This window comes from Armatimonadota bacterium, assembly GCA_031459765.1.
Classification (GTDB): domain Bacteria; phylum Sysuimicrobiota; class Sysuimicrobiia; order Sysuimicrobiales; family Kaftiobacteriaceae; genus Kaftiobacterium; species Kaftiobacterium secundum.
This window is the reverse complement of record JAVKHY010000001.1, coordinates 492,643-550,313: the sequence shown is the minus strand read 5'-3', so window position 1 is coordinate 550,313 and position 57,671 is coordinate 492,643. Positions and strand designations below refer to the sequence as shown.

51 protein-coding genes, 1 tRNA gene and 1 pseudogene (2 of these 53 only partly in view) are annotated in these 57,671 nt (G+C 68.4%); 17 read left to right on the top strand and 36 right to left on the bottom strand.

The genetic code is table 11. The annotated features are described in order from the left end of the window. The 4 genes in view from QN141_02650 to pcaC are tightly spaced (at most 13 nt apart) and all read right to left on the bottom strand, a layout consistent with a single transcriptional unit that may run on beyond the window. A protein-coding gene (locus tag QN141_02650) for a CoA-transferase (protein MDR7557369.1) crosses the window boundary here: on the bottom strand, nt 1–793 show its 5' portion. It extends 47 nt beyond the left edge of the window; the window shows 793 of its 840 coding nt (coding positions 1–793); it begins with the start codon at nt 791–793; the stop codon falls past the left edge of the window. 10 nt (nt 794–803) lie between these two features. Continuing rightward, nucleotides 804–1,382, bottom strand: a complete 579-nt coding sequence (gene pcaG / locus QN141_02645) for a protocatechuate 3,4-dioxygenase subunit alpha (GenBank protein ID MDR7557368.1) — start codon at nt 1,380–1,382, stop codon at nt 804–806. A 13-nt stretch (nt 1,383–1,395) separates the two neighbouring features. Continuing rightward, nucleotides 1,396–2,124 carry a protocatechuate 3,4-dioxygenase subunit beta gene (gene pcaH, locus QN141_02640; GenBank protein MDR7557367.1) on the bottom strand — a complete coding sequence of 243 codons (729 nt, stop codon included), beginning with the start codon at nt 2,122–2,124 and terminating at the stop codon, nt 1,396–1,398. Further along, nucleotides 2,124–2,513 (bottom strand): 4-carboxymuconolactone decarboxylase, encoded by a 390-nt coding sequence (pcaC, locus tag QN141_02635; GenBank protein MDR7557366.1) that lies wholly within the window; start codon nt 2,511–2,513, stop codon nt 2,124–2,126. The genes pcaH and pcaC overlap by 1 nt, the downstream gene beginning before the upstream one ends. Before the next feature lie 140 nt (nt 2,514–2,653). On the opposite strand from pcaC, the gene QN141_02630 reads away from it, so the two are divergent. Further along, a complete protein-coding gene (locus tag QN141_02630; protein ID MDR7557365.1) occupies nt 2,654–3,628 on the top strand; it encodes an ABC transporter substrate-binding protein in 975 nt (324 codons plus the stop codon). A 58-nt stretch (nt 3,629–3,686) separates the two neighbouring features. On the opposite strand, the gene QN141_02625 is transcribed toward QN141_02630, so the two are convergent. Beyond that, nucleotides 3,687–4,424 (bottom strand): rhomboid family intramembrane serine protease, encoded by a 738-nt coding sequence (locus tag QN141_02625; protein MDR7557364.1) that lies wholly within the window; start codon nt 4,422–4,424, stop codon nt 3,687–3,689. Nucleotides 4,425–4,562: 138 nt separating this feature from the next. Between QN141_02625 and QN141_02620 the strand changes: the two genes are divergently transcribed. Then, nucleotides 4,563–5,327 (top strand): hypothetical protein, encoded by a 765-nt coding sequence (locus QN141_02620; protein ID MDR7557363.1) that lies wholly within the window; start codon nt 4,563–4,565, stop codon nt 5,325–5,327. A 23-nt stretch (nt 5,328–5,350) separates the two neighbouring features. Here QN141_02620 and QN141_02615 read toward each other — a convergent pair whose 3' ends face one another. Beyond that, entirely contained in the window at nt 5,351–6,979 is a 1,629-nt protein-coding gene (locus QN141_02615; protein MDR7557362.1) for an NAD(P)/FAD-dependent oxidoreductase, read from the bottom strand. After that, nucleotides 6,976–7,833: a GNAT family N-acetyltransferase gene (locus tag QN141_02610; GenBank protein MDR7557361.1), complete on the bottom strand. Its 858-nt coding sequence runs from the start codon at nt 7,831–7,833 to the stop codon at nt 6,976–6,978. Before QN141_02610 ends, QN141_02615 begins: the two co-directional genes overlap by 4 nt. A gap of 251 nt (nt 7,834–8,084) precedes the next feature. On the opposite strand from QN141_02610, the gene QN141_02605 reads away from it, so the two are divergent. The 7 genes from QN141_02605 to QN141_02575 all read left to right on the top strand — a co-directional run bounded on the left by QN141_02605 (nt 8,085) and on the right by QN141_02575 (nt 13,432). Next, nucleotides 8,085–8,219, top strand: a complete 135-nt coding sequence (locus QN141_02605) for a hypothetical protein (protein MDR7557360.1) — start codon at nt 8,085–8,087, stop codon at nt 8,217–8,219. A gap of 193 nt (nt 8,220–8,412) precedes the next feature. Next, a complete protein-coding gene (locus tag QN141_02600) occupies nt 8,413–9,636 on the top strand; it encodes a helix-turn-helix transcriptional regulator (protein ID MDR7557359.1) in 1,224 nt (407 codons plus the stop codon). Nucleotides 9,637–9,679: 43 nt separating this feature from the next. Then, nucleotides 9,680–10,594, top strand: a complete 915-nt coding sequence (locus tag QN141_02595) for a proline dehydrogenase family protein (GenBank protein ID MDR7557358.1) — start codon at nt 9,680–9,682, stop codon at nt 10,592–10,594. Between the two features lie 100 nt (nt 10,595–10,694). Beyond that, on the top strand, nt 10,695–11,162 hold the full coding sequence (locus tag QN141_02590; GenBank protein MDR7557357.1) for a hypothetical protein: 468 nt from the start codon (nt 10,695–10,697) through the stop codon (nt 11,160–11,162). Between the two features lie 74 nt (nt 11,163–11,236). Further along, complete coding sequence (locus QN141_02585) at nt 11,237–12,079, top strand: transporter substrate-binding domain-containing protein (GenBank protein ID MDR7557356.1); 843 nt, start codon at nt 11,237–11,239, stop codon at nt 12,077–12,079. A 22-nt stretch (nt 12,080–12,101) separates the two neighbouring features. After that, nucleotides 12,102–12,770, top strand: a complete 669-nt coding sequence (locus tag QN141_02580) for an amino acid ABC transporter permease (protein ID MDR7557355.1) — start codon at nt 12,102–12,104, stop codon at nt 12,768–12,770. A gap of 5 nt (nt 12,771–12,775) precedes the next feature. After that, nucleotides 12,776–13,432 (top strand): amino acid ABC transporter permease, encoded by a 657-nt coding sequence (locus tag QN141_02575; GenBank protein MDR7557354.1) that lies wholly within the window; start codon nt 12,776–12,778, stop codon nt 13,430–13,432. A gap of 46 nt (nt 13,433–13,478) precedes the next feature. Here the strand turns inward: QN141_02575 and QN141_02570 are convergent, their stop codons facing one another. Together QN141_02570 and QN141_02565 are read right to left on the bottom strand one after the other, a co-directional pair. After that, complete coding sequence (locus QN141_02570; protein MDR7557353.1) at nt 13,479–15,731, bottom strand: xanthine dehydrogenase family protein molybdopterin-binding subunit; 2,253 nt, start codon at nt 15,729–15,731, stop codon at nt 13,479–13,481. Continuing rightward, nucleotides 15,728–16,996, bottom strand: a complete 1,269-nt coding sequence (locus QN141_02565) for a deoxyguanosinetriphosphate triphosphohydrolase (protein ID MDR7557352.1) — start codon at nt 16,994–16,996, stop codon at nt 15,728–15,730. The genes QN141_02570 and QN141_02565 overlap by 4 nt, the downstream gene beginning before the upstream one ends. Nucleotides 16,997–17,072: 76 nt before the next feature. On the opposite strand from QN141_02565, the gene QN141_02560 reads away from it, so the two are divergent. Continuing rightward, a complete protein-coding gene (locus QN141_02560) occupies nt 17,073–17,876 on the top strand; it encodes a hypothetical protein (protein ID MDR7557351.1) in 804 nt (267 codons plus the stop codon). Next, nucleotides 17,854–18,693: a hypothetical protein gene (locus QN141_02555; GenBank protein ID MDR7557350.1), complete on the top strand. Its 840-nt coding sequence runs from the start codon at nt 17,854–17,856 to the stop codon at nt 18,691–18,693. Before QN141_02560 ends, QN141_02555 begins: the two co-directional genes overlap by 23 nt. On the opposite strand, the gene QN141_02550 is transcribed toward QN141_02555, so the two are convergent. Beyond that, complete coding sequence (locus tag QN141_02550) at nt 18,694–19,749, bottom strand: AI-2E family transporter (protein ID MDR7557349.1); 1,056 nt, start codon at nt 19,747–19,749, stop codon at nt 18,694–18,696. It lies immediately after the preceding gene. Nucleotides 19,750–19,803: 54 nt separating this feature from the next. Between QN141_02550 and QN141_02545 the strand changes: the two genes are divergently transcribed. Beyond that, entirely contained in the window at nt 19,804–19,953 is a 150-nt protein-coding gene (locus QN141_02545; GenBank protein ID MDR7557348.1) for a hypothetical protein, read from the top strand. Between the two features lie 40 nt (nt 19,954–19,993). On the opposite strand, the gene QN141_02540 is transcribed toward QN141_02545, so the two are convergent. After that, entirely contained in the window at nt 19,994–20,215 is a 222-nt protein-coding gene (locus tag QN141_02540; GenBank protein ID MDR7557347.1) for a hypothetical protein, read from the bottom strand. A 6-nt stretch (nt 20,216–20,221) separates the two neighbouring features. Continuing rightward, nucleotides 20,222–21,436 (bottom strand): DUF4032 domain-containing protein, encoded by a 1,215-nt coding sequence (locus tag QN141_02535; GenBank protein MDR7557346.1) that lies wholly within the window; start codon nt 21,434–21,436, stop codon nt 20,222–20,224. Nucleotides 21,437–21,641: 205 nt separating this feature from the next. On the opposite strand from QN141_02535, the gene QN141_02530 reads away from it, so the two are divergent. Then, nucleotides 21,642–22,079, top strand: a complete 438-nt coding sequence (locus tag QN141_02530; protein MDR7557345.1) for a DoxX family protein — start codon at nt 21,642–21,644, stop codon at nt 22,077–22,079. Between the two features lie 84 nt (nt 22,080–22,163). Here the strand turns inward: QN141_02530 and QN141_02525 are convergent, their stop codons facing one another. The 11 genes from QN141_02525 to QN141_02475 all read right to left on the bottom strand — a co-directional run bounded on the left by QN141_02525 (nt 22,164) and on the right by QN141_02475 (nt 34,707). Then, a complete protein-coding gene (locus QN141_02525) occupies nt 22,164–22,424 on the bottom strand; it encodes a hypothetical protein (protein MDR7557344.1) in 261 nt (86 codons plus the stop codon). An 87-nt stretch (nt 22,425–22,511) separates the two neighbouring features. After that, nucleotides 22,512–22,952, bottom strand: coding sequence for a cupin domain-containing protein (locus QN141_02520; protein ID MDR7557343.1), 441 nt, complete (start codon nt 22,950–22,952; stop codon nt 22,512–22,514). A gap of 215 nt (nt 22,953–23,167) precedes the next feature. After that, nucleotides 23,168–25,525, bottom strand: a complete 2,358-nt coding sequence (locus tag QN141_02515) for a LuxR C-terminal-related transcriptional regulator (GenBank protein MDR7557342.1) — start codon at nt 25,523–25,525, stop codon at nt 23,168–23,170. Between the two features lie 82 nt (nt 25,526–25,607). Continuing rightward, nucleotides 25,608–25,853 (bottom strand): MmcQ/YjbR family DNA-binding protein, encoded by a 246-nt coding sequence (locus QN141_02510; GenBank protein MDR7557341.1) that lies wholly within the window; start codon nt 25,851–25,853, stop codon nt 25,608–25,610. Between the two features lie 5 nt (nt 25,854–25,858). Further along, complete coding sequence (locus QN141_02505) at nt 25,859–26,977, bottom strand: winged helix DNA-binding domain-containing protein (GenBank protein MDR7557340.1); 1,119 nt, start codon at nt 26,975–26,977, stop codon at nt 25,859–25,861. 67 nt (nt 26,978–27,044) lie between these two features. Then, nucleotides 27,045–27,671, bottom strand: a complete 627-nt coding sequence (locus QN141_02500; protein MDR7557339.1) for a cupin domain-containing protein — start codon at nt 27,669–27,671, stop codon at nt 27,045–27,047. Between the two features lie 196 nt (nt 27,672–27,867). Further along, complete coding sequence (locus QN141_02495; protein ID MDR7557338.1) at nt 27,868–29,991, bottom strand: tetratricopeptide repeat protein; 2,124 nt, start codon at nt 29,989–29,991, stop codon at nt 27,868–27,870. A gap of 88 nt (nt 29,992–30,079) precedes the next feature. Continuing rightward, nucleotides 30,080–30,982 (bottom strand): ABC transporter permease, encoded by a 903-nt coding sequence (locus tag QN141_02490; GenBank protein ID MDR7557337.1) that lies wholly within the window; start codon nt 30,980–30,982, stop codon nt 30,080–30,082. 40 nt (nt 30,983–31,022) lie between these two features. Continuing rightward, a complete protein-coding gene (locus QN141_02485) occupies nt 31,023–32,030 on the bottom strand; it encodes an ABC transporter permease (GenBank protein MDR7557336.1) in 1,008 nt (335 codons plus the stop codon). A 41-nt stretch (nt 32,031–32,071) separates the two neighbouring features. Beyond that, a complete protein-coding gene (locus QN141_02480; GenBank protein ID MDR7557335.1) occupies nt 32,072–33,685 on the bottom strand; it encodes an ABC transporter ATP-binding protein in 1,614 nt (537 codons plus the stop codon). Nucleotides 33,686–33,693: 8 nt separating this feature from the next. Then, complete coding sequence (locus tag QN141_02475; GenBank protein ID MDR7557334.1) at nt 33,694–34,707, bottom strand: BMP family protein; 1,014 nt, start codon at nt 34,705–34,707, stop codon at nt 33,694–33,696. A 159-nt stretch (nt 34,708–34,866) separates the two neighbouring features. On the opposite strand from QN141_02475, the gene QN141_02470 reads away from it, so the two are divergent. Further along, nucleotides 34,867–35,283, top strand: a complete 417-nt coding sequence (locus QN141_02470; protein ID MDR7557333.1) for a VOC family protein — start codon at nt 34,867–34,869, stop codon at nt 35,281–35,283. Nucleotides 35,284–35,311: 28 nt separating this feature from the next. Here the strand turns inward: QN141_02470 and QN141_02465 are convergent. Next, nucleotides 35,312–35,500, bottom strand: a pseudogene (locus QN141_02465) (hypothetical protein). Nucleotides 35,501–35,595: 95 nt separating this feature from the next. Then, nucleotides 35,596–37,242, bottom strand: a complete 1,647-nt coding sequence (locus tag QN141_02460; protein MDR7557332.1) for a cation-translocating P-type ATPase — start codon at nt 37,240–37,242, stop codon at nt 35,596–35,598. 1,369 nt (nt 37,243–38,611) lie between these two features. Here QN141_02460 and QN141_02455 point away from each other — a divergent pair. Together QN141_02455 and QN141_02450 are read left to right on the top strand one after the other, a co-directional pair. Then, on the top strand, nt 38,612–39,868 hold the full coding sequence (locus tag QN141_02455) for an MFS transporter (GenBank protein MDR7557331.1): 1,257 nt from the start codon (nt 38,612–38,614) through the stop codon (nt 39,866–39,868). A 1,348-nt stretch (nt 39,869–41,216) separates the two neighbouring features. Continuing rightward, a complete protein-coding gene (locus QN141_02450; protein ID MDR7557330.1) occupies nt 41,217–41,795 on the top strand; it encodes a GNAT family N-acetyltransferase in 579 nt (192 codons plus the stop codon). On the opposite strand, the gene QN141_02445 is transcribed toward QN141_02450, so the two are convergent. The 9 genes from QN141_02445 to QN141_02405 form a co-directional block, all read right to left on the bottom strand. Next, nucleotides 41,790–42,904, bottom strand: a protein-coding gene (locus tag QN141_02445) for an IS3 family transposase (GenBank protein ID MDR7557329.1) whose coding sequence is annotated in 2 segments (ribosomal slippage) — nt 41,790–42,652 and nt 42,652–42,904 — 1,116 coding nt in all. Because the reading frame shifts where the segments join, the coding sequence is not laid out codon by codon here. The two genes, QN141_02450 and QN141_02445, sit on opposite strands and share 6 nt — an antisense overlap. Nucleotides 42,905–44,302: 1,398 nt before the next feature. Beyond that, a tRNA-Asn gene (locus QN141_02440) sits at nt 44,303–44,377 on the bottom strand. Nucleotides 44,378–44,437: 60 nt separating this feature from the next. Then, nucleotides 44,438–45,109, bottom strand: a complete 672-nt coding sequence (locus tag QN141_02435) for a hypothetical protein (protein ID MDR7557328.1) — start codon at nt 45,107–45,109, stop codon at nt 44,438–44,440. Then, complete coding sequence (locus tag QN141_02430) at nt 45,106–46,473, bottom strand: FAD-dependent oxidoreductase (protein MDR7557327.1); 1,368 nt, start codon at nt 46,471–46,473, stop codon at nt 45,106–45,108. The genes QN141_02435 and QN141_02430 overlap by 4 nt, the downstream gene beginning before the upstream one ends. Continuing rightward, nucleotides 46,470–48,506, bottom strand: coding sequence for a DUF4127 family protein (locus tag QN141_02425; GenBank protein MDR7557326.1), 2,037 nt, complete (start codon nt 48,504–48,506; stop codon nt 46,470–46,472). Before QN141_02425 ends, QN141_02430 begins: the two co-directional genes overlap by 4 nt. Further along, on the bottom strand, nt 48,503–49,315 hold the full coding sequence (locus QN141_02420) for a carbohydrate ABC transporter permease (protein MDR7557325.1): 813 nt from the start codon (nt 49,313–49,315) through the stop codon (nt 48,503–48,505). Before QN141_02420 ends, QN141_02425 begins: the two co-directional genes overlap by 4 nt. Next, nucleotides 49,306–50,184 carry a sugar ABC transporter permease gene (locus QN141_02415; GenBank protein MDR7557324.1) on the bottom strand — a complete coding sequence of 293 codons (879 nt, stop codon included), beginning with the start codon at nt 50,182–50,184 and terminating at the stop codon, nt 49,306–49,308. The genes QN141_02420 and QN141_02415 overlap by 10 nt, the downstream gene beginning before the upstream one ends. Then, a complete protein-coding gene (locus QN141_02410; GenBank protein ID MDR7557323.1) occupies nt 50,175–52,376 on the bottom strand; it encodes a beta-N-acetylhexosaminidase in 2,202 nt (733 codons plus the stop codon). The genes QN141_02415 and QN141_02410 overlap by 10 nt, the downstream gene beginning before the upstream one ends. Then, nucleotides 52,363–53,619, bottom strand: coding sequence for a sugar ABC transporter substrate-binding protein (locus QN141_02405; GenBank protein ID MDR7557322.1), 1,257 nt, complete (start codon nt 53,617–53,619; stop codon nt 52,363–52,365). Before QN141_02405 ends, QN141_02410 begins: the two co-directional genes overlap by 14 nt. Before the next feature lie 89 nt (nt 53,620–53,708). On the opposite strand from QN141_02405, the gene QN141_02400 reads away from it, so the two are divergent. Beyond that, a complete protein-coding gene (locus tag QN141_02400; GenBank protein MDR7557321.1) occupies nt 53,709–54,752 on the top strand; it encodes an SIS domain-containing protein in 1,044 nt (347 codons plus the stop codon). On the opposite strand, the gene nagZ is transcribed toward QN141_02400, so the two are convergent. Continuing rightward, complete coding sequence (nagZ, locus tag QN141_02395) at nt 54,736–56,274, bottom strand: beta-N-acetylhexosaminidase (protein ID MDR7557320.1); 1,539 nt, start codon at nt 56,272–56,274, stop codon at nt 54,736–54,738. The genes QN141_02400 and nagZ overlap by 17 nt on opposite strands. 73 nt (nt 56,275–56,347) lie before the next feature. Further along, nucleotides 56,348–57,671: the 3' portion of a S1C family serine protease gene (locus QN141_02390; GenBank protein ID MDR7557319.1), read on the bottom strand. Its footprint extends 560 nt past the window's final position; only the last 1,324 of its 1,884 coding nucleotides appear in the window; the start codon falls outside the window, past its right edge — the gene reads right to left on this strand; the stop codon is at nt 56,348–56,350.

Here is a 57,671-nt window from a genome sequence, read left to right as displayed (position 1 = left end):
TCTCGCGGTCGCGCGAGATGGCGTCCCACGACAGATAGAAGGCGTTGTCCCGCCCGTAGTAGCCGTAGGCGTAGGAAGGCCGCGCGCCGCCCGGAACCTCGACCACCGCGTCCACCGTCCAGAAGGGAAGGATCACGGAGTTGGGGCTGGCCGGGGCGAGGTCGTCCACCACCTCCTCGACGGTGACGACGGCCCGCGCCGCGGCCAGCACCGCCTCCTTTTGCACGCCGACGATGCCCTCGATCAACACATTTCCCGCCCGATCGGCGCGCTGGGCGTGGATGATGGTGACGTCGGGCCGCAGGGCCGGAATGGCGGCCAGGCGCTCTCCCGTGAAGGGACACTCGATGAACCGGATACTGGGGTTCTCCCGGGCCAGATCGGTGCCGACGTAGCCCCGCAGGATGGCGCAGGGCAGTCCGGCCGCCCCCGCGGCGTAGGCCGCGGCCATCCCGGCGTGGCTGTGCTCGTCGAGCAGTAGCGGCTGCGGCCAGCCGTCCTCGACCGCGTCGCGGAGCCGGTGCAGGGACCCCACCCCGGGGTTGCCGCCCCAGGAGAAGACCAGCCTGCGCGCGCAGCCCATCCCGATGAGCTGGTCGTAGATCAGGTCCGGTGTCATCCGGATCAGCGTCAGGTCCCGCCTGCCCTGACGGATGACCTCGTGCCCGGCGGCGAAGGGGATCAGGTGGGTGAACCCCTCCATGGCCACGGCGTCCCCGTCGTGGACGTACTCGGCGATGGCCTCGGGCAGGGACAGGAAGCGCGCCCGGCGCGGCGCGCCAGGGTCCGTCATCCGCGCAGGATCATACCTCGAAGAACACCGTCTCCCCTTCGCCCTGAAGGATGATGTCGAACCGGTAGGACGGCACGGCCGCGGAGGGCACGCGGGCGGCGATCAGGGTGCCGCGGCGCGAGGCCGGAACCAGGTTCAACACCGGATCGGCCTCCGTCAACGGGTCGTCGGGAAAGTAGAGACGGGTGCAGAGGTGATGGAGGAGCCCCCGGGCGAAGACCATGACGTTGATGTGCGGAGCCTGCTCGATCCTGCCGGTGAAAGGCACGCGTCCCGGCCGGATGGTCTCGAACCAGAACCGCCCCTCGTCGTCGGTGGCGGCGCGCCCGAAGCCGGTGAACGCCGGGTCCAGCGGCACCTCCCGCGTGTCGGCCGGATGGCGGTAGCGGCCGGCGGCGTTGGCCTGCCAGATCTCGACCATGGCGTCCGACACCGGGTCGCGCTTCCCGTCCAGGACGACGCCGTCGATCCGGATGCGGTCGCCCAGGGTCTGCGGACTCACCAGGACGTTGAGCCGGGCGCGGACCAGGCCGTGGAAGAACGGCCCGATGGTCTGCGGCGGGGTCAGGGCCAGGGCCACCGTCTTCATGACCGCTCCCCCCTCACCGCCTCTCGGCCGCGATGGGCTCGGGCTCCTCGAAGGGCGTGGCCTCCGGGCCGCGCAGCACGATGTCGAACCGGAAGCCCAAAGCCCAGGCCGGCTGCGTCACGGTGTGATCGTAGCGGGCAATCAGGCGCTGCCGCGCCGCCTCGGTGGGGATGGCGTTGAGGATCGGGTCCAGGGGCTGCAGCGGGTCGCCGGGGAAGTACATCTGCGTCACCAGCCGCGACGTCCACGACGGGCCGAAGAGCGAGAAGTGGATGTGGGACGGCCGCCAGGCGTTGGGGTGGTTCTCCCAGGGATAGGCCCCGGGACGGATCGTGGTGAAGCGGTAGGTCCCCGTCTCGTCGGTGAGGCACCGCCCGTAGCCCAGGAAGTTGGGATCCAGCGGCGCGTTGTGCTGATCCTTGCGGTGCCGGTAGCGCCCCGCCGCGTTGGCCTGCCAGATCTCGACCAGGGTGCGGGGTTGCCCCTGGCCGTGCTCGTCCAGCACCCTGCCGGTGACGATGATCCGCTCGCCCATGGCGGGCTGGCCCGTGCCCATGTTGGTGGTCAGGTCGCTGTCCTCGGGCAGGATGCCCACCAGCGCCGGGCCGGGACCGGTAACCTCCGAGAGCGTGGTGGGGATCGTCACCGGCGGCTGGCGCGGAGAGCGCAACACCGTGGCCCGGTAGGCTTCGTACAGATACGGCGGAAACTCGGGATCGCGCTTGCTCCGCCGAAGCGTCATCACCCGTCCCTCCTTCCTTGAGCCGGCGGGATGTCCAGGTGCGCCTTGGCCAGGGCGAAGGCCGCGTTGGCCGCGGGGATGCCGGCGTAAACGGCCACGTGCAACAGCACCTCGGCAATCTCCCGCGGCGTGGCCCCGGTGTTCCGGCTGGCGCGCAGGTGCAGGGCGAGTTCCTCGCGCCCCAGGGCGGCGAGGATGCCGATGGTCACCAGGCTGCGCGTGCGGCGGTCGAGGTCGGGGCGGGCCCAGACCGACCCCCAGGCCACCTCGGTGATGAAGCGCTGGAAGTCGGCGTCCAGCGCCGTCTGCTGCGCCTGGGCCCGGGCCACGTGGTCCTCCCCGAGCACCTCCCGGCGCACCCTCATCCCTGCGTCGTAGCGGGACTCCATCGCCTCGCTCCCCTGCGGCGCCTTCACGGCCCGACGAATTTGCTGATATTGATTCCGTACCGTACCCGGCACCCCTCCATGCATCCCGGCGCGAACACCAGGGCAGGGGAATGGCCGGCCGGTGTGCGAAGGTGTCGTCTGTGCTGCGCCTGACGCTGGCCTGCGGGCCGTACGACCGCACCGATGCTCTGCGCACGGGTCTCGTGCGCCCGGAAGGCATCGATCTGATCTACGTCCCCATCCAGTCCCCGCCCGAGATCTTCGCCCGGATGCTGTCCAACCAGGCCTTCGATGTCTCGGAGATGTCCTGCGCCCACGCGCTCATCCGCCGCGCCAGGGGCGACTTCCCCTTCGTCGCCATCCCGGTCTTCCCGTCCCGGATGTTCCGCCACGGCTACATCTTCGTCAACACGGCCTCCGGCATCCGGACGCCCAGACACCTGGAAGGAACGCGGGTCGGCGTCCCCGAGTACAGCCAGACGGCGGCGGTGTGGATTCGGGGGCTCCTGCAGCACGACTACGGCGTCCGCCTGGAGACCCTGCAGTGGGTGAGCGGCGGCGTCAACGCCCCGGGACGGCCCGACGTCCTGGTCAACCGGCCGGAGGGTGTCCCCATCACGCGGATCCAGGACCGTACCCTCAACGAGCTGCTGGTCAACGGCGAGATCGACGCGCTGATCGGCGCGCGCCGGCCGGACGCCTTCGGCAGAGACCCGCGCATCGTCCGGCTGTTCCCCGAGTACCGGCAACTGGAGCGCGAGTACTATGCGCGGACCCGGATCTTTCCCATCATGCACACCGTGGTGATCCGGGAAGCGCTGTACCGGGAGCAACGCTGGATCGCGGAAAGCCTCTACAAGGCCTTCGTCCAGGCCAAGGCCTGGTGCCTGGCGCAGATGAAGTTCAGCAGCGCGTTGCGCTACACGCTGCCCTGGCTCCAGGCGGATCTTGAGGAGATGGCCGAGGTCTTCGGCGACGACCCCTGGCCCTACGGCCTGGAGGCCAACAGGCACGTCCTCACCACGCTTGTACAGTACCTGGTGGAGCAGCGTCTCCTGACCGAACCCGTCGCTCTCGAGGAGCTCTTTGTCCCGCTCACCCTGCTGGGGGAGTAGCATCGGAAGCCGCAGCGGAGACCGCCGCGCGCCGGTCGCTCCGGGGCGCGCCGGAACGCTAGTGGGGTCCCCGCCCGGCGTCGCCTCCCCCTGGTCCACGCATCAGCCTCATGAACTGCCGCTTCAGCCGCCAGCGCCGGTAGAGGGCGAACGGGTTCAGGGTCCGGCCGGAGCCCTCCCGGAGCGGGCGGAGGCGCGCCGACCGGGGGCGCGAGGGCCGCACCATGGCGTATCTCCCGCGCCGCACGTACCACCAGGCCGCTCCCGGTCCGGCCAGGGCGAAGAGTCCCAGCGGGAAGTGGAAGGAGAAGAACACCAGGATTGCCGAGGCCACCCCGAGCCACCGCGCCTCGATGGGGAGCAGGAAGTACAGGAGCAGCCGCTCCCGCGGATTGATCACGGACCACGCCACCACCGCGCTGGCCAGGGGAATCGGCAGGCCGGCCAGAGCGACTCCGATCCTCGTGACGGCCGACCCCACCCACAGACCCAAGGCGCTCGCCGCGCTGGTCAGGACCAGGAAGACCAGATAGTCTCGCGCGCCCCACCCGCGCTCCAGGCTGCCGCCAAACAACCACAGCATGTAGCCGCCCAGCAGCACCCACAGAATCTCCGTCGATACCAGCGGATAGGTGACCACCGACCACGGCGCGGCCGACGCCGTCGCGGGGTGGAAGACCAGCGGGCTCCAGAGGGCGGTGCGGGTGACGAAGGTGATCACAAAGGTCAGCGCATTGGCGCCCACGACGGCCCACGTCACCGGGCAGGTCCCGGGAAGTCGCCGCAGCCGCTCCATGTCCGTCATCCTACCCTGAACACGGGCGGCGCGCTACGGGGCCGGCCCCGGGGCGACGGCGTCTGACGCCGCCGGGTGCGGGGAATGCTTCCGGTGAGTTTGCTTCGCCGCAATCCGAAGGCCGTCGGAGGTTCCCAGATGCCGGGAGCGCGCAGAATCCTGTCCGGAATTCTCGTCGCCGTCGTGATGAGCCTCCTCCTCACCCACGCCCTGCCGGGTTCCCAGAGCCGGAAGGTCGAGGTGACGGGCGTCATTCTCAGTGTCGGCGTTGCTTCGGCCGAGCCCTCCTTCCAGGTGCGGGAGTTCTCCACGAATGCCGTCTGGTCGGTGGTGCTGCGTCGGGACGCCGAGATCGAGTTCAAGAGCCGCCGCATGCATCAGCCCTACGACCGGCTGAGCGTGGGGGACATCGTCGAGGTCGAAGGCCGCCGGACGGCCCCGCGGACAATCCTGGCCAGGGAGGTCAAGGTGCTCGGGCATACCGCCGCGGAGGCCGGACCGGCTCCGCAGCAACCCGCCGCTCCCGGGCTCACCGCGGCAGCCGTGATCAAGACCATCGGGATCGGGGCCGCGGTGAAGGCCTTTGCCCCGGCGATCAACACCTTCATCAACACCCTTGTCCAGGCCAGAGATCCGACGACGCTGCAGTCCACGAAAGTCGTTCCCATTCTCAGCATCTCCATCGGCATCAACGCGCCGGGAGAGGCCGCCGTGGGCGCCGCCCAGGTCTCCGGACCGAAGGCCGCGGTGGAGAAGGTTCAGGCGGTGGCGGCGATCGACGCGAACTACCAGGGCAGTTTCTCCATCCGGGCCCTGGTGCCCGTGGACAGCCTGGAGCCGTGGAAGCAGGTCCGCCGCGTCCCCGGCGTGGGCGTCTCGGCCATCATCGACCTCAGGCTGTAGGCGGCGACGCGCCGCTTTGGGGATCACCGGCGCGAAAACCGACGCGCCGCCCAATCCCGCAGGATTTCCCGCGCCGCATTGTATCCCGGAGCCCCCATCACCCCGCCGCCCGGGTGTGCGCCCGCGCCGCAGAGATACAAACCCCGCACGGGCGTCCGGTAGTCCGCCCAGCCGGGCACAGGTCGCATGAAGAACAGTCGGTCCGGAGTCATCTGGCCGTGGAAGATGTCGCCGCCGGTGAGCCCGAAGTCGCGTTCCAGGTCCAGCGGGCTGACCACCTGCCGGTGGGAGATGATCTCCTTGATGTTGGGCGCGTACAGCGCCAGCGTGTCGATGACGCGATCCGCGTAGGCCTCCTTCACCTCATCCCAGGTCCCCGCCGCCAGGCGGTAGGGCGTGTACTGCACGAAGATGTTCATCACGTGTTTCCCCGGCGGGGCCAGGGTGGGGTCGTAGGTCGTGGGAATGGTCACCTCCAGGAAGGGCGCGGCGGAAGGTTGCCCGGCTTCCGCGTCCCGCCAGGCGCGGTCGATGTAGTCCATCGTCGGCCCGATGTGGATGGTGGCCCGGTGTTGCGGTCCGGGCCCGCGTCCGGGGACGGCGGTGAAATCGGGCAGGGCCTCCAGGGCCAGGTTGACCTTCGTGGCCACACCCTCCATGCGGATGCCTTCCACCTGCCGGCGGAACTCCGCGTCGACCGCCGGCAGCAGGCGCAGGAACGTCGCTTTGGGATCGGCGCCGCTGGCCACAACGCGGGCCCGGAGCTCTTCGCCCGAGCGCAGCGCGACCCCCTCGACCCGACCGTCGCGGACGAGGATCTGCGCCACAGCGGCGTCGGTGCGGATCTCCGCGCCGTGGCGGCGCGCCGCGTCGGCCAGAGCCCGGGCGATGGTCCCCATCCCGCCCGGCACGAACCCCCACAGACCGCGTTTACCCGCCGCCTGTCCCATGCAGTGATGGAACAGAACGTAGGCCGTGCCCGGCGTGCTGGGACCGCCGCGCGCGCCGATGACCCCGTCGGTGGCCAGGGATGCCTTCAGCAGCGGCGACTCGAACCATTCATCGAGGAAATCCCGCGCGCTCTGCGTTGTCATCCGCATCGCGGCGACCAGATCACGGCGCGGGAGGCGTAGGAGATCCCAGGCCAGCCGGGCCCCTCCGGCAAGGTCCGGCCACCGGCGACGCACGAGGTCGGGAGGCGTGCGGAGCAGCCACGGCTCGACGAACGCCGCCAGCCGTTCGAGGAAGGCCTCGTAGAGAGGATACCGCTCCGCATCGGGACGGGAGAAACGCGCAATCTCCTGCACTGTCCTGGCGGTGTCGCGCCAGATGAAGAGAGACCGACCGTCGGGAAACGGGCTGAAGAACGCGGGGTCTTTGGGGAGGATCGCGTAGCCGAAGCGCTCCAGCTCCAGGTCGCGAATGATCCGCGGCACCAGCAGCCCGCACAGGTAGGCGGCGGTGGAGATCCTGAATCCCGGCCAGATCTCCTCCGTGACGCAGGCCCCGCCCAGCACGGGCCGGCGCTCCAGCACGAGCACCCTCAGGCCGGCTCGCGCCAGATAGGCGGCGGTGACCAGGCCGTTATGCCCGGCGCCGACCACCACGGCGTCGTACACCGACCGGGATGGCCGCACCACGGAGGACCTCACCGCGAACGCCTCACGCGCCGCTCGTAGAGGACGGCATGGCCGCCCCAGGCCGCGGGCGCAAATCCGGTTGCCTTCGCCCACGCCAGGACGGTGCCGTGGCGCGGGAGGAAGACCTCCACGCGCGGGCGGCCCCGCATCGCCGCCGCCGCACGGGCGGCGAGGAGCCCGTCGCGACCGCCGGCCAGGACCGAGGCGTAGGCGGTGTCGTCTCCCTCTTCGGTCCAGGCCAGGACGGCGGCCCGGCCGGCGACCAGCGTCTCTCCTCTGCCGGCGAAGATCCGCATCATCCGCAGCGTCAGGGGAAGGAAGTGCCAGTGATAGGAGACATAGCCGCGGCCGGCCCGCCGGTAGAGGGACCGCCGCCATGACCGCCAGGTCTCCTGTCCGCGCCGGTCCGCCCGCAGCGGCCGGCCGCCCCCGGCCAGCGCCGGCGCCGTCACCCTGGTGAAGGCGGCCACCTCGCGGAACCCCACGCGGCCGAAGAGCGTCCGACTGGCGATGTTGCCGTGGCTGGCCCACAGGCGCAGGGCGGGCCGCCCCTCCCGCACCGCCCGGGCTTCAGCGTAGTCGAGGAGCCTCCGGGCGAACCCGCGGCGGCGGTAGGCGGGGTGCGTCCGCATCTGCCCGATCCACAACGCCCGATCCGCACACTCCGTCACACCGGCCATGGCCACGATCCGGCCGTCGTCTTCCGCCGCGATGACGACCCGGTCCCGGAGCATCTCCCGGAGATAGTCCAGCACGTAGTCGTCGGGCCCGACGGCGGCGCGACACAGCTCCGCCAGCGACGAGATGTCGCCGGGACGGGCGGTGCGGACCCGGGCCGTTCCTGTTCCCTGCACCACCTGAGCCATCTCCTCCTGAAGCGCGTCCTCTGGATGACTTCGGCGAGGACGCCGCGCCTCCGGCGGACAGGTCCAGGGAATCTCCGCCCCCCCTGGCGCAAAGGTGATGGCATTTCTCCTCTATTCGGAAAAGCGATGCTCGCGTTTCTTCTCCCGACCTAAAGAACAGGATGGCACAACCTTGTCCGCGAAAGTGGGGCTCGGGGCGCGGCGGAGCCCCATGCCGGAAGGTGCCACGACCATCACAAGGAGGGGATCGCATGCGCAAGCTGGCTATTCTCGCTTTGCTCGCACTGTTGCTCGGACTGGCCGTCCCGGTCGGCGCCGGAGACTCGTTGCCCGGCGGTTCGTTCCGCTTCATGACCGCCGGAGACAGCCTGCCGGGCGGCAGCTAGGCGCACCACAGCCAGGTCCCGGACCGGACCGAACGCCTGCGGTGGCCGTGGCTCTCCCGCCGGAGACTGCGGCCCCCGCAGGATCCTCTTCCCCAAGACCTCCATCAGACTTCCCGCAGGCAGGAAAGAATCGATTTGTACATAACAGTAAAGGGCATAGGGATTGCTACGAATACGCGAGGGAGGAGACCGGATGGGCCTGGGAGCACGCATTCGGCAGCTGCGGCAGTCGCGCGGGCTGACACAGGAACAGCTCGCCGGCCGGGAACTGACCAAGAGTTTCATCAGCCTCGTCGAACGGGAAAAAGCCTCCCCCTCCGTGGAGACCCTCGGCCTGCTGGCGAGACGCCTGGGAACCTCTGTGGACGCCCTGCTCGGAGCCCAGGATCGGTTGCCCGAGCAGGTGGCGACCGGTCTCCTCAGCCTCAGCGCCGAAGCGCTGCGCAAACGCAACGCCCCCCACGCCAAGGACCTGCTCAACGCCGTCACCATCCTCACCCGCACCTACCGGATGGAGGAGGTGGACCGGGAACTCGTCCTGCAGTGGGCGCAGGTGGCGCTGGAGGACCGGGATTTCAATGCCGCCGCCGCGCTGGCCACCGAGGCGAAGAGGCGGGCGGAAGAGGCGCGGGACCTGTGGCGCACGGGGCGCGCCCTCCTGGTCCTGGGCACCGCGGCGCTCCGCCGCCGGGACATCCCCGCCGCCCTGCAGCATCTCCATGCGGCTCTGGAAGTTCTCCGCCGGGCCAAAGCCAGCCGCGACCCAGCCCGGGTCGAGGCGCTGATCCACCTGGCCAGCGCGCTCGTCTATGCCGGGGACTATCCGCGGGCGATCCAGCGATACTCCGAAGCGGCGCGCGCGCAGGTCGCCCGACAGCAGCCCATCCTGCGCGCCAGGGCGCTGTGGGGGCTGGGCGCCGCCTACCGCCACCAGGGCGACACCAGCAGCGCCCACGAGGTGCTGTCCGCGGCCCGGGATCTGTTCGAGCAGTCCGAAGAGCTGACCGACCTCGCCCACGTCCTGCACAACCTGGGTCAGGTCGCTGCCGAACAGGGACACTACAAAGACGCCCTCCGACATTTCCACCACGCCCTGCGCGTAGCGGAGCGGATGAAGATGCTGGTCCTCCGGGCTAACGTGCTGACGGAGATCGCGCGCGTCCACGTGGCGCTGGGCAGTCTCGACGACGCCGCGGCCTTTGCCGCGCAGGCCCTCTCCCAGGCCCGGGCTGTGGACGATCCCGTCGAGGTGGCCGAGGTCCACGTCGTCCTGGCGCGCATCGCCTTCGCCCGCGGCCACGACGCCGACGCCTCACGGCTGCTCAAGACCGCGGCCGAGATCTTCACGGCGCGGGGGATGCCGAACCGGGTGGCCGAACTGGCCCGCGAGGCGGGGATGGCGCTGCTGGCGCGTTAGGGCAGGACCTCTCCCGACCGAAACGAAACATGAGCAGGCGGCGATGCTCACTCGCCGCCTGATTCTCTCCCTGGCCCGGAGTCCCGCGCTGCGCCGCTTCGTCCGCCGCTACGGGATGCGCCTCGGCGCGGCCCGCTTCGTCGCCGGCGAGACCCTGGACGAGTGTGTGGCGGTCCTGCGGCGCCTGAACGCCGCCGGGCTCATGACCAACACCACGCTGCTGGGGGAAGAGGTGCACGACGCCGCCACCGCCCGGCAGGTGACGGACACCTACCTGGTCGTCCTGGACCGGATTGCGCAGGAGAACCTGATCACCAATCTCGCCGTCAAACTCTCTCACCTCGGCCTGGCCCTGGGGGAGGAAGAGGCCTACCGCAACGTGCGGCGGCTGGCGGAACACGCCGTCCGGCGCGGCAACTTCGTGCGGATGGACATGGAGGACTCGGCGAAGGTCGACGCGACCCTGCGCATCTACCGCCGCCTGCGGGCCGAGGAGTTCACCAACGTCGGGGCGGTGCTCCAGTCCTACCTGTACCGGACGGAAGCCGACCTGGAGGCGCTGCTCCCGTTGCGGCCGAACCTGCGCCTGGTGAAGGGCGCCTACCTGGAGCCGCCCGACGTCGCCTTCCCGCGCAAGACGGATGTGGACCGGAACTTCATCCGCCTCATGGAACGGATGCTTCCGGAGGCCGGGTACACCGCCATCGCCACCCACGACGACCGGATCATCGCCCGCGCCATCGCCTTCATCACCGAGCGCCGCATCCCCGGCGACCGCTTCGAGTTCCAGATGCTCTACGGCGTGCGGCCGACGCTGCAGCTGGACCTGGTCCGCCGGGGATTCCGGGTGCGGGTCGCCACGCCCTACGGCCCCGACTGGTACCCCTATCTCATGCGGCGGCTGGCCGAGCGGCCGGCCAACGTCCTCTTCATGCTCCGCAACCTGCTGCGCCGGTAGGAAGGGGCGGGACGGAACCTTCCTCCGACCGAAAGGCGTTGTCTACACTGTGGCCCGGGAGGGAAAGAGACACGACGGACTATCCGCGGGAGGATCTCCGATGAAAGCGCTGCGCGTCGTCGCCGCCGTCTGCATCCTGGTCCTGGCCGCCGCCGCCCTGGCCGCGGCCGGTCCGGCCAAGGCCAAACCGGCCAAGCCGCTGAAGATCAAGGTGCACGCGCCGGGCCAGGCCTTCTGCCCCTCGGCCGTGCTCGTCTTCGGCAGCATCGTCATCGCCTCGGGCCGCTGCTACACCGTCTACGTGCTGCGGGACGCGCGGGGCACGTTCCTGGCCTTCGCCGCCGCAGACGCGCGCATCCCGCCGGGGCAGCTGGTGCGCCTGAACACGCCGGCCGGGGCCAAGCTCCGCGGACGGATCTTCTACCTGGTCCCGCTGCGCACCGCGGCGGTGATCGTCCCCATGGATACGATGACGCTGGTCGCCTTCAGAACGGAGGACTTCGGCTCCAGCCTGACCTTCATCCTGACCGGGGCGAACGCCTCGCTGGTGTTCTCCGTCCGCTACTGACCGCAGAGACCCGCCGCGGGGGAAGGAACCCATCACTCCCGTATAATCACCATAAGAGGACTTCTCTGGCTGGCGTGACGGTCAAAGGGGGGAGCGGCGTGCGGATGCTGCGCGGAGTGCTGGCCGCCCTGCTCTGCGTCCTGCTGGTGTCGGTGGCCTTCGGCGGCACGCTGGACACCGTCAGGCAGCGGGGTCGGCTGATTGCCGGTGTGAAGGCGGACTTCCCGCCCTTCGGCTTCATCGACGAGCGGGGCCAGAAGGCCGGCTTCGACGTGGACATCGCCCGGGAACTGGCCCGGATCATCCTGGGCGATCCCAACAAGGTGGAGCTGGTGGTCGTGACCTCGGCCAACCGGATCCCGATGCTGCAGACCAACCAGATCGACATCGTCATCGCCACCATGACCATCACCAGCGCGCGGAAGGAGGTCATCGACTTCTCCGTGCCCTACTTCTGCTCCGGCCACCTGATCCTGACGAAGCGGGATTCCCCCATCGCCCGGTTCGCGGATCTCAACGGCCGGAAGGTGGCCACCGTGCAGGGGTCCACCGGCGACCGGGTGACCTCGCTGCTGGCGCCCCAGGCCCAGAAGATCACCTTCGGCCAGAACTCCGAGGCGCTGCTGGCGCTGAAGGACGGCCGGGCCGAGGCCTTCGTCCAGGACGACGTGCTGCTGCTGGCCTTTGCCAAGCAGGACCCCGGGTTGAAGGTGGTGGGCTGGCCGCCCCAGATGCCCGCTCCTTACGGCATGGGCGTGCGCAAGGGCGACACCGACCTGCTCGGCGCCGTGAACGTCGCCCTGGCGCGGATCCGCTCCCAGGGGATCTACGCCAAATTGTTTGACAAGTGGTTCGGCGATGTAGCCAAGCAGCTCGTGGCGCCGGCCAAGTGCCCGCCTGAACTCCAGCTGCCGTAGGCCCCGCGGCCCGCGCCGCCCGGTGCCACTCAACTTCGCCGTCATCCCCAAGGCGCTCCCCGTGCTCCTGTGGGGAGCGCTGCTCACGCTGGCCGTCTCCGCCGTCGCGCTGATCCTGGCCACCGGGCTCGGGATCCTCGGGGCGGGCATGCGGCTCTCGCGCTTTGCCGCCCTGCGCACGGTCGCCGCGGCCTACGTGGAGGTGTTCCGCAACACCCCGCTGCTCATCCAGATCTTCTTCATCTTCTTCGGGCTGGCGCGGGTGGGGCTGCGTCTGTCGGCCCTGACCTCCGGGATCGCCGCCCTGGCGCTCTACACCGGGGCCTACAACGTGGAAGTGTTCCGGGCCGGACTGGAGGCCGTTCCACGCGGCGTGCGCGAGGCGGCCACGGCCCTGGGGCTGACGCCCTGGCAGCGTTTCCGCTTCGTCGTCCTGCCCATCGCCGTGCGCATCGCGCTGCCGGCGCTGGGCAACAACTTCGTGGCCCTGGTGAAGAACTCGTCGCTGGTCTCCACGATCGGGGTGGTCGAGCTCACCTTCCTAGCCCGCGACCTCGAGGCCTGGACGTTCCGCAGCTTCGAGGTCTACGGGCTGGCCACCCTCATCTACTTCGGTCTGGTGATCGTCCTGGCGGGATGGCTGCGGCGGTTGGAGCTGCGCATCACGCGCCCTCTGCGGCCGGCAGGGTAGCGGTCATGCGCTGGGAGGTCGTCCGGCAGACGTTCTCCTACCTGCTCCAGGGCCTGGAGGCCACCGTGGTGCTGGGCGTGGGAGTCATGGTCCTGGGCACCCTCCTGGGCGCCGTGCTGGCGCTGATGCGCCTGGCGCGCCGGCGTCCGGTCGCGGTGCCGGCGGCGGGGTTCGTGGAGCTGTTCCGCGACACGCCGCTCATCATGCAGATGTTCTTCATGTTCTTCGGCCTGCCCGCCCTGGGCATCCGCCTTCCCTCCCTGATGGCGGCGACGCTGGCCATGACCTTCTTCGCCAGCGCCAATGCGGCGGAGATCATCCGCGGCGCGATCCAGTCGATCCCGCACGGGCAGATGGAAGCGGCGCGCTCGCTGGGCCTGTCCTATCTGGCCAGCATGCGCCTCGTCATCGTGCCGCAGGCCGTCCGGCGCATGATCCCGCCCATGATGGGGTTGTTCACGACGCTGATCAAGGACACGTCCCTGGCGGCGATCATCAACGTCTTCGAGCTGACGACGGCGGCGCGGCAGGTGGTGGAGCGGACGCTGGCCTCCTTTGAGATCTGGCTCGTGGCCGCGGCCCTATACTTTGCCGTCTGCTATCCGGTCTCCGTCGCCAGCCAGCGGCTGGAGCAACGGTTTACGGCGGAAGCCGGGCGATGAGACGAAAGCGGCGAGCGCATCGCGGCCTGGCCCGCGGATCCCAGGGCTACGCCCTCGCCGGATGACCGGCGATGCTCCGGAGTAGAGGCGACGGGGTGATGGGCAGCTGGAAGAGTCGCACCCCGGTGGCATCGGCCACCGCGTTGGCGATGGCCGCCCCGCCGGCGACCACCGGCGGTTCGCCCACGCCCTTGGCCCCGAAGGGACCGAACTCCGAGGGCACCTCCACCATGACCACCTCCGTCGGAGGCACCTCCGTGGCCTTCGGGATAGGATACTCGGTGAACCCCCACGTCAGCAGCGTCCCCGCGTCGTCGTAGACCATGGCCTCGAGCAGGCCCCAGCCGATGCCCTGGGCCGCGCCGCCCCGCATCTGTCCCTCCACGGCGGCGGGATTGATGGCGAAGCCGACGTCCTGGATCACCAGGTGGTCGAGCAGCGCCACCTGGCCCGTCTCCCGATCCACCCGCACCTTCACCAGATGCGCGGCAAACCCCGGCGAGGCCCTGGGAGAAGGCAGGTTGGCCGTCCCGTTCACCGGCGGATATTTGGCCCCGAAACTCATGCTCTTGCTCGCGATCTCGGCCAGCGTGATCCCCTTCTGGGGCGTGCCCTTGACCCGGACAGATCCGTCGGCGATCTCCAGGTCCTCCACCCGGGCTTCCAGTTCACTGGCCGCGATGGTCAGGATCTGACGCCGCGCCTCTTCCGCGGCCGCCTTGACCGCCGCCCCCACCGTATAGGTGATCTTGCTGCCTCCGGACGCTCCGGCGTAGGGCGCCTGATCGGTGTCGCCGGTCACCACCCGGACCCGATCAAGCGGCACGCCCAGCACCTCCGCCGCGATCAGCGCCATCGTCGTGGCCGTTCCGGTGATGTCCACCATCCCGAGCAGCACCTGGAAGGTTCCGTCGGTGTTGGCCCGGACACAGGCGGAGGCGGACTCCACGCCTCCGGTCCACCCCCCCACGGCGACGCCGTACCCGATCCCGTCGGCGCGCCGGCGCTCCCGGTACTTCGGGTGGTTCTGCAGCGCCTCCAGAACCCGGCGCAGGCCCATCTTCTGCCACGGCCGCCCGGTGGGCATCGGGTCGCCCGCCTCCGAGCAGTTCCGCAGGCGCAGCTCCACCGGATCGATACCCAGCTCCCGGGCGATGATATCCATCTGCGACTCGATGGCGAAGGTGGCCTGGGGCGCGCCCGGAGCGCGGTAGGCGCCGCAGGGCGGTTTGTTGGTCAGAACCTCGAGGGACTCGATCAGCAAATTGGGCGTCTTGTAGTACCCGCCCAGCAGCACCGCGGCGATGGACGCCGGCGCACCGGGTTCGGCGCCGGCGTCAAAGACCAGCCGGGCCTGCAGCGCCACCAGCCGGCCGTCCTGCGTGACGCCGGTGCGTAGCCAGATCTCCGACTCGGGACCCGGATTGCCGAGGAGGAAATCCTCCCGGCGGGTCAGGACGACGCGCACGGGACGCCCCACCGTTACGGCCAGGGCGGCGGCCAGCGGCTCCAGCAGCTTGAACTTCCCGCCGAAGGCGCCGCCCACGGTCATCGGCACAATCCTGACCCGGGACTCCGGGTAGCCCAGGGCCTGGGCCACCTGGGCCCGCGCGTAGAACTGGGCCTGCGTACTGGTGTAGACCGTCACCGCGCGGGTGATCGGATCCACTGCCGCCACGGCGGCCTGAGGTTCCAGGTAGGCCTGGTGCAGCCGGCCGGTGCGGTAGGTGCGCTCGACCACCAGATGGGCATCCCGGAATCCGGCCTCGACGTCGCCCCTCCGGAAGGTGTAGACGTTGGCGACGTTGCGGGGCTTGACCTCCGGCCCGCCTTTCGCCTCCACCGCGGCGTGGGCCGCCGCCTCCTCATCCTCCTCCGCCTCAGGCCGGACCAGCGGCGCGTCCGCGGCCATGGCCTGCTCCGGCGTGAGCACCGCCGGCAACACCTCGTACTCCACCTCCGCCGCCAGCCGGTCCACGGCGTCCGCGGCCGCGCTCTCGGATGCGGCCAGGACGACCGCCACCGGGTGCCCGCAGTACAGCGCCTCTCCGCCTTCGGCCAGCAGCCCGCTGGAGACCCCGGAGGGCAGATCTTCTTCCGTCACCACGGCCACGACGCCGGGCAGCGAGGCGGCCACCTCCCTGGGCAGGCGGCGAACGCGCGCGTGGGCATGGGGGCTCAGCAGCAGGCGGGCGTGCACCATCCCCGGCAGCCTCAGGTCTTCGGTGTACCGGGCGGTCCCGGTGACCTTTTCCAGCCCCTCGATGCGCCTGGTCGGCCTGCCGATGACCGTGGTCACGTGGTCGGACTCCCCCCGAAGCGAATTTCGTAGGTCTCAAAAAGACGGCTGAACACATCCAGGGCGTAGCGGTCGGTCATCTCCGAGATGAAGTCGCACACCACGCGCTGGATCGGCGCCGCCTCCAGACGCTCCTGCGTCGTCCGCGGCAGCAGGCGCGGCTCCTTGACCAGGGTCTCGAAGAGGCCGCGCACGATCCGCCGGGCCTTCTGCTCCATGAGCAGCTTCTCGGGATGGTTGTACACCACGTCCCGCAGATAGAACGCCAGCTGGCGCAGCTGGCCTTCCCGCATCTCGCTGAGTCGGATCAGGCGCCGGGGATGGTACATGGCCGCCTCCGCCGAGATCGGCGCCGCCGCCTCCAGGGCCGCGGCGGAGGTGGCGACGACATCCTCCACCAGCCTGCCGATCATCCAGCGGATCGCTTCGCGCACCCGGACGTCCGCGCGTCGCCGCGATCCCGCCGGCAGGAAGTCCCGCGGCACCTCGCCGCGCACCTCTTCCAGCCGCAGCTCCACCTGATGCTCGGCGGCGTCCCGCCGGGCCATCAGCTGGTCGGCCGAACGCGAGGCCTCCAGCCACAGCTCGATCTCCCTGGCCGTCAGCTCCCGCTCGTCGGCCAGGCCGATGCGCAGGGCGTCGTCGAGGTCGTGGGTGCTGTAGGCGATCATGTCCGCCAGGTCCACCACCTGGCCCTCCAGCGAGGCCTGCGGGACGCGCCGGAACTCTTCCGGGACGAGGGGCGCGTCGTAAAGCGTGGCGTGGGTGGCGATCCCCTGCCGCACGTGCCAGGTCAGGTTCAGCCCCGGATACATCGCGTACCGGATCTCCAGTTCGTCCACGACGCGCAGGGACTGCACGTTGTGCTCGAAGCCGCCGGCGTCGTGCATGAGCAGGTGGAGTTCCTGCTCACCGGCATGGCCGAAAGGCGGGTGCCCCAGGTCGTGGGCCAGGGCCACGGCCTCCACCAGGTCGACATTCAACCCCAGCGCGGCGGCGATGCTGCGGGCGATCTGGCTCACCTCCAGCGTGTGGGTGAGCCGCGTGCGGTAGAAATCGCCTTCGGTGACGACAAAGACCTGGGTCTTGTGCTGCAGCCGACGGAAGGCGGTGGAGTGCAGGATGCGGTCGCGGTCGCGCTGGAACTCGGTCCGGTAGGCATCGGGGTGCTCATGGTAGCGCCGCGACGTGGCCGCGCTGCGCACCGCGTAGGGGGCCAGGGTCTGGGCTTCGATTGTCTCGCGCCGGGCGCGGTCGGACGTCATCGTTTCGGGGGACCGTTGCAAATTTCCCTCCGGGCCAGATCATCTCCTGTCGTGGTATACTGAAGCCACCTCGGGGATGGCGAAGCAGACGCACACGGAAATCGAAATACGGCTGTTCGACGAACCGGGCAGGCTGGTCGTGCGAGGTCGTTCCACCAAGGCCGTGGTGGCCGCGCTGCTGCGGGGCGCTCCCTCCCACGGCGCGTGGCTCCGCCAGGTCGCCCGGTGGGTCGAGAACCTGGTCAAAGACGGCTGGCAGTACCGCGGCTACACCGGCGACCGGCTGCTCTTCCGCAGCACGAAGCCCCTGGGACGCGACGAGACCGAAGCTTACGTGCAGCAGCGGCTGGGCCGCGATGCGCTGGCCCGGATCACGGTGCGGGTGCGTCCGGAGGAACGCAACCACGCCCGGCCCCCGCGGCTGCCCAAGGCGGACGACGAGCTGACCCGGGAACTGCGGCGGCTGATCGCCCCGGATCCGCACCAGGCCGAGCTCTATCTGGGGCATCCCACGGAAGAGTTGAGCGAACTCCTCCTGGACATGAGCTTCCTCTCCCAGGAGGCGCTGGAGGACCCGGAGGTCGGCGCGCTGATCGAGGAGCTGCGCACCGCGCACCTGCAGGATGCCCAGTACCGCGATCTGCACACGCGGTATCTCACCCTCATGGAGCGCACCGGGCCCAGCGACCCCGCGGCGGAGGAAGCCTACTGGGATCTGTTCTCCTATATGTCGCGCAAGCTGAGCGCGCTGGTCCCGGCCCTGCGGGGCTTTCTCGAGCGGCGCGGCTTTACGGACCTGTGCGAGCACGAGGCCACCGCCTTCCTCACGGCGGCCCTGTCGCAGGCCCTGTCCATTATTGAGGAGCGCGACGAGGAGTAGCGCCGCCGTCGCCGCGGTCCTGGCCCTGACCGCGGGAGTGCGCTGGTGGAGCGCGCCGCCCGCGCCCCTGACCGCCAGCCAGGTCCTCGCCCTCCTGCCCCCGGGGAGCAGCGTGCACAGTCTCGTGCGCCTGGACCTCGACGGCGCCCCGCCCGCCGAGACGGCCGTCGTGGCCCGGATCCCCCGGTTCCCCGGCGCCCGGACCCTGGCGCCCACCGCGCTGCTGTACCGTTACGACCGGTGGCGGCGCCGCTTCCGGGAGGTCTACCGGGCGCCGACGCCCGGGACGGTCCCCTTCTCCGCCGACGCCGCGCGTCTGCTGGAGGGTCGTGATGCGGCGATCTTCTCCGGGCTGCACGACGACGGCACGCAGGAGTACCGGGTGATCGGTCTGCGGGGCGGCGCCCCCGCGGTGCTGCGCGAGGCGCGATTCCTCGGGACTCTGCACGTGGTGGAGCCGCTGCTGGTCGAGCGCCGGCGGGGAGAGACGCGGGCCTGGCGCTGGCAGGACGGCCGGTGGACCGCCGCCGATCCTCCGGAGATCCCGGCGGCGCCGCCCGGGGTGAGCTGGCGGTACACGGTTCGCAACGGACGGGTGGTGGCGCGGCAGCGCGTCGTCTCCCTCCGACCGCGGCAACCCCTCCGCGTGCTCGCCGTGGGCGGAGGGCCGGCCACTGTGGTTCTTCCCGACCCGGGGCTGGATGTGGCGGAGGCAGGTTTCCGGCAGCGGACGCCGGGAGTCTACCGCATCCGGATCGTCACGCCCTACGCGGCGCCGGAGACGGCCTTCGTGCTGACCGTGATCGTCTCGCCCTGACTACTCCTTCGGCCTGATTCGGCCGGCGATCGTTCCGACCACCACCTGCAGCGCCGCGGCCACCGGCACGGCCAGCAGCGCCCCGACCGCGCCGAGCAGCGTCGCGCCGACGATCAGGGCGATGATCGTCAGCAGCGGCGAGAGGCCCACCGAGGCCCGCATCACCCGCGGGACGACGAAGTTGGCCTCGGCCTGCTGGATGGCGGCATACCAGGCGATGGTGAAGATCAGTTTCCAGGGAGGCTGGAACAGGGCCAGGAACACGGCGGGGATGGCGCCAAGCGTCGGCCCGATCATGGGAATGAGCTCGGTGATCCCGGCCACGATCCCCAGCAGGATCGGGAACGGCATGTCGATGGCGGCCATGCCCGCTCCCGCCGCCACCCCGATGATCAGGCCCAGCAGCAACTGGCCCCGCACCCATCCGCCGAACCTGGCCCCGATCTGCTCCAGGACGTCGGCCACCTCGCGCCGGCTCGGAGGAGGAAACAGCGCCAGGAAACCGGCCTTGATGGCCGGCCCCTCGACCAGCATGTAGAACGCCAGGAACAGCACCGTGACCGCGGTGGCCAGCCCGCCGACGAAGCGGAACGCCACGCCCGCGGCCTGCCCGAAGTACCGGTTCAGCCGGTAGATCTCCTGGGGGATGCGCCGGACGATCCCGCTGAGATCGGGCAGCCAGGAGTACCGGTCCTCCCAGGCCTGCAGGGAGGCTTCCAGCCGGGTCACATTCTGAGGCAGGTTGCTCAGGAACTGCTGCGCCTCGATGACGACGGGCGTCACCAGCAGTCCCGTCAGCGACAGCAGCGCGAGGGCGATGCCCAGGAACACGGCGAGGATCGCCCCGGTCCGGGGGAGGTGCCAGCCGCGCCGGCCCCACCGGAGGCGCTCCAGGCTGCTGACCAGGGGAGCCACGCCCGTGGCCAGGATCGCCGCGACCAGGACGACGAGCAGGATGCCGACGATCTGGGTGATCAGGCGGGCCAGCCCGATAAGGACAAGAGCCGTGGTGACCACCAGGCTCGTCCGGATGACAAGTTCGGTGCGCGTGGCCACGGTGGAGGTGACTTCGGTAGGGGTTGCGGCGGTCCTGCGGAATGAGAGGACGGGATGCCGTCCTTGCTGCTGCAGCAACCTCCGCCTCCGCCGCCCGGGTCCGTCCCGGGGATCGGGGACGCCGCGGCGGTGGCCGTTGGCACCCTGCTGTCGCTGCTGGTGCTTTACGCGATCGTGGCCGCCCGCTTCCGCCGCGCCCGCTGATCAAAGCGGGCCGTCCGCCGATCCGCCGATCTCAACCCCCTCAACCGTCAGGCTGCTTCCCGCCATTGCACACGAGCGCGGGCAGACCCTGGAGCATCTCCTCCGTGACGATCACCCGGGCTTCGTCACGCGCCGGCGTCAGAAATGCGTGGGTCTCCTTCCTGGCCCCGCGACGGAAAGCCGCGTGGCCGCCGAAGAGGACGGCCACCGCCGCCCCGATGACGAGGCCGACGGGCAGCAGAACGGACAATGCTCCTGGCACCGGGGGTTACTTCGCGGTCAGTCGGCGCGCATAGTCGTCCAGCGCCGCCGCATGCCCCACGTCCCTCCCCGCGGCCTCCGAGAGATACCACTTGTGTTCCAGCAACTGGCAGTAGAGCTCCGGCAGCGGGGTGCCGTCGCCGGCCAGCGTGCGCAGCCGGGCGGCAATGGGGTGGTAAATCTCGGCCAGCCAGCGCTGCGCGGCCAGGCTGAGGGGCAGACTCCGGTTTTCCTCCCGGGAGAGCGTGGCCTTCAACTCCTGGATCTCGCCCATCATCTGACGGGCCTGCGCCTCCTCCGCTTCCACCCCGGTCAGCCGGACCAGCAGGTCCCGGTGGAAGTTCCGGTCGGCGACGAACACGCGCAGGCGGAGGCGATCGCCGGCCGCCACCGAGGTCAGTTCCACCTCTTCCACAGAGAAGCCCAGGGCGTTGAGGGCCCGGATGCGCTCCTGGATGCGGTAGCGCTCGTGCGGGCTCAACACCTCCTCGCGGGTGATCTCACCCCACAGCCGCCCGTAGCGGCGGCGGATCTCCGCGCCCACCCTGTCCACGGCGTAGCCGGGCGGCAGCGCGCCCATGGCGGTCAGGTCCAGCAGCGCGCCGTAGACGTTCTCTTCCATGATCTCCAGGTCGTGCTCGCGCAGCCCCGGGGCGAGATGGGGGTGCGCCTCGGCCGTCTCCGCATCCACCAGGTAGGCCTGCAGCGCGCCGGCATCCCGGCGAAACAGGGTGTTGGAGAGGGAGCAGTCTCCCCAGTAGACTCCGGCGATGTGCAGCTGCACGAGCAGCCCGGCCAGCGCGTCCAGCAGGTGCTCTCGATACCGCTCCAGGTCGGGCTGCATGAAGAGGTGGTGGTAGGGCAGCGCGTAGTCCAGGTAGCGGGTGATGAGCACCGCCGCCTCATGGACGGGCGTGCGCACGTGCATGTACCCTACCGGGGTCACCACGGGCAGGCGGAGGGCTTCCAGGCTCCGCAGCCGTTCATACTCCCGCACCACAGCGTCCCGGGAGGATTGCTTGAAGGCGTACACCCGGCCCCCGTAGTCCGCGAACACCACGGGGTGCCGGGAGGGGCCGCTGGGGCGCCGCACGATGCGCTCCGACAATCCGTCCCACATCTCCACGGGGGCATGCCAGGGGAGATCCAGGAAGTCGGGATGGCCCGGGCGGAGCGCGGACTCCTGGATCGTGACCGGATGACTGGCGACCTGACGTTCCACGTCCAGAGGCAACCCGCCGGTTTCGGCTCCTGTGTCCTCCATTGTGCAGGAGCGCCGCGCCCCCCGCAACCCGGCGCCGCCCGCTCTCCCCGGAGGCGATCGCCGGACTGCATGGGTTGACTTATTATTATCAAGCACCTTACTATGTGTAAGACATTCCCCCGGAACCCGACGGTCCGGGGCGGCAGGCAAAGGAGGGAACCAGATGCTGGAGGGGGTCTTCGAACCGGTGGGTGACTGGGGACTGCTGATTCTCCGGGTAGGGTTGGGCATCATCTTTCTTGTTCACGGCTGGCCCAAGCTCAATCCCAACAGTCCGATGAAGGGCCCGGCCGGTTTCGTCGGGTTCCTCAGGCAGTTGGAGGTCCCGCTGCCGGCGTTGCTGGGCTGGGTCGTGATCCTGCTGGAGACGGCCGGCGCCGTCCTGCTCGTCCTGGGTGTGGCCACCCGGATCATCGCTCTGGGGCTGGCCATCGACATGCTCGCGGCCATCCGGCTGGTCAAGCGCGGAATGGCCAAGGCCCGTTTCATGGAGCTGCAGGCATCCGGGTGGGAGTTCGAGTTCGCCCTGATGGTGGCGGCCCTGGCCCTGCTCTTCACCGGCCCCGGGGCGATCGCGCTGCCCTTCCTCGCCGGATGGTAGGCATCCCGAACGGTCGCTCCGAACACACGGAGGGCCCGTCTCGTCGTCCTGCGAGCGGGCCCTCTCGTTCCGGATCCGGTCAGCTTACCCGCGTCTGATCGTGATCGCCGTATCAACTCCGGCGGACTTAACCGGAGCCAGGTAGGCTCCGGTCCGGCGGGCCGTAATCGCCGTGATGCCGGTCCCGGTGGCCACGTCGAGGACGCGGTCCCCCGCGCCTACCCCTGCCGCCCGAACCAGGTGCGCGGACACCTCCACCAGGTTCCGCGCGCTCTCGCCGTACGCCCCCTTGGCCCAAACGGCTCGGGCCTTGGTCTTGATCTCTGTCGTCACATCCACGGTCATGACACACCTCCAGGGGAGTCGGGCCAGGTCGCGGCCCGGGAGGCAACCCTCCCCGACCACGACCTGACCGCGACGTGGATCAGCGCGTTACCGGCTGTTCCGCGGATCGTCCGCGGGGTTGACGTAGGTGATGCCCCAGGGACCGACGCTGTGCAGCTGGATGATGGTTTCAGCCGTCGTCCAGGCGTAGTGGCGCATCCCCGGCGCGATCACGAAGAAACTCCCAGGGCCGTAGGCTGTCCCCTTCGATTTGTCGAGCACGTCCCCCATGGCGATAGCGAACCGCCCGGACAGCACGGTGACGTGCTCAAGCGCGGGGTGGGTGTGGGGCGGGATCGCGTATCCGGCCGGGAACTTCAACCGCATGGTCAGGGGCACCGCCTGCGCCGGGTTACCTTCCAGGATGACGATCTGGGCACCGGGCGGCAACGAGGGCGGTGCGGCCTGCCACTTCAACTGCCCGGGGGTGAAGACAATCATGGCTTCCTGGGCCGTGACCGTTGCTGCAGCTTCGTCTCTGATGGGCATCCCCATGGATTCCCGGGGCGTAACTGCCGTTGCGGCACCCCCAAGTAGCACTGCGGCGATCACAGCGATCGCTCTGGCCATTATCAGTTCCTCCTCCTCGGCCTGTGGGCACGGTGCGCCCGCGGCGTTGTGATGCCCCTACTCTAGCCACCGCCGGCTGCTCGGGCATCCGGGAAAAGGCGTAGGAGCGCGCTTCTATCGGGAAATTGCGAGGATTACTGGGTTCGGGTTCGCTGGGAGGAGGCGCTGCCGGGCAGGTGTGCCGTAACCCAGGCGGCGATTTGTGCGCGGCGTTCCAGGCCCAGGCGATTCAGAATATTCTGCACGTGCGTGTCTACGGTCCGCTCGGAGATGCTCAGGGCGATCGCGATTTGACGGTTTGTCCGCCCCTCGGCGATGTGGCGCGCGATCTCGGTCTCGCGGCCGGTGAGTCCGCCGGGGTGCGGCGTTCGCCTCTCCTGAGATGGCGATGGCCTGCCCAGGGCCAACGCCACGGCCTCGCCGACCGTCATGGCCCGGCCTCGATTCCAGGCCGCCTCGAAGCGCGTCCTCCCCAGACGTTCACGGGCGGCTGCCGTGGCGCGGGCGATCTCGGCCTGATCGAGGTCGTCTCTCACCGACCCGATGGCGCGCCGCAGCTCTTCCGCACTTCCCATCAACAGGGCCGCCTGCTCGGCGCGATCGGTCCAGACCAGCACGGCCGCCAGACTCTCCAGGCCGCTGGCCAGGAGCCAGCGGTGACCGATCTCGCTGGACAGCGCCAGACTCTCTTCCAGCAGCGCGCGCGCCTTCTCAGGTTCCTCGGACAGCAGTATTCGTCCCAGGGTTTCGGTGACGAGACTCGTCAACCACCTGTCCCGCAGGCGGCGTGCAAGCACGAGTGCCCTCTCCGCCGATTTCCGCGCGGCTTCGGTTTCGCCCCGAGCCCACAGGATCATGGCCAGGTTGCATGAGCCGCGCGCCTCGAGCCAGCTGTCCTGGGCGTCGTGGGCCACGGCGATCAACTCTCGGTGGTGGCCCTCGGCGCTCCGCACATCTCCCATGGAATCCGCCGCCAAGCCCGCCTGCAGCAGCACCCACCCGGTCAGGGCGGGGTCCTCGACAGATCTCGCCACCAGCAGAGCTTCCTCTGCCAGCCTGGAGGCCCGTTCCCCCTTGCCTTGAGGCCAGAGCAAGGCGGCCAGCCCCGCGAGCGCTCGGGCCCGGGCACGGGCGGGGACCTGTTGCCTGGAGGCGGCGGCCTCCAACCACGCCTGTCCCTCCCGGAAGTACCCGCGCGCAAACCAGAATCTTCCCATTGCCGCGGCAAGCCGCGCGCCCGTCTCATCACCATGGCCGCTGAAGCACCACCGCAGCGCGGCGCGGATGTTGTCGTGCTCGCGGTCCAGGCGGTCCAGCCACCCCGTCTGATCCTGACTCCACAACAGCGGCTCGGCGCGCTCGGCGAGGGCCAGAAACCACCGGGCATGGCGCCCGGCCACCGCATCTGTCTCGCCGGCCCGGTTCAGCTCCTGGAGGGCGAACTCGCGGATTGTCTCCAGCATCCGGACCCTCGGCTCGCGCTGCCCGTCGGCGGGGTCTTCGATGCGGATGAGCAGGTTCTTGTCGGCGAGCGAGGCGATCGGCTCGAGCACGCCGACGTTCAGATCCTCGCAGATCGCCTCGATCGCCTCCACCGTACATCCGCCGGCGAAGATCCCCACCCGTCGAAAGACGGCTCGTTCCACATTACCCAGGAGGTTGTAGCTCCAGGCGATCGCCTCGCCGAGGTTCCGGTGTCGGCCCCTCGCTTCGGACGGTTCTGCCGGCAGGCCGCGCCGTGCCTCCAGCCGCGCCAGGATGGCCTCCGGATCCAGACGGCCGATCCAGGCGGCGGCCAGCTCGATCGCCAGGGGAAGGCCGTCCAGCCTCCGGCAGATCTCCGCAACCGTCCGGGCGTTGGCGGCGTCCAGGGCGAACGTCGGGTCGGCGGCTTTCGCCCGCTCCGCGAACAGCGCCGTGGCAGGACTGCGCCTGATCGCTGTCCACTGCGAGAGCCGTGGATCGGCGACCGGCAGCGGAGACAGTCGGTACTCGCGCTCCCAGGTGACATGCAACGGTTCCCGGCTCGTGATGAGGAACCTGATATCCGGGGCGGCGTCCAGGAGTCCGGCAACCTCGGGGCCCGCCGCCGCGACCTGCTCGAAGTTGTCCAGCACAAGGAGCAGATTCCGCCCGCACAGGGTATCGTGCAGGACCCTCGCGATCGGCTGGTTCGGGGGCACGTACGCGCCCAGGGCCTGGGCGATCGCGCTCAGAACGAGGGCCGGGTCTCGGATGGGCGCCAGATCCACAACCAGGGCGCCGTCATCGAACTCGCTGGCCACCGCGGATGCGACCTCGATCGCGAATCGGGTCTTCCCGACCCCCGGCGGACCGGTAATCGTGAGCATCCTGACGTCGCGGCGCAGAATGAGGCCCTGGGCGGCTCCCAGTTCCTCCTCCCGCCCGATCAGGCGGTGGGGATGCGGCGGCGGACGGCGGCGGGAATTCTCTACGGAGGAGGAACCGGCGGGCGCCCTGGACGGGACCATCTTCTTCGCGATCTTCACGACGGGTGACTGACCCTATTCGCCTCGGACACTCGCGTTCCTGGCGAATCCCGGCCTCCTCCGCCTATTTTCCAATCCGGACCTTCCGTTGCCACGCTGAACGCAGCAACTCCACAGAGACCATGAGGTCTTGGTGCTCCTCGTCCACGAACACGTGAAGATGGCGCCCGTCTGGAGGCACAGTGGCGAAGATCTTGCCCTTGACTCGAAAAGACGACTTGTCGGAGTGCGGCTCTTCCGTCGCTTCGGGCAAGGAGAGGGCGAACCGACGCACCCGATCGATCTTCACGGACCACCCCCTGGCTGGCATTTCAGCTACGCCTGTGTAACCACCGCGCCAAAATCACGCGCCAGGATCGAGGAGAGGCGGGCAACCTCCGCCTCCAGCGCTTTCCTGGGCGGCCGGCCCGCTTCCCGAAACCAGGCGATGCGCACGTGGTCGCCGTCCGGTTCCCACGTGCCGCACACCACACCGCTGGCGACAACGATCGGCGCAATCCAGCCGGCCTGCCTGCTCACGGCGGAGCGCCGCCCGGGCGGCAGGATATGCACATCGTCGGTCCCGGGACCGAGGACGTACTGATCGAAACCGGGAAGCAGGCGGACGGCTGCGGTAGGCTTTGTTGATGCGAGCGCATCGACGTCCTCCGCCAGGACGTAGGCGCGCTCGCCGTCCACCTCGACCTCGGCCAGCGCGTCGCCCAGCGCGGCGAAGGCCGCCCGCAGCCGTCGTCTGCCGGTTCCGGCGCCAAGCCAGCGGCCGAAGTTGTCCATCGTCGCCGGCCCGTATGCCGCAAGGTACGCACGGACGGCGACCGGCCCGGCCTCATCGGGATCGGGCAGGCTGGCCCAGCGCGGACTCGCCGCCTCCGGACGGGTGAAGGTGACGCGGGGGCCCCGCGCCGGTCCGTGGCACAGGTCTCCAAGCCAGGCCAGGGGCTTGAGGAGCGTGCCCCAGCCCGACCGGAGCCCTTCGCCCAGATGCCGCAGCCGGCGGCGCCGGACCAGGGCGGCGATCAGTTCTTCGCGTGTGAGGGGAGCACCGTCGAGCGCCTCGCGAACCGCCTCGCGGAAGTGGATCATGACCTGCGGGGTCAGGCCGAAGTACCGCTGCCAGCTGGGGAGTTCCCAGCGCCGTCCCGCGGCGATCAGCGAGAGGAAGGCGCCGCCGTCCTCCGGGGTGAGCAGGTGGAGCGCCCCGCGCATCGCCCAGGTCTTGATGAGGCGACCCTCGGCCAGGGCGCGGGCGACCTCGCCAGGCCGCGATCGCTCACGTCGGAGGCGGACGGCGAGTTCGGCGGATGAGGCGACCTGCGTCTGGACGGCGCAGAGGCGGCGGACCACGCCGGCGACGGGCAGCGTTCCCACCGGATCCAGCAGGTGGCGCCGCATTCGCCAGGCCAGCGCCTGCCGCCAGCTCACGCGCAGGGTCATGCGGCAAGCATAGCGGCAGGGCGCTGGGACTGTCTACGCGGTCGGCCGCCCTCCTCCAAAGGCCCGCTCAATGGTGGAACACGGCCGGAGATGAGAACGGCCTGTTCGCATCCACCACAAACATGATCAACTGGCGCAACTCCGTCGAGCCGCAACTTGAGACCTGGACGGGGACTTCCGCCTCCGCCCCTGCCGTGGCCCGACCGACCGGGATGCGGAGCACACCGCCGGACGTGTGCAGGCATCCCTCTCCTGCAAGCACGTAGAAGGCTTCAGTTCCCGGATGAGTGTGCACGGTGGTGATGCTGCCGGGCGCGCCGGTGGCTTGATTGATCCGGAGGAGATACTCCGTCGCCCGTACCGGCGGGAGGGGGCCGACCTCGGCCGCATGGGTCCCACCTGAAGAAACCATGCCCTTGGGTCCCAGCCTGAAGAGCCAGGCGCTCCCGAAGGCCTCAGCGGCCAGCGCCCAGGGTCCGGTGGCCGCCGCCTGCGCTTGAACGAGAGTGGGAAATGTTTCGATCCGCCAGTAGAGCCGCGGCCGACCCACCGGCAACGACGTCACCTTCTTCTCCGTGAGCGCTTTGACGACCAGGGATCCGGGCACGATGGTCTGCTGGGCGACCGCGGTCGTCGACAGCAGGAACGCCCCCGCGAGCAAGACGGCGGCGGCAAGAACCAGACGCCTTCCCATTGGCAGTTCCTCCTTTTGCGAAGCGCCCGGCTCCGGGCTCCCCTGCGCCGCGCCACAGCCAAGGGCTCCGGTCCAGGACGCATGTCTCGCTGTCCACCTATCTTGCGCTTCGGCTGGACCGCCGCCATCCGAGGAAGGACCTAAGTACCAGGGGAAAGACCGGGAGAGCCGTGGGCGAAAGCGAGTCGGTCGGAGTCTAAGCCCGCGCGCCCTTCGGCAGGTGCGCGGAAGCCCAGGCGGCGATCTGGGCGCGCTTCTCCATGCCGAGCTTGTTGCGGATGTTCTGGAGGTGAGCGTCCACGGTGCGTTCGGAGATCTCCAGCCTGGTCGCGATCTGCCGGTTGGTGAGGCCGCGGGCGATGTCCAGGACGATCTGCGCTTCACGACCGGTCAGTCCGCCGGGGCGCTGCGGGCGCGTCTTCCCGGGCGGGAGCGTTCGCCCGAGCGCCAGGGCGACCGCTTCGTCCACGGTCATCGCCCGCCCCTTCGCCACCTCCGCCTCATAGACGGCATCGCCGAGGCGCTCGCACGCCGCCTCGCCGGCTTCCCTCAAGGCGGCCTGGACGCCGGGACCGGGAACCAGCCCGAAAGCCTCCCGCAGCGATTCCGACGCGCCCAGCAGCGCCGCGGCGATGCCGGCACGATCGGAGCGGGCCAGAAGACCGGCCAGGTCTTGCAGGCCGAGCGCCGTCAGCCAGCGATGGCCGACGTCGTGCGCCAGGGCCAGGCTCTCCTCCAGCAGCACCACGGCCTGGGCGGGGTCGTCTCGCAGGAGCACCCGGCCCAGCCCGCCCGTCACCACACCGGTCAGCCACTTGTCGTGGCGCGGCCGGGCCAGGCGCAGGGCTTCCTCGAAGATCTCCCGCGCGCGCGACGTCTGCCCGCGACGGTGCAGGGCGCTCGCGATCCCGCAGAGCGCCCGGATCGCCAGCGCTTCATCACCCGCCAGGCGGGCCGCGTCCAGCATCTCGAGATTGACGCGTTCGGATCGTTCGGCATCGCCTGCCCCGGCCGCGGCCAGGGCCAGCCCGTGCAGGACCCAGGCCGTCGTCGCCGGCTCTCCGACCCGCCGCGCCAGGGCCAGCGCCTGCTCCATCAACCCGAGCGCCTGCCTTGCCTCGCCCTGGTGCACGAGGAAGAATGCCAGGTTCCTGAGGGCCAGGGCGCGCGCCCGGTCAGAGACGTTCTGCTTCGACGCCGCGATCTCACCCCACCGACGGCCCTCGCGGATGTGGCCGCGCGAGAACCAGAAGCGGTGCATCGAGGCCGCGAGCAGCACCCCCGTCTCCTCATCCGCTCCGTCAAGGCACCACCGCAGGGCGGCGCGGATGTTGTCGTGCGCCTGCTCGATCCGCCCGAACCACACCGCCTGGTGCTCGCTCCACAGGTACCGCTCCGCCTGCCGGGCGAGGTCGAGGAACCACGCCGCGTGGCGCCGGCGCACGGCTTCCGCCTCGCCCGTCAGCTCGAGGCGTTCCTCCGCGAACTCGCGGATGGTTTCCAGCATGCGAAAGCGCGGCGCGCCGTCTTCGACGCGGATCAGGAGGTTCTTGTCGACGAGCCGGGCAACAGGCATCAGCGCATCGACGCGCAGCCCCTCGCACACGGCCTCGATCGCCTCGAGCGGGGTCTCGCCGGAAAATGCCCCGAGCGCGCGGAAGACCATCCGCTCGGTGTCGTTCAGCAGGTCGTAGCTCCAGCCGATGGCGTCGATGAGGGTGCGCTGGCGCTCGGGCGCGTCCGGCGAGCCGCCGGCGGGAAGTCCGCGGTGGGCGGACAGCCTGGACAGAATCGCCTCCAGCCCCAGCGGTCCGACCCAGGCCGCGGCCAGCTCGATCGCCAGGGGCAGGCCGTCCAGCCGGCGGCAGATCTTGACAATCGCGGGAGCATTCCGGTCGTCGACCGTGAACGTCGGCTGGGCCGCGCGAGCCCGCTCAATGAAGAGCGCCGTGGCCGGGGACCGGAGCAGTCTCGTCGCATCCGGCACCGCGCCTGGCTCCGGGAGACCGAGGGGGAGCAGCGGGTAGTGACGCTCCCAGCGGAGGTGCAGCGGCTGGCGACTCGTAGCCAGCACCTTGACGGTCGGGCAGGCGGCCAGAACGTCACCAATGTCCGGAGCGGCGGAGATGAGGTGCTCGAGATTGTCGAGCACGAGCAGGATGTTCCGGTCACCCAGGTGCCGGCGCAGGCGCTCCAGTGATGGCCGGCCGGGGTAATCCGGTAGGTCCAGCGTCCGGGCCACGGCGTCCAAGACCAGGGCGGGATCACGGACCGGCGCGAGATCGACGAAGACCACGCCGTCGTCGAGCTCCCGGGCCACTCTGGCGGCGACCTCGATGGCGAACCGCGTTTACCAGTGCTCGATCCGAGGGTCCAATCCCTTTCGGATCCCGTGTCGTCCCGTTCGGCTACAGCAGCAACCGTCGTTCGCGGTCGTAGTTCTTCCCCAGGAACGCGGGCACCTGAAGACGCCGAAAGGCGGGCATCATCACGACCATGGTGGCCAGGTAGGGGAGCATGAGGATGAACTGGTACGGGATCCCCGCGCCCGTGACCTGCACCCGGAACGCCAGCACCTCGACCCCCGCGAAGAACAGGGCCCCCAGGAAGATCAGCGCCGGATTCCACCCGCCGAAGAAGGTCAGGGCGATGGAGAGCCAGCCCCGGCCCCGCACCATCCCCTCGGTAAAGGTGCCGGTGTAGACCATCGGCAGGTAGGCGCCGGCCAGCCCGATGAGTATGGCCCCGACCACGGTGGTCAGATAACGCACCAGCGGCACATTCACGCCGAGGGCGTCGGCGGCCATGGGGTTCTCCCCGACGGCCCGCAGGGCCAGCCCGGGCCCGGTGGACCGGAGCAAGAGGGAGAGCGCCGCGGAGAGCAGCACGGCGCCGTACACCAGGACGTTCTGCCGGAAGAGGATCGGGCCCAGCACCGGGATGCGGCTGAGGCCGGCCACGGGCAGATCCCGCAGCGTGGAGATCAGCGGAGGGGCGAGGGTGACGCCGACCGCCAGCCGGTAGAAGAGCGTGGACAGCGCCAGGCCGATGAAGTACAGGGCCAGGCCGATCACGAACTGGTCCATTTTCAACGTGGTCGTGAAATAGGCCAGGGCCAGCCCGAAGAGGCCGCCGACGACCGCCGCCAGCAGGAGGCCCTCGAGCAGGTTCCCCCCCGAGAGATAGGCGCCCAGGAAGCCCACCGAGGCGCCGACCAGCATGATGCCCTCCTGGGCCACGTTGAACACCCCGGCCCGCCCGGCCAGCATCGTCCCCTGGCCGGCCAGGACGTACGGGACCAGCGTGAGCACGACCAGCCGGGCGAAGGTGACAAACGCGTCGATGACCAGGTTACCTCCTGCGCACGACGTCGGAGAGGAGGACGAAGATCAGGATCACCCCCTCGACCACGAAGACGATCTCCGCCGGGATCATCATCGTCCGCTGCATGGCCCGGGCCCCGACCTCCAGCGCGGCGATGGCGAAGGCCACGAGGGGTACGGCCGCGGTGTTTCCCTTGGCGATCAGACCGATGAGGATGCTCAGCAACAGATAGTTGGACTGCACGCCCTCGATCAGCCGGTGGTGGACGCCGGCCACCTCCACGGCTCCGGCCAGTCCGGCCAGAGTCCCTCCCAGCACCAGGGACAGCAGGGCGATGCGGTGCACGGCGATACCGTGGAGCAGCGCGGCGCGCAGGTTCGCGCCGGTGGCCCGCAACTCGTACCCTGCTGTGGTGCGGTTCACGTAGAGGTGGACGGCGACGGTCGCGGCCAGCGCGATGAGGAACCCGGCGTGCAGGGGCGGACTCCCGACCAGGAGGGGGAGGCGGGCGGCGGCGGCGATGGGGACCGTGGTCGGGTGCCCGGCCGCCGGATCCGGCCAGATCTCCGTGGCCACGTAATCCATGGCGCTGAAGGACACGAAGTTCATCAACACCGTGGTGAGGATTTCGTTGATCCCGAACCGGTAGAGGAGCCAGGCCGGGACCAGCGCCCACAACGCGCCGCAGAGGACGCCGGCCAGGATCAGCACCGGCAGCAGGACGACCGCCGGCAGGCCGGCCAGGAGGATCCCCGCCGCGGCGGCGCCGATGGCCCCGGCGATCAGTTGCCCCTCTCCCCCGATGTTGAACTTCCAGGCGGCCAGCGGCACGGTGAAGGCCAGCGCCAGCAGCACCAGCGGGATGAACTTCAACAGGGTCTGGACGAAGCCGTTGGCGCTCCTGAAAGACGTGAACAGGATCGTGCTGTACGCCCTGGCGACATCAAACCCCATCACGGCCATGAAGAGACCTACCGCCGCGAAGGCCGCCGCGATACCGAGCAGGTAGGGAGCGGCGCCGGCGACGACCAGCACCGGCCATCCCTGCGGACCCCGACCGCGAAGCACCCGTTCGGTCACGGACGCGCACCCGCCGGTCCGGCACCGGCCGCCTCCACGCCGGCCATCAGCCGCCCGATCCGGTAGCGGTCGAACTCTTCCCGCCCCAGCACCCCGGCGATCCGGCCCCGGTACAGCACCGCGATCCGGTCGCAGAGGAGGAAGAGTTCGTCCAGATCCTCGGAGATCAGAAGGGTCCCCGCCCCCCGGTCCCGCAACTCCAGGAACTTCCGGTAGACGAACTCCGTGGAGGGCACGTCCAATCCGCGGGTGGGATTGTGGGCAATGAGGAGACGGCACGGAAAAGAGAAGGCTCGGGCCAGCATCAGCCGCTGGATGTTTCCCCCGGAGAGATTCACGGCGGGAGTGTCGGGGCCCGGAGTGTGGATGCGGTACTCCTCGATCAGCCGCCTCGCCGCCTCGAAGGCGGCCCGCCAGTCCAGCCACGGCCCTCGGGCGTAAGGCCGGCGGCGGTGCGCGCCCAGGATGAGGTTTTGCGCCACCGTCCCTCGGGGGAGAAATCCATCGTGCAGGCGGTCCTCCGGAATGTAGGCCACACCCAGCGCCAGCCGGTCCGCGGTGCCGGCGTCCGTGACCTCCGCCTCCCCGATCCACACCCGGCCGCCCGCCGCCCGACGCACGCCCACCAGGGCCTCGACGAGCTCGCGCTGTCCGTTCCCCGCCACCCCCGCGAGGCCGAAGATCTCCCCGGCAGACACGGCGAGGCTGCAGTCCCTGACCAGGGACACGCCGCCCTTCGCGCTCACCGAGAGCCCGTCCACCCGCAGCACCGCCGGTCCTCCGGAGGGCCGCCGCTTCCCGCCTCCGCCGGAGAACAGCACGCTGCGGCCGAGGTCGACCTCCTCCCCCACCATCGCCCGCACCAGCGCCTCCTCCGCCGCCTCCTCCCGCGGCACGGTGAGGACGCGCCGTCCCGACCGCATCACGGTGATGCGCTGGCAGACCGCCAGGGCCTCCCGGATCTTGTGGGTGATGAAGACGACACTGATCCCCTCTCTGACCATGGCCTGGAGCGAGGCGAACAGGGAGTCCACTTCCTGCGGTGTCAGGTTCGTGGTGGGCTCGTCGAGGATCAGGATCCGCACCCGGCGGTAGAGCGCCTTGAGGATCTCGACGCGCTGCCGCACGCCCACCGGCAGCTCCGCCACCAGGGCGTGGGGATCCACCTCGAGACCAAACCGCGCGGCCAGCTCCCGGATGCGCCGCTCGGATTCAACCGGGGTGGGGAGCAGCCGGCGCCCTGCGGGCATCCCCAGCGCGATGTTCTGGGCCACGGTGAAGGTCTCGACCTGCAGGAAGTGCTGGTGGACCATGCCGATCCCGTGCCGAAGGGCGTCGCGAGGAGAACGGATCTCGATGGGACGACCGTCCAGGAAGACCTCACCGGCGTCGGCCCGGTACAGACCGTAGAGGATGTTCATCAGGGTGGTCTTCCCGGCGCCGTTCCCGCCCAGCAGCCCGTGGATCTCCCGCTCCCGGAGCTGAAAATCCGCCGCCGCCAGGGCGACGACCGGTCCGAAGGCCTTGCGCACACCCCGGAGCTCCAGAATCGTCCGGGGACCGGGCGGGAGGAGATCCGCCGGTGGTCCGGCGGCCGGGAGCACGGGCATCTCGCCTGCTAACGCACCGGGGTGAAGTCCTTGACGACCTTGATCTTCCCCGCCACGAGGTCGGTCATCAGCCTGCGCATCGTCGCGCTCACCGACTCCGGAGTGTTCCGCAGCGGAAACTGCAGCCCGACGCCGGTGTCGAAGCCCAGCGGGTAATAGCCCTTCGTCTCCCCCCGCTGGATGCGCCGGACGATGGAACGCAGCGGGCCGGCGAAGTCGTACAGCACCGACGTGACGTAATGCTGGGGGGCAAAGCCAGCCTTGTCCGTGTACTTGGCCGTGACCAGCACGCGCCGGGGCGCGGCCTTCACGGCCTCGAAGATCCCGAGCATCCCCAGGTTGAGGGAGCCCATGATGACGTCCACGCCGTCGGCGATGAGGGCGTCGGCGACCTGCCGGGCCTTGGCCGGGTCGTTGAAGTCGCCCACCCAGACCAGTTTCAGGTCCACCGTCCGCCGCTGGTCGCGCAGCGCCTGGCGGACGGCGTGCACTTCGGCGTAGGAGAAGGGCAGGGTCAGCCCCCCGACGTAGGCGATCTTCCCGGACTGGGTGAGCATCGCGGCCAGGGCGCCGATGGGGTAGAACCCGATCTGGAAGTTACGGTCGATGACCCACAGATTGGGCGGCAGCTCCCCCAGGGGGGCGTCCGCCTCGGCGACGAAGGTCACGTTGCGGAACTCCCGGGCCAGCTTCTCCGTCTGGGAGATGAACTGGCCGCCGTGGGTCCAGATGACGGTGTACTTCAGGTCGATGTACTCCCGCATCACCCGCTCCACGTCGGGCACGGCGACGCTCTCCGAGTAGGCCACGTCGACGCCCAGTTCGTTCCCCACGGACCGGAGGGCGACGAAGCCCAGCGTGTTGTAGTCGGCGTCGGTCACCACGCCGGGGAACACCGCGGCCACCTTCAGTCTGGCGGCCGGAGCGGCCTGCAGATCGGCCCCGAAGGGCGGCAGCAGAGGCCACAGCATCGCACCCAGCGCGAGCAGCGCCGCGACAATCCTGATCTGTGCGGTCTTCATTCCGTCCCTCCTACGGCTTTGTGCACAGGGTTCCATCCGGCCTTCCCCGCCCCCTTCAGCCGGCCTGCCGCCACGGGAATAGGAGGCACCGCCCGTCGTTGGAAGGGGCAACAACGAGGCTCGCCCAGAACCACCTCCGTGGGCGCCAGGGAGGGACGGATGACGACGGTGCTGCTGAATCCGTATCTCAGCTTCAAGGACAACGCCCGGCAAGCCATGGAGTTCTACCGATCGGTCTTCGGCGGTGAGCTCTCCCTGACGACCTTCAGGGAGTTCCAGGCCTCGGACGACCCGAGCGAGGACGACAAGATCATGCACGCGCGGCTGGATACCCCCGCCGGCTTGGTGCTCATGGCCTCCGACACCCCCAGGCGAATGCCCTACCAGACGGGCTCGAGCATCAGCCTGTCCCTCAGCGGGGACGACCAGTCCACGCTCACGACCTACTTCAACAACCTCGCCGCCGGTGGCACGGTCGTGATGCCGCTGGAGAAGGCCGCCTGGGGAGATACCTTCGGCATGTGCACGGACAAGTTCGGCGTGCAGTGGATGGTGAACGTGACGGCGAGGAAGTGAAGCGCCTGAGGACGACCATCGACCGCCCTCAGCTCACGGCTTTCTTCACCAGGGCGACGATTCTGGCCTCGACCGCGGGCGTCCACTCCTTCAGGGCGAAAGCGGTCGGCCACATCGCACCTTCGTCGAGGTTCGCCGCATCGCTGAAGCCTAACGTCGCGTACCTGGTCTTGAACTTGTGCGCGCCCTGGAAGAAGCAGACGACCTTGCCGTCCCTGTCGCCGCGTCCCTCCGCCTTCAGCTCTCGGGTGCGCTCCCTCACCTTCTTCTTGGCTCTGCCCAACTCTCTCCACCACCTTGCTCGACCGCAGGTCAGGGCCGCGCTGCCCGGTAGCGGGCGACCCGGAGCCCATTCGCAACCGCCAGCAACTCGCTGCCCTCATGGGCTGCAACCGCCAGGATAATTGACAGGACGCCGATCAACGCCCCGGGGATCAAGACGCTGTGGATCAGCAGGGAGAAGACGATGTTCTGGGTGCTGATCGTCCGCGCTACTCGCCCAAGCCGGACGGCGTAGACGACCTTCTCCAGGTCGTCGGCCATGAGGGCAACATCCGCCGCTTCGATGGCCGCGTCGGTTCCCGCCGCCCCCATGGCGATCCCGACGGTCGCCGCGGCGAGGGCCGGCGCGTCGTTGATTCCATCGCCGACCATGGCGACGGAGCCGAGCTCCCGTTCCATCCGCTTGACGTATTGGACTTTCTCCTCCGGCCTGAGCCCGGCATGGAAGTGCCTGATGCCAAGCTCTTTCGCGATCGCCGCCGCCGTCCGCTCGTTGTCTCCCGTCAGCATGGCGACCTTGACCCCAACCTGCTCAAGCGACCGGAGTACTTTCCTGGCTCCCGGACGTACCCGGTCGCGGAGCGCGAGCAGGCCGACGAGGGAGTGGTCTTTGCCCACCGCGACAACGGTCTTCCCTTCCGCCTGGAGTCGTTCCACCTCAGACTGAATCTCGCCAAGGGGAATCTTCCGCTCTGCGAGAAGCGCCGGGCTGCCGACAAAGACTTCGGTCCGACTCATCCGGGCCTTCGCGCCCAAGCCGGTCAGCGCCTCGAACTCATGTACGGGCTGGAGTGCGACCCCCTCCTCCTCGGCGCGCCCGACAATGGCTCTGCCGATCGGGTGCTCTGAACGCTGTTCGACGCTCGCCGCCAGAGCCAGGAGTTCCTCGCGCGTGGTTCCCGCCGCCGGGAGAACATCGGTCACCTCGGGCTTCCCCTCGGTGAGGGTGCCGGTCTTGTCGAAGGCCACGACCTGCACCCGGCCGAGGTTCTCCAAGTGCAGTCCGCCTTTGATGAGGACGCCATGCCGCCCGGCCGTGCCGATGCCCGCGGCCACGGCTACCGGGGTGGACATGACCAGGGCGCAGGGTGCCGCCGCCACCAGAAGCACAACCGCCCGGACCGCCCACGGGAGGAACGGCTGCCCGAAGAGCGGTGGAATCAGCAGGAGGAGGCCGGCGGCCACCAGGACCGCCGGCGTGTAGCGGTTCCCGAAGCGTTCGATGAACCGCTGCAGCCGCCCCTTCCGCTCCTGCGCTTCTTCCACGAGGTGAATGATCTTGGAGAGCGTGTTGTCCTCGAACGCCGCGGTCGCTTCAACGACGAGGGCGCCCTGCTTGTTGACGGACCCGGCGAATACGGCGCTCCCGGGCCCCTTCTCCACCGGCATCGATTCGCCGGTGACCGGCGACTCGTCGAGGGCCGAGGCCCCATCCCGGATGATGCCGTCTGTGGCCAGGGCCTCCCCGGGCCGGACAACAAATCTGTCTCCCGGTTTCAGCTCGGTCGCCGGGATGGTCTCTTCCCGTCCGTCGCGGAGGACCGTCGCTTCCTTCGGCGCCAGGTCCAGAAGGGCGCGGATGGCCGACCGCGTCCGCGCATAGGCATATTCCTCCAGGCCTTCGGCGACCGCGTAGAGGAACACCAGGATGGCGGCCTCGTCCCACAGCCCTAAGATGCAGACAGCCGACGGAGTATGCCTGGTTCAAGCGTCTCATCGACGAAGGTAAAGTAAAGGGCATTGTGCTTCTCCTGCAGTATTCTCGATCAGGCGCTTGTGCTCCGGTGGTACGGGGAGACCCGCTTCAACCCGAACCTTGACGAGGATTTGGTTGCTCAGTTAGCGCGAGCGGGTATGCGAATCATCCAGTTCGGGTTGGAGAGCTACAATCAACGAGTTCTTGATCTCATGGACAAAGGGGTCAAACTTGCCGACATAGTTCCTGTTCTGAAACGATGCTTAGCAAGAGGCATTGGTTATCACTTATTCTGTTTCCTGGGATTCCCCGGCGAAACAGCCGAGGATGCAGAACGGACTCTTACCTTCCTGGACGAAATATCAAAGCTAACGACCCGCGAATTTGGAAACCAGCACTGCTCCAATGGGGTGGGTATCTTTCGGTTGGACGTGCTTTCGCGCGTCGCGCAGGATCCTGCGCGCTTCGGTGTTCACATTCTTCCGCCTGCAGACGAGGATGAGCTGAGCCCAGAGCGCAGATACGAAGTGGAGCAGGGGCTGAGTCAGGAGACCGCGGCGGAAATATTAAGGCGATGGGTCGGTCAGGATTTGATCGATGAAGCCTACAGAGTAGTGGGACGTGTCCCCCTAAAGCGGACCCTGGGGTTCAAGGAGCGCTGGGAAGAGTGGAACTTCCTGCGTTCCTGTTATCAAGAGGCCGGGGTTAAGCCTTCACGCCAAATTCCGAAAGGGAACAAATGGTTCGAACTCCGGGACATGCCCGAGGATCCTCTGAGCGGCGCAAGAGGACCGGTTGCTGTCGCTTACCATGTCGGGTATCGACACCTCGTATTGCTCTCGCGAGTCGATGCCGCGGTCTTGCACCGCGTATACTCTCATAGTTTTGGGACGAAGCAGATTCCACGCCGGGATGCTGATTTAGTAGCTCTCCCTTACCCTTACGCTGACATTGCAGGGAGCATTTGCCGGTTGCGTCGTAGCGGGTTCGTGAGCAACGCGTATATTGCTGCCAACCCTGAGGAAGACGTCTCGTTGATTCCCGTTCGAGCTCCGGGGGTAGTGTACCTGCGAGTCCGCCCCGGGGCATTCGTACTATTGGACGTTGACACGGAGCGGGTTTTTCGCCTCAATGCCGCTGGTGCACTTATATGGTTGAGCGTTGACGGAAGGCTTACGCTTCACGAGCTTTCGACGGAACTCTGGCGGCGAGCCGGGGTGACTGCCGCGGAGTTTTCGTTCATGTTGCGTCAGATGTCGGATCGTGGCTTAGTGTATTTCGTTCCCTGGGGAACTGTGCAGCGGGTACCTCAAATTGGGGAATCCGGCGCGTGACGCCTGGGTTGTTGAGATGCGTGACCCTGTGACGCCTGATTTTGGCACGCTACGACGACGGGCGAGTAAGATACGTGGGGATTTGGCTCGGCTCCTCCTGGGTCAGTTTCTGTCGCAGATAGGTGACTGGTTGGCTTACATCGCCTTGCCGCTTCTGGTACTAGACTGGACTGGCCAACCGATTCTCGCGTCTTTTTCCTTGCTTTTCGAGCTACTGCCGGCCATTCTCGTGGCACCCTTCGCCGGAGTCGTGGCAGACTATTACGATCGACGGAACATATTAATTATCAGCGATCTAGTGCGAGCCGGACTTCTTGTAGTCATGGTGCTCACAAACGAGTTGTGGCTATTGTTGGCGGCCGCGTTCTCAGTCGGTGCTGTGTCACAGTTCTTCGGTCCAGCCCTCGCCGCGGTCCTTCCAAATCTTGTTGACGAAAGATCGTTGCTGAAATTCAACTCGCTCCGTCAGAGCTTAAACACCGGCGCGATGGTAGCAGGTCCCGCCGTCGGCGGGATAGCGCTGGGGCTTGTCGGTGCCAGAGGTGCCTTTGTGGTTGATGCCGTTTCGTTCCTGATATCCGCACTGTTACTTGTCACTATACGTATGCGTGGCTTGCCCACCAATGGTGTCGAGAAGTTTGACAAGTCCTTTCACTCAGACATGCTGGCCGGCTTCAACTACCTAATTGGTCAGAAGGTTGCGCTCGGAGCCGTGACGATCGTGGCTGCCACCATTCTCGGGGCCGCCGCGTTGAACGCTCTTGAGCCGGTTTTCGCCCGCGAAATCTCTGCCAACGCCGAGCTTGCTTTCGGCATGATGGTCACCTTCTGGGGTCTCGGCATGGTCGTGGGCTCCGGCCTCCTGATGCGCGTTGGCCACCATTGGAGTTGGCGACGCCTCTTCTTGGGCGGATCGCTGCTCCTGGGCGTTTCCACAATGGGAGTGGCTACTAGTGTGAGCTTAGCGACTGTCCTCGCGATGCTGGCAGTAGGCGGTATCGGGAACGCCCTCACTGCAATCCTGCTTACCACAATCCTACAGCGGCTGGTACCTGATATTCTGCGCGGACGTGTCTTTGCGTTTAGCACCTTAGCGATCCAGAGTGCACAGGTTCTTGGCATGATGACCTGGGGCGCACTAGCTCAATACTTCCCCACACGCTCTCTATTTGCAGTGGCTAGCCTCCTGAGCTTAGGTGCGTTCTTGGCGGGACACGCCCTGTGGCCTTATGACATCGCGCCCACGGTTTACAAGAAGGGAGTACCTCCATAGAGAGGGTAAGCCAGTGAAACCACCAACAAGACCAATCTCGTGTACCCTCGAGGTCACGGCTGCCTGCAATCTGCGCTGCCTTCATTGTTACCGATGTAGTGCCGAACCAGCCCCAGGCGAGCTTTCGACAGCAGAAATCACCTCATTTATTGATTACCTGGTGGAGAGCCAGTTCCTCGGCCTACTCATTGAGGGAGGAGAACCTTTCTCCAGACCCGACTTGTTTGAGATCTTGGACCATGCAACACGCCAACTTTCTGTAGATATATCCACCAATGCGTCGCTGCTCGACAGCCGGGCAGCTCGCCGCCCCTATCAACTCGGAGTCAGTGCGGTATTTGTTGCTTTACACGGTCCTACGCAGACGTCCCATGAGGCGGTCACGAGAACGCCCGGGAGTTTTGCGGCAACGATTCGCGGCATAGAGTATCTACGATCAGCTGGGGTTGAGACAATTCTCTACACATCGGTCATACGTCAGAACATCCTGCTGCTTCAGGATTACATAGAGTTTGCAAGGAACCTTGGAGTAAGGAGAGTGAATCTGCTAGGCGTCTACTACGTAGGCGGGGCGAAACGGAATTGGGCTGAGATTTCCCCCACCAAAGTAGAACTTCGTGATGCCCTTGAGAGTCTGAAGTCGGTTGAGGGCATCACTGTGGCCCATCGATACTACCCCAATATCCACAACTGCTGCACGCAAGCATGTACGGTCGATGCCTGCGGGAATGTCATTGGCTGCTCTTATCTCAGGGAAGTATGCTATTATGGGAATATTTGGACCAAACCACTGCTTGAAATGTGGGATTCTCCCGCATGGACGTCACTACGCCACGTGAGGCCTAGAGGTGAGTGCGATGGGTGTCAGCTGTTCGCCGCCTGCGGAGGAGGTTGCCGAGCATCGGCGTTCTATGTAACGGGATGCTGGGACGCACCCGACCCACTGTGCTGGAAGGTCCAGGGAGGATAGAATCTGTGAAAGGGGCTAGACAGCGAGAACAGGAGACATATCGCAGGAATCCAGCGGTCCGGTGTCGGTTTCTCCCAGAGTGGGGAGCTGCAATCTGCTATTCTCCAGGGATCCGCGGCATGGTTGGTATGAGTACGACCACCTACTTGATTTGGAGACTATGTGATGGTCAGCACACGATTGCTGACATCCAGGACATCATGGCGGACAATTTCTTCGACCCGTCGCATTCCCGGAATGCCGTACGTGGCGAAGTCATTCCGATTCTTGCGGCTCTGTCCAGAACCCTACTTGTGCTCAGCGGCGATGTCGAGGATAAGACAAGGTAATCCTTCACAGAGATGATGCAGCGCGTTCGGTAGCGCTCGCTGCAATTTCATGACCGCTCGCCGGAACAAGTTATTTCGAACAGGGGCCTGGTCCGCGGCAATAATCGCGGAGCAGGATGTTCCCGCACTGCAAGAACTCTTCGAGCAATCCCAAGAGTACTTTGAACTGGAGTTCGGATTGCCCCCTGGACCTTCGGAAGCGCATAGCACATTCATCGCATTGCCCGAGGGAAAGCACTACGAAGACAAACTTCTGATTGGTCTATTTGAGGCTGATGACATTCTGGCAGGTGTTCTTGATGTAATCCGGGATTATCCGGCGGCTGGCGAATGGAGCATCGGGTTAATGTTGTTACATCCGTCACGCAGGCGGCAGGGCGTAGGTTCCGAGGTATTCTCTGCGTTTGAGAAGTGGGCAGCGAGCCAGGGTGCCCGAAGGATTCGGATCGGCGTTTTGGAGCACAACCAGCAGGCCCTTCGATTCTTTCAACGTGTTGGCTTCGATATCATAGAAAAACAACCCCCTAAGAAGTTTGGTGTCAAAGAAAGCGGTGTGGTAGTGATGCAACGCATCCTAAGTCCACCCAGGGCGAATATGACCTGCCCCCCTTTTCTGGTCCAGTCATAATGTGACTGCAGCCTGGGGAGCGAGCTCTGTTTGTTCCACCAACCGTGCGAACTCCTCTGGCGGGAGATCGCCCAACGCGCTGTGCGGGCGGATCTCATTGTACTCCCGCCGCCAGGCCTCGATGGTCTGCCGGGCATCGGCCAGGGTGGTGAACCAGTGCCCGTTCAAGCACTCATCGCGTAGCTTTCCGGCGAAGCTCTCCACATAGGCGTTCTGGACCGGCTTGCCTGGCTCGATGAAGTGGAGCTTGATCCCGTGCTCGTACGCCCACTGATCTAAGAGACGTCCGGCAAACTCCGGCCCATTATCGATCACCATGAGCTCCGGTTTCCCGTACGCCGCAATCAATCGCTCCAGGACCTGCACCACCCGCCGCCCCGGCAGCGACGTGTCTACTTCGAGCGCCAGCGCCTTCCGGATGCCGTCGTCTAGGACGATCAGCACCCGGAACCGGCGCCCGCTGGCCAGGGCATCGCTGAGGAAGTCCATCGACCAGCGCTGGTTGCGACGGCTCGGCACGCCGAGCGGCAGCCCCCGCAGCCCGGCCGCGCGCTTGCGCGTTCGGCGTTGCAGCGCGAGCCCCTGGAGCCGGTAGAGGCGATACACCCGCTTGTGATTAATCCGCATCCCCTCCCGCCGCAACTCGATGTGCAGGCGGCGATAACCGTACCGCGGCCAGCGCGCGGCGAGCATCCGCAGGCGATCGAGCACTTCGGGTTGGCCGCGCCGGCTGCGGTAGCGCGCCGTCGATCGCGCCAGACCCAGCAGCCCGCACACGCGGCGTTCCGAGAGGCCAAGCTCCTGCCGGACGATCTGGGCGGCCTCTCGCCGCGCGGCGGGCCTTAGGGCTTTTTTGCGAGCACCGTCCGCAGGGCCTGATTGTCCAGCGTGAGATCGGCGACGAGATGCTTCAGCCGCCGGTTCTCATCCTCCAGCTGCCGCAGCCGCCGCGCCTCGTCGACGCTCAGACCGCTATACTTCTCCTTCCAGCGGTAGAAGGTCTGCTTGGTTATCCCGTGCCGGCGGCAGAGCTCCGTGACCGCGGCGCCCGCCTCGGCCTCCCGCAGGATGAGGATGATCTGCTCCTCGGTGAAGCGACTCTTCCGCATGGCTGCCTCCTTAGGGGCTGCGTCTTCGCCCCCAGGGCGGCAGTCTCATTTAGCCTGGATCAGTTTTCGGGGGGCAGGTCAAATATGTCTTCATGACAGGAGTAACGCAACAGCCATGATTTGTGTCCTTCCCGGCGACCCCAGGGCAGCGTCGTGCGGATTTCGCGGAATTCGAACACCCAGTTCAGTGTGATTCCCAACGGCCGCTTCGCGCCTTACCGATCACCCAGTCCAGTGATAGCGATCACCGTCGGAGCGCAGCGACGAGCCGCCGTCTCGGAGACGTCTCACCCCCTCTCGGCGTGGCGTAAGTAATTCACCCGTCCCCCCTCACGGCCCTGGTGCGCGTCCTCATGTCCGCCGCTTGGCGCAGAGTTTGCGCATCGACTCCCCGCGCAGGACGATCTTACGAACGATTGCGGTCCCCCTCACCCCAGAAGACGATGCCGCCCTTGCGCTCTCTGGCCGCGAGAGATCGGAGGTCTCTCGCCACCGCCCGGAAACTTCCATGAACTTCCGCGCGTGGCGGCCCACGTTCCATTCCTTGACGTTATCCCAATCCGACCCGTGCTCATGGCCAGGGTGAGGAAATTGAACGACAAGCAGTTGGTCAGTCATTCAGGATCTCAGCAATTCGGGTATCAATCTTACGTCTATCTTCGAAGCTGACGGTCCCAAACGGCCGTTGTGCGGCACGCCCGAATGCGAGCAGCGTCTTCCTAGCAGGGTTGATCCTTAGTATTACAACGAGACATTAACCTCCGAGCGTAGCACAATCGGCCTGGCAACGGTCGTCGCCATCGTCGCAGCAGACGTCGGACCAGGAGTCGCACCCATGCCACGGACACCCGCCCCTGTCCTTGCCTCACCCCCAACAGTGAATCTGGCGCCCCGGGACGTGGAGGCCCTCGTCGAGGAACTCCAGGCCTACCACGCCATCTTCAGCCCCCTCTTCCGCCGGCGCGAACAACGGGCAGGGGGGGTTGCAGTACCTCCACGGCCAGTTGCTGGACCTGCCGCGCAAGTCCATCGAGCCCATGGTGTTAGCGATGCCTGTAAACTGATCCAGGAGTGATGCTCGAAATCTGGCCCACCCCCTAAGGCGCCCCCAGGGGGTGTGAGAATGCCAGAGGAAAAGGCCCTCCCAGTCACCAACTGGCGAGGTGCCGACTTGCTCACGTACAACACCTGGGCGCAGATCCGTGCCCTCCATCCGCAAGGTCACCCCTCCTGATCTTCGCCCGGCGACTCTCCGAAATCTTCATGAATGGGGACTCGGACCGCAAGAAGACCCTTCTGAATGTGGTCGCTTCGAACGCCGTCCTAAACGACGGAAAGGTGCATCTGAACCTGAAACCAGCGTTTGCGATACTGTCGAAAACGGGGGGCCGTTCTAAGTGGCTCCGCGGGTAGGATTCGAACCTACAACCCTCCGGTTAACAGCCGGACGCTCTACCGTTGAGCTACCGCGGAGCGAAAGCTATTAGGGCAACCTCATTCTAGGAGTGACCTCCGCGGGTGTCAATCAGCCGATCAAAAGAGGCGATCGAGGGCGCGGCGGAAGGCGGCGGTGGCGGCGCCCAGCGACTTCGCCTCCATGCCCGTGACGACGGCGCCGATCATGAGCGCCGTCACCTGGGGAATTCCGAAGTACCGCACGGCGTGCGCCGGAGTGATCCATCGCTGGCTGGGCACGATCAGGCGTTTTCTCGTCGCCTTCCCCACCTTCCGCAGGGCGACGAAGTCCGCCTTTTCCGGCGGCTTCCCGTAGCCATCGGGCGCCACGACCGCGGCCTCCACCCAGTCGCCCGGGAGATCGCGGGACCGCTCCAGGAAACGATCGTCGGCGGAGTGGGGCAGCGCCGGGATGACCGGAATGCCGGCCTCGTACAGATGCGGCTGGATCGTGTCGACGAACGCGTCGAGGAAGGCGAAACCCATCCGCCGGATCTCGGGCATCTCCTCCGGGGCGAGCATCCGCTCCTCTCCCGGCACCAGGCCCGTGGGCAACCCGAAGGCCAGGATCTGCTCGAGGCGCGGCCGCTCCTGCGCGAGGGTCCCGAATACAGTACCCGAGGCGAGGTGGCGTACGTTCACGTGCACCTTCAAGACGTCGGCGCCGCCCTGACGCGCCGCCGCGGCCAGGGCCGGATCGTTCCGGGGCAGGCTGACGATCAGCAGCGGCCGGCGGTCGGGAATCATCACGGGGGGAGGAACGCCCCCTGGTCCCGGAGCCGGCGGCGCAGCTCCGTAATGTCCACGTCGGCGGGGGGACGGCCGGAGGCGGCCGCCATCGCCGCCGCGGTGCCGGCGGCCTGCCCGATGGCCATGGCGATGGCTGAAACGCGGAAGGCGGCGAAGGCCTCGTGGGTGGCGGAGATGCAGCGGCCGGCGGTCAGCACATTGTGCAGTCCGCGGGGCAACAGGCAGCGGTAGGGAATGGTGTAGTACTCGCCCGGCGGCAGGCGCTTCGCGGTAAGACGCATCGACACCGGGTCGTGCAGGTCGATGGGGTAGCCGCCGCAGGCCACGGCGTCCGGGAACTTGACGCCCCCCAGGATGTCCTCCTGCTGCAGCACATACGCGCCGAGCACGCGGCGTGTTTCCCGCACCCCGATCTGTGCCGGAGTCTCGACGAGAAACGCGCTCTGGAATCCTGGCACTCTGTTGCGAAGGAACTGCACCACCTCGTGCGCCTGCCGCCGGCCTTCGATCTCCGCCCGGATCATATCCGCCCCGCGCACGCCGACGACGCCGGTGACCCGCGTCGTGTTCACCACCGCCTCGCCCGGGCGAATGCCCTCGAAGACCAGGAGGCGGTCCCGGGGCACCGTCCACTCTCCGCGCTCCCGGGCTTCCGCCACAAGCCCCTTGAACCCGGCGAAACCGCGGATCGGCAAATGCCGCAGCCAGTCCAGATCGATGCGCTCGTGGACGCCCTGGCCGTGCTGCAGGTCCTCGTCGTGCAGGGCGAAGTGCGCCATCACCGCGTCCCAATCGACGCCGTGCAGCCGGAACATCAGGGTCATAGGCTGCGGGATGCCGTCTGCGGCGCGGCCGATCTCGAAGGGAGCCCCGGCGGAGGCACAGAGATCAGCGTCACCTGATGCATCCACGTACACGGCGGCACTCAGCGTCTTCACGCCGTCTTTCTGCCACACGCGGACGCAGCCGACGCGCCCCGCGGCGGCGTCGGCCGCGAGCATCAGGCTGTGCAGCCACACCTCCACCTGCGCCTCGACGGCCAGCTCCAGCAGGACGCGCTTCAGCCCCTCGTAGTCGAAGGGCGTCACCGTGTAGCAGAAATCGATGGGATCGGGGACGTGCCCGGGAGAGAGGCCGAGGCGCTGCAGCCGCTCGATGATCTCCTGGGGAATGCCGCGCACGACCTGGAGATCCCCGGCATGGAATCCCATCATGGGGGCGACCATCGCCGCGGTCAGGGCGCCGCCCAGGAACCCGTAGCGCTCGATGAGCGCCACCCGGGCGCCGTTGCGCGCCGCGGCCACGGCGGCCACGGTTCCGGCGGGACCGCCTCCGGCAACGACGACGTCGTAGGTCTCGCTCATCTGCGGTGGACCACTCCCGCCTCCGCCTCGGTGGACAGGATGAACTCCGTCTTGGCGAAGGTGTAGTCGATGCTCTCCCGGCGGGTGGCCGCGAGGCGCTTCTTCAGGTCACCGTAGGCGCGCACCGCCTCCGGGTGCGTCCGGAGGTAGTCGCGGAAGCGCAGGTGCCGCGTCCAGAACTCCTCCCCGTAGGGCACGACGTGCAGGTGATGAGTGTGCGAACCGTCCGGGGCGAGACGGCGGAAGTACCGGCGCAGCGGCATCGAGATCTCCCAGTCGGGACCGTACTCGTACCCGAGGACGGCCAGGGGCTCAATGACCCCGTCCAGATCGTCGGCGGCCACCCCGACCATGATGTCGATGATGGGCTTCGCCGCCAGCCCGGGCACGGCAGTGCTGCCGACGTGCTCGATCCCCCGGAGGAGGGGACCGAGCGTCTGAACGATGGCGGCCCTCTCTTCTTCGTAGCGCCGCGGCCAGTCGGGATCGTAGTCCACAACGACGATCTGCTGCCGGCCCCGACTCGTGGCGGGCATCTGCAGGGCGATCCGCACCTCGAACAGCCGGTGCCAGGGAAAGATCACCTGTTGCACGTCGATCGGATGGTAACGGTACGACCGCTGCAGAGGGGGGAGCACAACATCTCTCATGCCCTCCAGGGCCCGCCGCTCGGCCTCGGCCTCATGCTCACCCAGTTCCGCGGAGCGCCCCCCCTGGTCGATGATCCACCGGGTCAGCAGCGGCCGGACGACGCTCTGATATCCCCAGTCCTCGAGGAGCCGTCGGAAGAGCGCAAGACGGTACCGACGGTCGTCCCCCGGCAGCGTGTAGGCACGCAGATGGCAGGCGACGACGGCCTGGCTGATGGCCGATCCCAGGGCATTGGAGCAGGTGTTCCACCCGGCATACGCGACGATCCCGGCGAATCGCGGCTCATCGAGGAGACGGGTGACAAGCTCCCGGTCGCCGCCGTTGGCGAACCGGACGTCGGCCAGGGCGACCACGCGGTCCTCGCGCACGGCGGCGCGGACGGCCCTCAGGAGAGGCTCCAGCCCCTGCAGGGACGGCGCCTCGTGCTGATCCTGCGCCTCGCGCTGGCGGTCCTCGAAGTTGTGCACCCAGAGCACGATCTCCGGATCGTCGCCGCCCGGAACACACCCTGCGCTGGCAACGTGCTCGGCCACCGTGCGATTGAGGGGCTGCGCTTCGTACAGGGGAACGCCGTCGGATCTCCAGGGGAAAGTGTAGAGGGCGCGCACCGACGGCCGCCGGCCGGTCAGGTCGTTCAGCCACCGGGCCAGCAACCGCGCATTGAGCTCGTCCGCCCCGCTCGTCAGCATCACGCCGGATGCGGCGAGTTGATCCACGAGCGCCTGCAGCGCCTCCCGCTCGATCTGCGACAGGCTGCCCGGCGCGGTGTCGTCCTGCCCGATCAGGAGATACCGGATGGCGCCGGACGCCGCCGCGGCGATCAGCCGGGCATTGATCCGGAGATGGCGGCCCCGCTGCCGCCGGACGGCCTCGCGGACCGGGTCGGGGAGGTCTGCGGCCTGCAGGACGACGTCCAGCGCCTCCGGGACGGAGGGCTGCGGTCCTTCCGCGCCCGCCGTGATACTCCGCAGCGCATCACCGTAGGCGGCCCAGTAGGGTGCGTCTTCGTCCGTGGGCACCACCGGGGTGCGGGGAATGACCGCCGAGACGTAGACGGGCAGGCGGGCCGCGAGGGCGACGAGGCGCTCGAGCAGAGGGGCGATCTCCTCGAACTCGGCCTCGCTCTTGCGGGAAGCGACCAGCCCGCCGAGGCAGAGCATCTCTGCCGAGGCGATCAGCGCCGCGCCGTCCCCACGGCGCGCTGCGGCCTCCAGCCACTCCCAGATTCCCCGCACATCCCCGGGCCGATCGCGGTCCCCGAGCAGGGCGCGGTCGGGCGTGCGCACCTCCGCCCCCGCCGCCTCGGCCAGCTCCACCACCATGTCGCAGGTGACCGGCCGGTCATCGAGAGGCACGAAGAGCAGGACCGGATGCCGCGTCACCGGATCGCCCCTGCCGTGATCCCGCGCATGAAGTAGCGCTGGGTGAAGAGAAAAACCACGATGATCGGCAGTGTGGCGATCACCGTGCCGGCGGCGATGAAGCGGGTGTTGTGGGCGAAGAGCCCGCGCAGGTAGAGGAGCCCGGCGGCCAGCGGGTATTTGTCCGGAGTCTTCAGGATGATGATCGGCCAGAGAAAGCTGTTCCAGAAGGCCACGAACTGGAAGATGGCGAGGGTGGCCAGCGCCGGGACCGTAAGGGGCAGCAGGATCCGCCACCAGATGGTCAGTTCCCCGGCCCCGTCGATGCGCGCCGCGTCCTCCAGTTCCTGGGGGATGGAGAGGTAGGCCTGGCGCAGCAGGAAGATGCCGAAGATGCTGGCGACGCTCGGCAGGTACACCGAGATGTAGGTGTCCACCAGGCGCAGGCGCATCATCGTGATGAAGTTCACGATCAGCCCGATGTGCTCCGGCAGCATCAGCGTGGCGATGATCGCGTAGAAGACCACATTCCGACCGGGGAACTGCATCCGGGCCAGGGGATAGGCGGCCAGGGAGCAGACGATCAGCGTCAGCCCGACGCCCATGGCGGCGATGTACAGGCTGTTCAGCACATAGCGCGGCAGGGGCAGCGTGTTCCAGACCCCCACGTAGTTGGCGGCGCTCAGCCCCCCCAGACTCAAATCCGGCGGGATGGCGAAGATGGGCCCGCGGGTGCGCAGCGAGACCAGCAGCGTCCACAGAAAGGGAAAGGTGGTGAAGGCGGCGAGGGCGAGCAGGATCAGGTAGAGGCCGGCCTTCCTCAGTACCATTCCAGTCCGCCCGATCGGAAGACGCGGAAGTTCACCACGGAGAAGACCAGGATCACCGCGGCCAGCACCACGGCCAGCGCCGCAGCATAGCCCATGTTCAACTCCTGGAACGCTTCGTCGAAGATATACATGAACATGGTGTAGGTGCTGAAGAACGGGCCACCGCGCGTCATGACGTAGATCTCCTCGAAGACCTTCACCGCGGCCATCGTGGAGATCAGCGAGGCCAGCAGGACGTAGGGCCGCAGCAGCGGCACGGTGATCCGCCAGAAGATGCGGCTCCGTGAGGCCCCGTCCAGCATCGCCGCCTCTTCGTACTCCGCGGGAATCGACTGCAGCCCGGCCAGGTAGATGACCATGTACCAGCCCAGGCCCTTCCACATCGTGACGAACATCACGGCGTACAGCGCGATCGTCGGATGGCTCAACCAGGAGACGGGGCGGCTGATGAGGTCCAGGCTGCGCAGGATCCAGTTCACGACGCCCTGTTGATCGTACATCCAGGTCCACATGATCCCCACCACCGGCCAGGAGGTGATCACCGGAATGTAGTAGGCGGCGCGAAACGCCCCGATGCCCCGCAGCCGCCGGTTCACCAGCACGGCCAGCAGGATCGAACCCAGCTGGATGACCGGCACAACCAGGATGTACTTCGCCGAGTTCGCAATGGCGATCCAGAAGTAGCGGTCGCCCAGCAACCGCCGGAACTGCTGCAGCCCCACGTAGCGCGGCGGGTTGATGATGTCGTACTCAAACAGGCTGAGGACGGTCCCGTAGATCACGGGGTAGAAGGTGAAGACCGCGAGCAGCCCGAGTGCCGGCAACAGGAAGAGGTAGGCGACGAGGGTGGCGCGCCGCTTCACGGGCATCGGTCCAGCGCCGTGATCGCGAAGACGGCCGGAGAGGCCCGGCCGCCGGCGCTGGCCAGTTCGATGGACTGCACGGGCACCTCGGGCTGGGGGTGCTTCCAGCGGACCATCGTCAGCAGCACATCGTTGCCCGCGACCGTCCGGCCTGTCCAGGCCACTTCCTGTTCGATGGACGGGATTCCTCTCTCCGCATCCGCCAACCAGCTACTGATGTTCTGCCCGTACCTGAGCTCCAGCGCCACACGGCGGCCGTCCGCCAGGACCATGGTGTAGCGGCCGACGACTTCGCCGAAGGTGACCGCCCGGTCCAGCGTGGTGTGGAGAAACACCAGGCAGGCGGCGCGCCCGCCGAACCGCACCGTCACCCGCTCGGGCAGGGAGGCGGCCACGTCGCGCTCGCCCCTGAGCATGATGATGCTCCGGCCCCGGTTCCGGGCGGGATCGAGCACCTCAAACAGCACGCCGCCGAGTCGCCGGCGGCCCGGCCGGAGCGCGCGCAGGTCGTAGTCGCGCCCCTTGCCCAGCCAGCCCTTCCCGTCGTCGTCGATGTGCCGCTGGTTGGCGACGGGGGAGAGGTCCAGCAAGGTGCCTGATGACTGCTCCGGGACCGACGTCCCCCGGGTCCAGGCATCCGCAAACCGCCGGCTCAACTCGCCATCGGACGGCGCGCGGTCGGGGGCCGGCCGGTCCGCCGTCCAGAAATAGGTCGCGGCGGTGAGGTAGGTATACAGCTGCTGGTAGGCGCGACCGAGCGCCGCGCGGTTCTGAAAGGACCCGGTCCACGTGGTGCGGATCATGCCGAGGGCCCCGGCCGCCCTCGCCGCGCGGCTGAAGAAGTGGTTGTTGGCCGTCCGGTACCAGGTGGCGCCGAGCACGTCGAATCCGGCCTGGCGGAAGTAGGCCAGCTCGGGGTAGTCCCGAACCTCTTCGTATTTCCAGGGCACGATCACCAGGTCCGGGGGCAGGTCCCTGTACTGCGGCTGGGCCGTGGCCTCGGCCCTGCGCTCCCACAGGACGTCGCCCCAAATCATCGGACGGACGTTCAGGGCGCGCAGTTCGCCGGCCAGCGCGATGACGTCCCGAAGGTAGAGCGCCATCTCGTAGCGCAGCCCGGACGGTCCGCGGACCTCATCGTGGCCGAGGTGCAGGTACTGCGGTCTGAACAGATCCACCGCCTCTTTCAGGACGGGAACGATCAGGGCCTCGTTGAGCGTGGTCGTCCGGCCCTCCACCGTGAACTGCCTGGTGGGATCGTAGACGGCGGGAAACACCCCGCGCCCGCGGTCGCAGGTGACCTCTCCCCGCGGACTGTAGGCGAGCCGGGGGCACAGCGTCTCGTCCTGCAACCCGGCAAAGACCCACTCGCTGTGGCCGAGCGTCGCCACGAGCGGGATGACCTGGATGTGGTGCTCCCGGGCGGCCTCCAGCAGCCGACGGACCTGCGCCTTCGTCGCCCCCCGGGAATCCGGCCTCCACCAGGGACGGCCGCTCTCCCACTGCACGTGCTCGGCCTCGGCGACGATGGTGTTGAACTTGTAGGGCGCCAGGATGCGGTCGATGAGGTCGATGTGGAAGGGGTCGGAGGCGTTGTCCAGCAGGAGGTGTACGGCGCGGATGGGATGGTCGGGCCAGTCGCGAATCACGGCTTCGGGGATACTGCGCCCCGCCCCGCGCCGCAGCAACTGGCGGAGCGTCTGCGCGCCGTAGAAGGTGCCGCGGCGGTCCGCCCCGGCGACGACAACGGCCGAGGGAGTGACCCGCAACAGATACCCTTCGGGACGGGCGACGGGCGCCGCATCACCCAACGCCCGGCGGAGCAAGGCGTGGGCGGAGTTTTGCCCGATGAGGACGTGGCCATCGGGACCGGAGACCTCCCGCTCTCGGACCACCTGCAGCGCGGGAGCCCCCATGGCCCGCAGTTCCTCGTTGAGCTCCCGCGCGGCGAAGAGGTCCTCGTCCGTCGCGCCGTCGGCCACGACGATCCGCGTCGCGGAAGAGAGCGCAAAGGATCCCCTGCCGATGGTCGCTTCCTTTGGGACCGGCAGCAGATCGCCGGATGCGGGCGCGGGCAGATAGGCGTCCGGCACGGCGCGACCGGGGGCCCCGACAGCGGGCGACCCTGCGGCCGCGGCCAGGATCAGCAAGAGGAGAACGATCCCCCGCCTGCGGGCGGGCGGGCTACAGCCGGGCATTCCACTCCCGGACGGCCCAGTCCAGCGCCTCCTTCGGGCTCATCTTCCCGAAGAACGCGCTCTCCACGGCCTCCCGGAAGATCTTGTAGAGTTCGCTTTGATTGGCTACGACCACGGTGAGGTCCCGCCCGAACTTCAGCTCGTCTGCGGCGATGGCCCGCGCCTTCCACTCCGGCCCGGCGCCCTGCTGTTTGAAGAAGGGGTCGGCCGCGGCCTTCCTCGTGGAGGGGAACAGCACCGTGAGGGGGAGTTTGGAGAAGGCCAGCTGGTTCTCGTCGTTGGTGACGTAGAGGGCGAACCTCACCGCCTCCGCCGCATTCCGGCTGGTCTTCGGCACGGCCAGCACCATCAGCCCGGTGTGGATCACCTTCCCCCCGCCCATGGGGTAGGGGCCGACGAAGGTCTTCGCATAGACCTCCGGGTTGCTCTCCTTGATCCGCAGCAGGAACTGCGGTCCCACCAGCAGCATGCCCAGCTGGCCGGCGCTGTAGCGCTCCACCGCGCCGGCGAACCCGCGGCGCAGCGTGTCGTCCGGGAAGTAGTCCTTCTTGAACAGGTCAACGTATTTCGCCAGGTAGGCGACGTGGGCCGGGGAGTTGAAGACGGCGCGCCTGCCGTCCGGGCTCAACATCGGCAGCCCGTTCTCCAGGAAGCGGTGCATCAGGCGCGTGCCGTCGATCAGCGGCATGAAGCCGTAGGTCCGGGTGCGGTCCTTGATCCGCCGGGCGGCCTCGATCATCTCCTCCTCGGTGGCCGGCGGCCGCAGAGGATCCAACCCGGCGTGCTTGAAGAGGTCGCTGTTGTAGAAGAGGACCGGCGGGGCGATGTACCAGGGGATGCCGTAACTGCGGCCGCGGTACCGCGCGCTGGTCCACAACCCCTCGAAGTACTTGGCCCGATCGGCGGCGGGGACGGCGCCGTCCATGTCCAGGAGGGCCCCCTTCTCCGCGATGCGTACCGTGAACTCCACATTCAGGTTGACGACGTCGGGCGGCACGCCCCCGGCGATGGCGGCCAGGAGCTTCTGCTCGATGGCCTGCATCTGCACATCCACCCACCGGACCTGCACCCCGGGGTTGGCCCGCTCGTAGCCGGCGACGAGGCCCTGCACGAAGTCGGTGAAGAACGGCTGCAGGGAGATCGTCCAGAACTCGATCGTCGCCCGGGGCGCGGCCGGCGCCGCCGCCGCCACGGCCAGGACGAGGGCCAGGAGCGCCGCCGTTCGAATGGTGAGTGTCGCCATGGGCCGCCTCCTTCGACTCCCCGCCGCCTTCTCCCCTCTACGGGGAAACCCTGCCCCTTGTTCTAACATTATCCAGCGGAGGAACAACCGTGAAGGGAACGCTGACGATCGCAGAGATCCGGGAGCAGCCGGAGGTCCTGGCCCGGCTGCTGGACCGGGAACGGCGCTCCGTGGAGGCCGTCGCCGCCGGGCTGCGCCGCCATCCTCCCCTGGGCGTCGTGCTGGCGGCGCGCGGCTCCTCGGACAACGCCGCGCTGTACGGCCACTATCTCATCGAAACGGTTCTGCGTATCCCCGTCTCCCTGGCCTCGCCGTCGGTGGTCACGCTCTACCGGCGCGTCCCGCGGCTGCGGGGGATGCTTGTCATGGGGCTGTCCCAGTCCGGTCGCTCACCCGACATCGTCGAGTACCTCCGGGCGGCCCGCGGGGCCGGCGCGCGCACCATCGCCATCACCAACGACGGTCGCTCCCCGCTGGCCGGCGCCGCGCACAGCACGCTGTTGCTCCACGCCGGTCCGGAGCGCAGCGTGGCGGCGACGAAGACCTACACGGCGCAGCTGGCGATCCTCAGCCTCCTGGTCGGGGCCGTGGCGGAAGACCGCCGCCTCCTCGACCGCCACCGCCTCCTCCCCGACCTGGTCGGGCGGGCGCTGGCCTCCGAGGAAGTGCTCCAGAACGCCGCCCACCGCTATCGCGGGATCGAACGCTGTATCGTGACGTCGCGCGGCTACAACTACGCCACGGCCAGGGAAGCGGCGCTGAAGCTCAAAGAGACGGGCTATATCGCGGCGGAACCGCTGTCGTCAGCCGACCTGCTGCACGGTCCGATCGCCGTGGTGGAACGGCGCTTCCCGGTGATCGTGATCGCGCCTCCCGGACGGACGCGGCCCCACCTGACCAGGGTGGCGCACGACCTTTGCGCCCGCGGCGCGGATGTGATCGCGGTCTCCTCCAGCCCGGCCCTCCGGGCGCCGGCCCGCACCCTGCTGCCCGCCCCGGGACCTGTGGACGAGGTGCTGAGCCCCCACGTCTACATCGTCCCGCTGCAGCTGTTCGCCGCGCACCTGGCCCTGGCCAGAGGGTTCGATCCCGACCGGCCGCGGGGACTGCGCAAGGTTACCCGCGTGCGCTGACGCCCCACCCGCGGGGATGCAGGCCGGGCAGGGCCACGGGCAGGCGGCCGGAAGGCGTCAGGGCGCCGGTCAGGGCTTTCGCCGCGGCGCGGACGCTGGCCGGATCCGGCCCGTAGGCGGCCAGGTAGGTCGAGACCTCGGGAAACCGCAGCAACTCGTACGGACTCCCGATCCCGACCACGACCAGCCGGTCACCGAGATGCCGGTGCAGGGCGCGCACCGCCTCCACTCCTTCGGCGGCGCGCAGGGTCAGGCTGGCGGCCACAACGGTGTCCCAGGTGCCATTGAGGACCTCGTCCAGCGACGTGACGACGACGACCCCCGGCCCCGCCCGGGCCAGCTCCTCACCGAGCGTCGGGAAGCGGTCCTCCCAGGTGCGGTCGCCTACGGCGATCACGGCGACACGCCCGGATCCCAGCGGGATGCGTCCGGCGTCGTTTCGCACCAGGGTCACGGCGCGGTCGGCGATGGCCTGGGCCAGGGGCCAGGCCGTCCCGGTGGCCCCGCCGTCCCCGGAGGAGGGGCGCGCATACCGCGCCTTGATTCCGGCAATCCGCGCGCCGCTCTGCTCGATCATGCCGGCATCGAGCCTCCCGTCGGCGACCGCCTGCCGGGCGGCTTCGATGGACGCCCACTGCTCTTCGCGGGACCCGCAGGCCAGGATGAGGTCGCATCCGGCGCGCAGGGCCTCCACCGCGGCCGCCCCCCGCGACCAGCGGTCGGCGATGGCCTTCATGGCCATCGAGTCCGTCATGACCACACCCTCGAAGCCCAGCTCGCCGCGCAGGAGGTCCCGCATCACCCGCGGGGAGAGCGTGGCCGGACGCGAGGCGTCCAGGGCGGGATAGACGATGTGCGCCGACAGCAGACCGTCGGCGCCGGCGCGGACGGCCTCCCGGAAGGGGTACAGCTCCTCCTCCCGGAGCCGCCGCAGATCCTTCCCCACCGTGGGCAGGTCGAGGTGGGAGTCGAGGACGGTATCTCCGTGACCGGGGAAGTGCTTGACGGTGGCCAGCACGCCGGCGGCCTGCAGGGCCCGGAGGTAGGCGATCCCGAACCGCGCCACGTCGTGCGGGTCGTCGCCGAAGGCCCGCGGCCCGATGATCGGGTTGGCGGGGTTCGTGTTGACGTCCAGCACGGGGGCGTGGTTGACGTTGATGCCGAGCGCCCGCAGTTCCTGCGCCGTGACGCGGCCGGCGGTCGCGGCGTCCTCCGGCCGTCCCGTCGCTCCCAGGGCCATCGCCCCGGGGAAGACGGTGAACCCTTCGTGCAGCCTGGCCACGACGCCGCCTTCCTGATCGACCGTCACGAACAGCGGCGGCAGCCCGGCGTCCGCCGCCAGACGCTGCAGGTCGGCCGTCAGGGTGCGCACCTGCGCGGCGGAGCGGATGTTCTTGGCGAAGAGGATCACCCCGCCGATGCGCCCCTCGCGCACCAGACGCTCCAGGTCGGGCGTGACCTCGGGAGCGGAAAAATCGACGATGAAATGCTGGCCGACGAGGTCGGCCGTCTGCGACCGCATGCGCCTCTTGTCCCTCACTATACTCGTTGCCGGGGGCGGCGGGCCGCAGACCTCGATGAGTTTCCTGTTCGACTCAGTACGTGCCCGGCGGGAAGACGAAGATGTCGTACACCTGCCCGTTGAAGGCATAGCCCGGATTCGTCCCGATGAAGAAGGCGACTCCCTGAGGGCTGTAGATGTAGATGACGTGGCGCGCCCCCTCCTGCCGTTTGGGGGGCCGGCCGAAGGCGGCCACCACCTGGCCCTCCGTGCTGCCCAGGCCGATCCCGTTTGCCATGCGGAAGGGCGGCTGCGCGATCTCGCCGGGGTTCGGCGCCCAGACCCCCACCTCGGTGATCAGCCGCCGGTCCTTCTCCACGTAGGCGTACACCCTGTTCCGCCACTGGTACCGGATCCAGCCGGAGGGTTGTCCGGGACGCTGGGACCCCGACACCGTGGGGACTTCTCCCAGCGTTTCGAAGAGCCGGTCCAGAGGATCGCCGATGCGCACGGCCCCCACGCGCTCGCCGGGCACGATGACCCGGTCGTTGGGGGCCGGCGGGCGGGCCGCCGGCGCTCCGGGCTCCGTCGACGGGCCCGGGGCCGAGGGCGCGGGGACGGTCGGGGCGGAGGGCGAAGGGGCGGGGGTGGGCGGAGGCGCCGGGGGCGCGGCCGCAACGGTACTGGACGACACCAGCTCGTCGGTCCAGCGCTGCTGGGTGGCGGCGTCCACCGTCACGGATTTCACCGCGCCGACGCCCTGGGCCCACCAGGCCGTCTCCTGCTGGCGGATCGGCGGCTTCCGACCCGAAAGATCGACGATCTCGTACGCCTCGACGATCTTCACCGTTCCGGAGAAGGTCCCGGCCGGGACCGTCACCGTCTCACCCACCGCCTCCACCCGGGCGGAGATCGTCATCTGCCGGATGGTGCCGTCGGAGAGCTCCTGCATGCCGACCTGGCTCCGCCATCCGACGCCGGGGCACAGGGGGAACGAGAGCAGGGTCCAGGGCTCGCGGAAGGAGTGCTTCCAGTGGCGGTCGCCGGAGATGCCGACGATGAACAGGCCGTCGGCATCCAGCAGCTCGCGCATTTCACGGTCCTGGCCCGTGCGGATCGTCGCCAGCAACGCGCCGGCGAACTCCTGAACCTGCGTCACCTCCGAGCTGTACTCCGACACCGACGTGCGCATCCCCGGAGCCTCGGCGGTCTGGCGCAGGGTCTTCCGGCGGCCTACCTCCATGGCCGCAACGAACTCCCGGCCGCTGACGAGGACCTGGCGCGTCCGGGGACCGTCGGGAGAGAGGGCGGCGGCGGCCATGGCCCGCACTTCGTTGATGGCGATGACGCCGCCGATCTTCAAGTACTGGCCGGTGCCGAAAGCGACCAGCCCGACCGCTCTGCCCTGCCGGTCGACC

Excerpts from the sequence above, each read along its gene's own strand:
- QN141_02405 (MDR7557322.1), bottom strand. The coding sequence starts at position 53,619 with ATGGCGACACTCACCATTCGAACGGCGGCGCTCCTGGCCCTCGTCCTG.
- pcaC (MDR7557366.1), bottom strand. The coding sequence starts at position 2,513 with ATGGAGTCCCGCTACGACGCAGGGATGAGGGTGCGCCGGGAGGTGCTC.
- QN141_02430 (MDR7557327.1), bottom strand. The coding sequence starts at position 46,473 with ATGAGCGAGACCTACGACGTCGTCGTTGCCGGAGGCGGTCCCGCCGGA.
- QN141_02520 (MDR7557343.1), bottom strand. The coding sequence starts at position 22,952 with ATGCCCATCAGAGACGAAGCTGCAGCAACGGTCACGGCCCAGGAAGCC.
- QN141_02515 (MDR7557342.1), bottom strand. The coding sequence starts at position 25,525 with ATGGTCCCGTCCAGGGCGCCCGCCGGTTCCTCCTCCGTAGAGAATTCC.
- QN141_02590 (MDR7557357.1), top strand. The coding sequence starts at position 10,695 with ATGAAAGCGCTGCGCGTCGTCGCCGCCGTCTGCATCCTGGTCCTGGCC.
- nagZ (MDR7557320.1), bottom strand. The coding sequence starts at position 56,274 with ATGCGGTCGCAGACGGCCGACCTCGTCGGCCAGCATTTCATCGTCGAT.
- QN141_02475 (MDR7557334.1), bottom strand. The coding sequence starts at position 34,707 with ATGAAGACCGCACAGATCAGGATTGTCGCGGCGCTGCTCGCGCTGGGT.
- QN141_02575 (MDR7557354.1), top strand. The coding sequence starts at position 12,776 with ATGCGCTGGGAGGTCGTCCGGCAGACGTTCTCCTACCTGCTCCAGGGC.
- QN141_02600 (MDR7557359.1), top strand. The coding sequence starts at position 8,413 with ATGGGCCTGGGAGCACGCATTCGGCAGCTGCGGCAGTCGCGCGGGCTG.
- QN141_02610 (MDR7557361.1), bottom strand. The coding sequence starts at position 7,833 with ATGGCTCAGGTGGTGCAGGGAACAGGAACGGCCCGGGTCCGCACCGCC.
- QN141_02505 (MDR7557340.1), bottom strand. The coding sequence starts at position 26,977 with ATGACCCTGCGCGTGAGCTGGCGGCAGGCGCTGGCCTGGCGAATGCGG.
- QN141_02470 (MDR7557333.1), top strand. The coding sequence starts at position 34,867 with ATGACGACGGTGCTGCTGAATCCGTATCTCAGCTTCAAGGACAACGCC.
- QN141_02500 (MDR7557339.1), bottom strand. The coding sequence starts at position 27,671 with ATGGGAAGGCGTCTGGTTCTTGCCGCCGCCGTCTTGCTCGCGGGGGCG.
- QN141_02530 (MDR7557345.1), top strand. The coding sequence starts at position 21,642 with ATGCTGGAGGGGGTCTTCGAACCGGTGGGTGACTGGGGACTGCTGATT.
- QN141_02415 (MDR7557324.1), bottom strand. The coding sequence starts at position 50,184 with ATGCCCGTGAAGCGGCGCGCCACCCTCGTCGCCTACCTCTTCCTGTTG.
- QN141_02620 (MDR7557363.1), top strand. The coding sequence starts at position 4,563 with ATGCCGGGAGCGCGCAGAATCCTGTCCGGAATTCTCGTCGCCGTCGTG.
- QN141_02545 (MDR7557348.1), top strand. The coding sequence starts at position 19,804 with ATGCCGTCCTTGCTGCTGCAGCAACCTCCGCCTCCGCCGCCCGGGTCC.
- QN141_02450 (MDR7557330.1), top strand. The coding sequence starts at position 41,217 with ATGACCGCTCGCCGGAACAAGTTATTTCGAACAGGGGCCTGGTCCGCG.
- QN141_02565 (MDR7557352.1), bottom strand. The coding sequence starts at position 16,996 with ATGACGTCCGACCGCGCCCGGCGCGAGACAATCGAAGCCCAGACCCTG.
- QN141_02420 (MDR7557325.1), bottom strand. The coding sequence starts at position 49,315 with ATGGTACTGAGGAAGGCCGGCCTCTACCTGATCCTGCTCGCCCTCGCC.
- pcaH (MDR7557367.1), bottom strand. The coding sequence starts at position 2,124 with ATGACGCTTCGGCGGAGCAAGCGCGATCCCGAGTTTCCGCCGTATCTG.
- QN141_02480 (MDR7557335.1), bottom strand. The coding sequence starts at position 33,685 with ATGCCCGTGCTCCCGGCCGCCGGACCACCGGCGGATCTCCTCCCGCCC.
- QN141_02525 (MDR7557344.1), bottom strand. The coding sequence starts at position 22,424 with ATGACCGTGGATGTGACGACAGAGATCAAGACCAAGGCCCGAGCCGTT.
- QN141_02455 (MDR7557331.1), top strand. The coding sequence starts at position 38,612 with ATGCGTGACCCTGTGACGCCTGATTTTGGCACGCTACGACGACGGGCG.
- pcaG (MDR7557368.1), bottom strand. The coding sequence starts at position 1,382 with ATGAAGACGGTGGCCCTGGCCCTGACCCCGCCGCAGACCATCGGGCCG.
- QN141_02625 (MDR7557364.1), bottom strand. The coding sequence starts at position 4,424 with ATGGAGCGGCTGCGGCGACTTCCCGGGACCTGCCCGGTGACGTGGGCC.
- QN141_02510 (MDR7557341.1), bottom strand. The coding sequence starts at position 25,853 with ATGCCAGCCAGGGGGTGGTCCGTGAAGATCGATCGGGTGCGTCGGTTC.
- QN141_02595 (MDR7557358.1), top strand. The coding sequence starts at position 9,680 with ATGCTCACTCGCCGCCTGATTCTCTCCCTGGCCCGGAGTCCCGCGCTG.
- QN141_02605 (MDR7557360.1), top strand. The coding sequence starts at position 8,085 with ATGCGCAAGCTGGCTATTCTCGCTTTGCTCGCACTGTTGCTCGGACTG.
- QN141_02410 (MDR7557323.1), bottom strand. The coding sequence starts at position 52,376 with ATGCCCGGCTGTAGCCCGCCCGCCCGCAGGCGGGGGATCGTTCTCCTC.
- QN141_02560 (MDR7557351.1), top strand. The coding sequence starts at position 17,073 with ATGGCGAAGCAGACGCACACGGAAATCGAAATACGGCTGTTCGACGAA.